The 56,676-nt window shown below is 72.6% G+C and carries 56 protein-coding genes (1 of these 56 only partly in view); 42 read left to right on the forward strand and 14 right to left on the reverse strand.

Going from position 1 to position 56,676, the window contains the following annotated elements:
- The coding region (locus AF1_RS04815; protein ID WP_067793780.1) for a hypothetical protein at positions 1–803 on the reverse strand (803 nt) is incomplete at its 3' end.
- Between the two features lie 102 nt (positions 804–905).
- Here AF1_RS04815 and AF1_RS04820 point away from each other — a divergent pair.
- The 6 genes from AF1_RS04820 (at position 906) to AF1_RS04845 (ending at position 7,310) form a co-directional block, all read left to right on the forward strand.
- Entirely contained in the window at positions 906–1,550 is a 645-nt protein-coding gene (locus AF1_RS04820; protein ID WP_067793781.1) for a PadR family transcriptional regulator, read from the forward strand.
- A 157-nt stretch (positions 1,551–1,707) separates the two neighbouring features.
- Positions 1,708–2,685, forward strand: coding sequence for an ATP-binding cassette domain-containing protein (locus AF1_RS04825; RefSeq protein WP_207394000.1), 978 nt, complete (start codon positions 1,708–1,710; stop codon positions 2,683–2,685).
- The gene (locus tag AF1_RS04830; protein WP_207393999.1) at positions 2,682–3,470 is read left to right on the forward strand and encodes an ABC transporter permease; all 789 of its coding nucleotides are present in this window, start codon (positions 2,682–2,684) and stop codon (positions 3,468–3,470) included. Before AF1_RS04825 ends, AF1_RS04830 begins: the two co-directional genes overlap by 4 nt.
- Before the next feature lie 112 nt (positions 3,471–3,582).
- Positions 3,583–4,443, forward strand: a complete 861-nt coding sequence (locus AF1_RS04835; RefSeq protein WP_067793783.1) for a spermidine synthase — start codon at positions 3,583–3,585, stop codon at positions 4,441–4,443.
- Positions 4,444–4,475: 32 nt separating this feature from the next.
- Positions 4,476–5,249: an SDR family oxidoreductase gene (locus AF1_RS04840; protein WP_067793784.1), complete on the forward strand. Its 774-nt coding sequence runs from the start codon at positions 4,476–4,478 to the stop codon at positions 5,247–5,249.
- Positions 5,250–5,309: 60 nt separating this feature from the next.
- Positions 5,310–7,310 (forward strand): ATP-binding SpoIIE family protein phosphatase, encoded by a 2,001-nt coding sequence (locus tag AF1_RS04845; RefSeq protein WP_067793785.1) that lies wholly within the window; start codon positions 5,310–5,312, stop codon positions 7,308–7,310.
- A 19-nt stretch (positions 7,311–7,329) separates the two neighbouring features.
- Here AF1_RS04845 and AF1_RS04850 read toward each other — a convergent pair whose 3' ends face one another.
- The gene (locus AF1_RS04850; protein WP_131732532.1) at positions 7,330–8,478 is read right to left on the reverse strand and encodes a hypothetical protein; all 1,149 of its coding nucleotides are present in this window, start codon (positions 8,476–8,478) and stop codon (positions 7,330–7,332) included.
- Positions 8,479–8,598: 120 nt separating this feature from the next.
- Positions 8,599–9,438: a DUF4253 domain-containing protein gene (locus AF1_RS04855; protein ID WP_067793787.1), complete on the reverse strand. Its 840-nt coding sequence runs from the start codon at positions 9,436–9,438 to the stop codon at positions 8,599–8,601.
- Between the two features lie 269 nt (positions 9,439–9,707).
- Here AF1_RS04855 and AF1_RS04860 point away from each other — a divergent pair, with 269 nt between their 5' ends.
- Positions 9,708–10,163: an NUDIX hydrolase gene (locus AF1_RS04860; RefSeq protein WP_067793788.1), complete on the forward strand. Its 456-nt coding sequence runs from the start codon at positions 9,708–9,710 to the stop codon at positions 10,161–10,163.
- Positions 10,164–10,245: 82 nt separating this feature from the next.
- Complete coding sequence (locus AF1_RS04865) at positions 10,246–11,109, forward strand: alpha/beta hydrolase (RefSeq protein WP_242608739.1); 864 nt, start codon at positions 10,246–10,248, stop codon at positions 11,107–11,109.
- Here the strand turns inward: AF1_RS04865 and AF1_RS04870 are convergent.
- Positions 11,099–12,025, reverse strand: a complete 927-nt coding sequence (locus AF1_RS04870) for a LysR substrate-binding domain-containing protein (RefSeq protein ID WP_067793789.1) — start codon at positions 12,023–12,025, stop codon at positions 11,099–11,101. The two genes, AF1_RS04865 and AF1_RS04870, sit on opposite strands and share 11 nt — an antisense overlap.
- Before the next feature lie 108 nt (positions 12,026–12,133).
- Here AF1_RS04870 and AF1_RS04875 point away from each other — a divergent pair, with 108 nt between their 5' ends.
- The 8 genes from AF1_RS04875 (at position 12,134) to AF1_RS04910 (ending at position 18,833) form a co-directional block, all read left to right on the forward strand.
- A complete protein-coding gene (locus AF1_RS04875; RefSeq protein ID WP_067793790.1) occupies positions 12,134–13,570 on the forward strand; it encodes a 2-hydroxymuconic semialdehyde dehydrogenase in 1,437 nt (478 codons plus the stop codon).
- Positions 13,571–13,581: 11 nt separating this feature from the next.
- Positions 13,582–14,367 (forward strand): 2-keto-4-pentenoate hydratase, encoded by a 786-nt coding sequence (locus AF1_RS04880; protein WP_275938302.1) that lies wholly within the window; start codon positions 13,582–13,584, stop codon positions 14,365–14,367.
- Positions 14,367–15,110 carry a 2-keto-4-pentenoate hydratase gene (locus tag AF1_RS04885; protein ID WP_174548817.1) on the forward strand — a complete coding sequence of 248 codons (744 nt, stop codon included), beginning with the start codon at positions 14,367–14,369 and terminating at the stop codon, positions 15,108–15,110. Before AF1_RS04880 ends, AF1_RS04885 begins: the two co-directional genes overlap by 1 nt.
- Positions 15,107–15,544: a RidA family protein gene (locus AF1_RS04890; RefSeq protein ID WP_067793791.1), complete on the forward strand. Its 438-nt coding sequence runs from the start codon at positions 15,107–15,109 to the stop codon at positions 15,542–15,544. Before AF1_RS04885 ends, AF1_RS04890 begins: the two co-directional genes overlap by 4 nt.
- The gene (locus AF1_RS04895; RefSeq protein WP_067793792.1) at positions 15,541–16,113 is read left to right on the forward strand and encodes a 3-hydroxyanthranilate 3,4-dioxygenase; all 573 of its coding nucleotides are present in this window, start codon (positions 15,541–15,543) and stop codon (positions 16,111–16,113) included. Before AF1_RS04890 ends, AF1_RS04895 begins: the two co-directional genes overlap by 4 nt.
- Positions 16,114–16,123: 10 nt before the next feature.
- Positions 16,124–17,161, forward strand: coding sequence for an amidohydrolase family protein (locus AF1_RS04900; protein ID WP_067793848.1), 1,038 nt, complete (start codon positions 16,124–16,126; stop codon positions 17,159–17,161).
- A 4-nt stretch (positions 17,162–17,165) separates the two neighbouring features.
- Entirely contained in the window at positions 17,166–18,437 is a 1,272-nt protein-coding gene (gene kynU, locus AF1_RS04905) for a kynureninase (RefSeq protein ID WP_067793793.1), read from the forward strand.
- A gap of 192 nt (positions 18,438–18,629) precedes the next feature.
- Positions 18,630–18,833 (forward strand): cold-shock protein, encoded by a 204-nt coding sequence (locus tag AF1_RS04910; protein WP_067639228.1) that lies wholly within the window; start codon positions 18,630–18,632, stop codon positions 18,831–18,833.
- Positions 18,834–18,922: 89 nt separating this feature from the next.
- On the opposite strand, the gene AF1_RS04915 is transcribed toward AF1_RS04910, so the two are convergent.
- Both AF1_RS04915 and AF1_RS04920 read right to left on the reverse strand, forming a co-directional pair.
- The gene (locus tag AF1_RS04915) at positions 18,923–19,597 is read right to left on the reverse strand and encodes a TetR/AcrR family transcriptional regulator (protein WP_067793794.1); all 675 of its coding nucleotides are present in this window, start codon (positions 19,595–19,597) and stop codon (positions 18,923–18,925) included.
- Positions 19,594–20,856 carry an acyl-CoA dehydrogenase family protein gene (locus AF1_RS04920; RefSeq protein WP_067793795.1) on the reverse strand — a complete coding sequence of 421 codons (1,263 nt, stop codon included), beginning with the start codon at positions 20,854–20,856 and terminating at the stop codon, positions 19,594–19,596. Before AF1_RS04920 ends, AF1_RS04915 begins: the two co-directional genes overlap by 4 nt.
- A gap of 46 nt (positions 20,857–20,902) precedes the next feature.
- On the opposite strand from AF1_RS04920, the gene AF1_RS04925 reads away from it, so the two are divergent.
- Positions 20,903–21,649 (forward strand): SDR family oxidoreductase, encoded by a 747-nt coding sequence (locus AF1_RS04925; RefSeq protein WP_067793796.1) that lies wholly within the window; start codon positions 20,903–20,905, stop codon positions 21,647–21,649.
- 28 nt (positions 21,650–21,677) lie between these two features.
- Positions 21,678–22,634, forward strand: coding sequence for a quinone oxidoreductase family protein (locus tag AF1_RS04930; protein WP_067793797.1), 957 nt, complete (start codon positions 21,678–21,680; stop codon positions 22,632–22,634).
- Here AF1_RS04930 and AF1_RS04935 read toward each other — a convergent pair.
- Together AF1_RS04935 and AF1_RS04940 are read right to left on the reverse strand one after the other, a co-directional pair.
- A complete protein-coding gene (locus AF1_RS04935; protein WP_084262456.1) occupies positions 22,631–23,305 on the reverse strand; it encodes a response regulator in 675 nt (224 codons plus the stop codon). The genes AF1_RS04930 and AF1_RS04935 overlap by 4 nt on opposite strands.
- Positions 23,306–23,330: 25 nt before the next feature.
- Positions 23,331–24,584 (reverse strand): sensor histidine kinase, encoded by a 1,254-nt coding sequence (locus tag AF1_RS04940; protein WP_067793798.1) that lies wholly within the window; start codon positions 24,582–24,584, stop codon positions 23,331–23,333.
- A gap of 160 nt (positions 24,585–24,744) precedes the next feature.
- Between AF1_RS04940 and AF1_RS04945 the strand changes: the two genes are divergently transcribed.
- The 3 genes from AF1_RS04945 (at position 24,745) to AF1_RS04955 (ending at position 28,329) form a co-directional block, all read left to right on the forward strand.
- On the forward strand, positions 24,745–25,377 hold the full coding sequence (locus tag AF1_RS04945) for a class I SAM-dependent methyltransferase (RefSeq protein ID WP_067793799.1): 633 nt from the start codon (positions 24,745–24,747) through the stop codon (positions 25,375–25,377).
- 340 nt (positions 25,378–25,717) lie between these two features.
- A complete protein-coding gene (thrS, locus tag AF1_RS04950; RefSeq protein ID WP_067793800.1) occupies positions 25,718–27,703 on the forward strand; it encodes a threonine--tRNA ligase in 1,986 nt (661 codons plus the stop codon).
- Between the two features lie 29 nt (positions 27,704–27,732).
- On the forward strand, positions 27,733–28,329 hold the full coding sequence (locus tag AF1_RS04955) for a hypothetical protein (protein ID WP_067793801.1): 597 nt from the start codon (positions 27,733–27,735) through the stop codon (positions 28,327–28,329).
- Here the strand turns inward: AF1_RS04955 and AF1_RS04960 are convergent.
- Entirely contained in the window at positions 28,311–28,841 is a 531-nt protein-coding gene (locus tag AF1_RS04960) for an Asp23/Gls24 family envelope stress response protein (protein ID WP_067793802.1), read from the reverse strand. The genes AF1_RS04955 and AF1_RS04960 overlap by 19 nt on opposite strands.
- Positions 28,842–29,033: 192 nt before the next feature.
- Between AF1_RS04960 and AF1_RS04965 the strand changes: the two genes are divergently transcribed.
- The gene (locus AF1_RS04965) at positions 29,034–29,630 is read left to right on the forward strand and encodes an HIT family protein (protein ID WP_067793850.1); all 597 of its coding nucleotides are present in this window, start codon (positions 29,034–29,036) and stop codon (positions 29,628–29,630) included.
- Between the two features lie 9 nt (positions 29,631–29,639).
- Here the strand turns inward: AF1_RS04965 and AF1_RS04970 are convergent, their stop codons facing one another.
- Both AF1_RS04970 and AF1_RS04975 read right to left on the reverse strand, forming a co-directional pair.
- Positions 29,640–30,509, reverse strand: coding sequence for a polysaccharide deacetylase family protein (locus tag AF1_RS04970; RefSeq protein WP_067793803.1), 870 nt, complete (start codon positions 30,507–30,509; stop codon positions 29,640–29,642).
- A 143-nt stretch (positions 30,510–30,652) separates the two neighbouring features.
- Complete coding sequence (locus AF1_RS04975) at positions 30,653–32,818, reverse strand: elongation factor G-like protein EF-G2 (RefSeq protein ID WP_067793804.1); 2,166 nt, start codon at positions 32,816–32,818, stop codon at positions 30,653–30,655.
- Positions 32,819–33,148: 330 nt separating this feature from the next.
- Here AF1_RS04975 and pgsA point away from each other — a divergent pair, with 330 nt between their 5' ends.
- The 18 genes from pgsA to AF1_RS05065 all read left to right on the forward strand — a co-directional run bounded on the left by pgsA (position 33,149) and on the right by AF1_RS05065 (position 51,479).
- The gene (pgsA, locus tag AF1_RS04980; protein ID WP_067793805.1) at positions 33,149–33,823 is read left to right on the forward strand and encodes a phosphatidylinositol phosphate synthase; all 675 of its coding nucleotides are present in this window, start codon (positions 33,149–33,151) and stop codon (positions 33,821–33,823) included.
- Positions 33,820–34,749, forward strand: coding sequence for a phosphatidylinositol mannoside acyltransferase (locus AF1_RS04985; RefSeq protein ID WP_084262457.1), 930 nt, complete (start codon positions 33,820–33,822; stop codon positions 34,747–34,749). Before pgsA ends, AF1_RS04985 begins: the two co-directional genes overlap by 4 nt.
- 10 nt (positions 34,750–34,759) lie before the next feature.
- Positions 34,760–35,917: a glycosyltransferase family 4 protein gene (locus AF1_RS04990; protein ID WP_067793806.1), complete on the forward strand. Its 1,158-nt coding sequence runs from the start codon at positions 34,760–34,762 to the stop codon at positions 35,915–35,917.
- 11 nt (positions 35,918–35,928) lie between these two features.
- Positions 35,929–36,489, forward strand: a complete 561-nt coding sequence (locus AF1_RS04995) for a hypothetical protein (RefSeq protein WP_067793807.1) — start codon at positions 35,929–35,931, stop codon at positions 36,487–36,489.
- Between the two features lie 83 nt (positions 36,490–36,572).
- Entirely contained in the window at positions 36,573–37,607 is a 1,035-nt protein-coding gene (locus tag AF1_RS05000; RefSeq protein WP_067793808.1) for a DUF3048 domain-containing protein, read from the forward strand.
- Between the two features lie 155 nt (positions 37,608–37,762).
- Positions 37,763–38,686 carry a pyridoxal 5'-phosphate synthase lyase subunit PdxS gene (pdxS, locus tag AF1_RS05005; protein WP_067793809.1) on the forward strand — a complete coding sequence of 308 codons (924 nt, stop codon included), beginning with the start codon at positions 37,763–37,765 and terminating at the stop codon, positions 38,684–38,686.
- 163 nt (positions 38,687–38,849) lie between these two features.
- Entirely contained in the window at positions 38,850–39,464 is a 615-nt protein-coding gene (locus AF1_RS05010; RefSeq protein ID WP_067793810.1) for a DUF6928 family protein, read from the forward strand.
- A 124-nt stretch (positions 39,465–39,588) separates the two neighbouring features.
- Entirely contained in the window at positions 39,589–40,206 is a 618-nt protein-coding gene (pdxT, locus tag AF1_RS05015; RefSeq protein ID WP_067793811.1) for a pyridoxal 5'-phosphate synthase glutaminase subunit PdxT, read from the forward strand.
- A gap of 3 nt (positions 40,207–40,209) precedes the next feature.
- Positions 40,210–40,965 (forward strand): YebC/PmpR family DNA-binding transcriptional regulator, encoded by a 756-nt coding sequence (locus AF1_RS05020; RefSeq protein ID WP_067793812.1) that lies wholly within the window; start codon positions 40,210–40,212, stop codon positions 40,963–40,965.
- An 83-nt stretch (positions 40,966–41,048) separates the two neighbouring features.
- A complete protein-coding gene (locus AF1_RS05025) occupies positions 41,049–42,200 on the forward strand; it encodes a GNAT family N-acetyltransferase (RefSeq protein ID WP_067793813.1) in 1,152 nt (383 codons plus the stop codon).
- A gap of 98 nt (positions 42,201–42,298) precedes the next feature.
- The gene (ruvC, locus tag AF1_RS05030) at positions 42,299–42,874 is read left to right on the forward strand and encodes a crossover junction endodeoxyribonuclease RuvC (RefSeq protein WP_067793852.1); all 576 of its coding nucleotides are present in this window, start codon (positions 42,299–42,301) and stop codon (positions 42,872–42,874) included.
- Positions 42,871–43,476 carry a Holliday junction branch migration protein RuvA gene (ruvA, locus tag AF1_RS05035; protein ID WP_067793814.1) on the forward strand — a complete coding sequence of 202 codons (606 nt, stop codon included), beginning with the start codon at positions 42,871–42,873 and terminating at the stop codon, positions 43,474–43,476. Before ruvC ends, ruvA begins: the two co-directional genes overlap by 4 nt.
- Complete coding sequence (gene ruvB / locus AF1_RS05040) at positions 43,476–44,558, forward strand: Holliday junction branch migration DNA helicase RuvB (protein WP_067793815.1); 1,083 nt, start codon at positions 43,476–43,478, stop codon at positions 44,556–44,558. The genes ruvA and ruvB overlap by 1 nt, the downstream gene beginning before the upstream one ends.
- A gap of 177 nt (positions 44,559–44,735) precedes the next feature.
- Entirely contained in the window at positions 44,736–45,245 is a 510-nt protein-coding gene (gene yajC / locus AF1_RS05045; protein ID WP_084262458.1) for a preprotein translocase subunit YajC, read from the forward strand.
- A 50-nt stretch (positions 45,246–45,295) separates the two neighbouring features.
- Positions 45,296–47,113: a protein translocase subunit SecD gene (gene secD, locus AF1_RS05050; RefSeq protein ID WP_084262459.1), complete on the forward strand. Its 1,818-nt coding sequence runs from the start codon at positions 45,296–45,298 to the stop codon at positions 47,111–47,113.
- A gap of 2 nt (positions 47,114–47,115) precedes the next feature.
- Positions 47,116–48,288: a protein translocase subunit SecF gene (gene secF / locus AF1_RS05055; protein WP_067793816.1), complete on the forward strand. Its 1,173-nt coding sequence runs from the start codon at positions 47,116–47,118 to the stop codon at positions 48,286–48,288.
- Positions 48,289–48,305: 17 nt separating this feature from the next.
- Positions 48,306–48,830, forward strand: coding sequence for an adenine phosphoribosyltransferase (locus AF1_RS05060; protein ID WP_067793817.1), 525 nt, complete (start codon positions 48,306–48,308; stop codon positions 48,828–48,830).
- A gap of 396 nt (positions 48,831–49,226) precedes the next feature.
- The gene (locus tag AF1_RS05065) at positions 49,227–51,479 is read left to right on the forward strand and encodes a RelA/SpoT family protein (RefSeq protein WP_242608741.1); all 2,253 of its coding nucleotides are present in this window, start codon (positions 49,227–49,229) and stop codon (positions 51,477–51,479) included.
- Positions 51,480–51,569: 90 nt separating this feature from the next.
- On the opposite strand, the gene aspS is transcribed toward AF1_RS05065, so the two are convergent.
- From aspS to AF1_RS05080, 3 genes are read right to left on the reverse strand one after another with little or no spacing between them, the layout of a single operon-like run.
- Positions 51,570–53,330: an aspartate--tRNA ligase gene (gene aspS, locus AF1_RS05070; RefSeq protein WP_067793818.1), complete on the reverse strand. Its 1,761-nt coding sequence runs from the start codon at positions 53,328–53,330 to the stop codon at positions 51,570–51,572.
- On the reverse strand, positions 53,327–54,607 hold the full coding sequence (gene hisS / locus AF1_RS05075) for a histidine--tRNA ligase (RefSeq protein ID WP_067793819.1): 1,281 nt from the start codon (positions 54,605–54,607) through the stop codon (positions 53,327–53,329). Before hisS ends, aspS begins: the two co-directional genes overlap by 4 nt.
- A 12-nt stretch (positions 54,608–54,619) precedes the next feature.
- Positions 54,620–55,315, reverse strand: coding sequence for an MBL fold metallo-hydrolase (locus AF1_RS05080; protein WP_067793820.1), 696 nt, complete (start codon positions 55,313–55,315; stop codon positions 54,620–54,622).
- Between the two features lie 207 nt (positions 55,316–55,522).
- Here AF1_RS05080 and AF1_RS05085 point away from each other — a divergent pair, with 207 nt between their 5' ends.
- Both AF1_RS05085 and AF1_RS05090 read left to right on the forward strand, forming a co-directional pair.
- Positions 55,523–56,269 (forward strand): peptidylprolyl isomerase, encoded by a 747-nt coding sequence (locus AF1_RS05085; protein ID WP_067793821.1) that lies wholly within the window; start codon positions 55,523–55,525, stop codon positions 56,267–56,269.
- A gap of 72 nt (positions 56,270–56,341) precedes the next feature.
- Positions 56,342–56,676, forward strand: partial view of a DUF349 domain-containing protein gene (locus AF1_RS05090; protein ID WP_084262461.1) — the 5' end (the start) only. Its footprint extends 901 nt past the window's final position; only the first 335 of its 1,236 coding nucleotides appear in the window; its start codon is at positions 56,342–56,344; its stop codon lies off the right edge, out of view.

The following is a 56,676-nucleotide window of genomic DNA, read 5'->3' on the forward strand; positions in this document are numbered from 1 at the left end:
CGGTTCCGGTGCTGCTCGGCGCGCGCCGCCCGCCGGGACGCCGCGTCCCGCTCGGCGACGGCCCGGTCCAGCTCGCGGCGGAGCCGGCCCACCTCGGCGGACGCCTCATCGGCCGCGCGTTTCGCCGCGCCGGCCTGGTCCGCCCGCTCGGCCAGCCTCCGCTCGGCCTCCTCCGCGCGCTTGCGCAGCGTCTCCGCCCGCCTTGCCCGCGCCGCGTTCGTCCGCGCGGTGTGCGGCTTCGGCCGTGCGGGCTTCTTCTCCTCGGCCGGCGGCCTCTTCGGCCCGGGTTCCGGCTCGGCGCGTTCCCTGCCGGCCGGGGGCGCCATGGGGAACCCGGCCGGGACGAAGCCCGTGTGGCTGCGGGGCTGCGCCAGCCGTCCCTCGCGGACCTCCTCGGCGATCCCCCCGTCCACCGTGGCGGCCTGAAGGGTGTCCTCGACCTCCCGGACGGCCTGCTCGCGCAGGGGGGCGCCCGCGTCGGCCGCGAGGTCTCCGGCCGTCCGCACGAGCGAGGCGACCAGCCGGGCGCGCCGCTGCTCCAGGTCGTGGAGGCCGCCGCCGGAACCCCACGCCGCGCGCATCCCGGCCCCCACCTCCAGCAGCCGCTCCAGTTCGCCGGCGGCGGAGCGGCTGAGGAGGTTCACCGCCCACGCCGACAGTGTCGGACGCCGCAGCGCGCCGATCCGCCGGGCGAGGGGCGCGTCGCCGTCCCGCTTCGCCTCCCGTGCCAGCCGGTTCCGCGCCGCCACGAATCGTGCGGGCGGGACGCCGTAGAGCTCGTCGGCCGCACTGGAGAAGTCCACGCCCGGTCCCTACCCGCGCCCGCGTCTCCTGGACCGGGCTGGACGGACCGGAGCGCACCCGCCTATACTCGCTTACGAGTACTCGTGTACGAGGAGGGCGGGATGGCCAAGCGGCGCAAGGTGAGCAATCTGCTCGGGCTCGCCGTGCTGTCCACGGTCTCCGCCAGGCCGATGCACCCGTACGAGATGGCCGCGCTGATGCGCGCGCGCGGCAAGGACCGCGACATGGACATCAAGTGGGGCTCCCTCTACACCGTGGTGCGCAACCTGGAGAAACACGGGTTCCTGGCCGTCGAGGGAAGCGTCCGGGAAGGGGCGCGGCCCGAGCGCACCGTCTACCGCATCACGGACGCCGGCCTGGCGGAACTCGCCGACTGGGTCCGGGAACTGATCGCGGTGCCCGAGCGCGAGTTTCCCCGGTTCGAGGCCGGGCTGTCCGTCCTCGGCGCACTGGGGCCGGACGAGGCGGCCGAGCTGCTGCGCCGGCGCCTCGACACGATGGAGCGGCGGATCGCCGAGGACCGGGCCGCTCTCGCGGCGGAGACCGAGGTGCCGCGCATCTTCCTGATCGAGGCCGAATACGACCTGGCGATCAGGCGCGCGGAGGCCGAGTGGGTCCGCGGATTCCTCGCCGAGATCGAGGACGGCTCACTGCCGGGCCTCGGCCTGTGGCGGGCGTTCCACGAGACCGGGGAGATCCCGCCCGAGATCGCCGAACTGGCGGAGAGGGGAGCCTCGAAGGAGTAGCCGAAGCGAGGCCCGGCGGCGGTGCGGCAACACCGCCGCCGGGCCGGAGAACCCACCACCCAGACCTCGCACGGAGCCGGGCCCTGGCGGCGAGCACGCACTCCCAGCCTATCCGGGACCCCTCCGTCGAGCGTGTTGCGCTGCAATGGAGGAGACCATGGCGCACGCCATCGAGGCCGACGGCCTCGTGAAGACCTATCCCGGCGACGTCCGGGCCTTGGACGGCCTGTCCATCACGGTCGGCCAGGGCGAGATCCTCGGGGTGCTCGGCCCCAACGGGGCGGGCAAGTCCACCACCGTCAAGATCTTGACCACGCTGATCCGGCCGGACGCCGGAACCGCGGCGGTGGCGGGGCACGACGTGCTGCGCCGACCCGACCGGGTCCGCCGCATCATCGGCGTCGTGTCGCAGAAGTCCGGCGCCGACCCCGAGGCGAGCGGCCGGGACAACCTGATCCTGCAGGGCCGCCTGTACGGGCTGTCCGGGACGCGGACGCGGCGCAGGACGGCCGAACTGCTCGCCCGGTTCGACCTGGACGATGCGGCCTCGCGCCCGGTGAAGACCTACTCCGGCGGGATGCGGCGGCGGCTCGACGTCGCCCTCGGCCTCGTCCACCGCCCGCAGGTGCTCTTCCTGGACGAGCCGACCACCGGGCTCGCCCCGGAGGCCCGCGCCGCCCTGTGGGCGGAGATCGCCCGGCTCGCCGGGGACGAGGCCCTCGCGATCCTGCTGACCACCCACTACCTGGAGGAGGCCGACCGGCTCGCGCGGCGGCTGGCGATCGTCGACCGGGGGCGCGTCGTCGCGGAGGGCACGCCCGACGCGCTCAAGGGCGAACTGCGCGGCGACGCCGTCCACGTCGAATGGCGGGAGCCGCCCCCGGAGCCGCCGGTGCGCGATGCGCTGGGCCGGCTGCCCGGCGTCCGCGAGATCGTCCTGGACGGGCCGCGCCTCAGCGCCCGCGCCGACGACGGCGCCTCCGCCGTGCCCGCCGTCCTCGCCGCGCTCGACCAGGCGGGCGTCCCGGCCGCCGCGGCGACCGTCGCGCGGCCGTCCCTCGACGATGTCTACCTCCGCTACGCCGGACGCCGTTTCACCCGGCACGAGCCGTCCACCGCCGGAGGCGCCCGATGACCGCCCCGATGACCGCGCTGGTGACCGGAACCTGGTGGATGACCCACCGCCGGCTGTCCGCGCTGCTGCGCAACCCCGTCGTCCTCGTCCTGACGCTGGCGCAGCCGATGGTCTGGCTGTTCCTGTTCGGCGAGCTGTTCGAGAAGGTCGTCGAGCTTCCCGGGTTCGGCGTGCGGTCCTACCTGGACTACATCGTCCCCGGCGTCGTGATCATGAACGCGGTGTCGCTGAACTCGTTCGCCGGGATGGCGACCATGGACGAGATCGAACGCGGCACCCTCGACCGCTTCCTCGTCACCCCGGTGCGCCGCGGCGCGATCGCGAACGCCGGCGTCATCGAGCAGGCGCTCAGCACGGCGTTCCAGTCCCTCGTCATCATCGTGCTGGGCTGGGCGGCTGGCGCGCACTACCCCGGCGGCGCCCCCGGGCTCGCGGTGCTCGTGGCGGCCTCGGTGCTGATCGGCATCGTCCTCGCCGCACTGTCGAACACGCTCGCGCTGCTCGTCCGGGACCGCAACACGATCATCGGCCTGAACGTGATGCTGCTGCTGCCGCTCACGTTCCTGTCGTCGGCGTTCATGGCCAAAGACCTGATGCCGTCCTGGATCCGGCACGTCGCGGCCGTCAACCCGGTGAGCTGGGCCCTGGACGCCTCCCGGGCCGTGCTGTCCGGCGACCCCGACTGGAGTCCGGCCGCCCTGCACGGCTCCTGGCTCCTGGTCCTGACCGCGGCCACGGTGACCCTGGCGACGTACTCCCTCAGGAGCTACCAGAAGACCCAGTGACCGCTAGGAGGCCCGGCGGGCCCGGCCCGCCCGCTGTGCGGCCGGGCCCGCGCCCACCGGCGAACCCGGCGGTTGCGCGGAGCCCCGGCGGCGGAGTCCGTAGGGTGGTGGCATGGCACGCAAGGGCAGGCACGGTCCCCGGCCGCGAACCTACGAGATCGCCGGCGGGGAGGCCGAGCTGCTGCGCGACGCCGACCGCGACGGCGGTTGGATGCTGCTCGTCGGCGGCGTGCCGCAGTCCTACGTGGACCTGTCCGACCCCACCTACCTCGACTTCGAGTACATGCGGCTGATGGGCGACGTGGTCGACTCCATCGGCCCGGACGGTGCGGCGCTCGACGCGGTCCACATCGGCGGTGCCGGATGCACGCTGGCCCGCTACATCGCCGCGACCCGGCCCGGCTCGCGGCAGATCGTCCTGGAGCCGGACGCGGAACTGGTGCGGCTCGTCCGCGAGGAACTGCCGGTCAAGGGCGTCGCGGGCCTGCGGATCCGCATCACCGACGGGCGCACGGGCATCGCGGCGCTCCCCGACGACGCCGACGACCTCGTCGTGATGGACGCGTTCGCCGAGGCGTCGATGCCGCCCGAGCTGGCGACCCGCGAGTTCGTCCTGGACGCCGCCCGGGTGCTGCGGCCGCGCGGCGTCTACCTGGTGAACGTCGCCGACGGGTTCCGGCTGCCGTTCGCGCGCCGGATGGCCGCCACCGTCCGGTCGGTGTTCCGGCACACCCTGCTGATGGGCGACCCGGGCGTGCTGCGGGGCCGCCGGTTCGGCAACCTGATCGTGGCCGCGTCGCAGGAGCCGCTGCCGGTCGCCGAGCTGACCCGCCGCGCCGCGGGCGGCATCGTGCGGGCCCGCGTCATGGACGGCGGCGACCTCGCCGCGTTCTGCGCCGGCGCCGCGCCCCTGCACGACGGCGAGGAGATCGTCGCCCCCGTCCCGCCCCCGCAGGTCTTCGGGAACCCCTGACGCAGGAGAAAATCGGCGAAGGAGAGGGACACATGATTCTCGTGACCGGGGCCGGCGGCACGCTCGGGCGGCCCGTAGCGCGGCTGCTGGCGGAGGCCGGCGCGGACGTGCACGGGCTGAGCCGCCGCGCCAGGGAGCCGGAGCCCGGCCTCACCTGGCACAAGGGCGACCTGTGGACCGGTGAGGGCGTCGACGCGGCGGTCGAGGGCGCGGAGACGATCGTGCACTGCGCCAGCGACCCGCTCCACTCCCGGCGGGACCTGCCCGCCGCCCGGCGCCTCATCGAGGCCGCGCGCCGGCAGGGCGCCCCGCACCTGATCTACATCTCGATCGTGGGCGTCGACAAGATCCCCTTCGGCTACTACCGGACGAAGCACGCGGTGGAAAGGCTCATCGAGGAGTCCGGGCTGCCGTACACGATCCTGCGGACCACCCAGTTCCACACGCTGCCGGACATGGTCTTCAACGTCCTCACCAAGATCCCCGGCGTGGCGCTGCTGCCGAAGGGGCTGCGAGACCAGCCGATCGACGTCGCCGAGGTCGCGCAGCGGCTCGCCGGGCTGGCGCTCGCCGCCGGGCCCGCGCGGCGCGTCGACGACATGGGCGGCCCGGAGGTGCTCACCGCGGAGGAGATGCTGCGCGACTACCTCAAGGCGCGTGGCCTGCGGCGGCCCGTCCGGGTGCCGCTGCCGCTTCCCGGACGGGCCGGCCGCGGGTTCCGGGAAGGCCACCACCTGACGCCGGAGCACGCCGTGGGGGAGCGGACCTGGCGGCAGTTCCTGGACGAGGCCCACGGGCACCGCTGAGGTCCGGACTCGCCCCCCGTATCGGCCGCATCGTGCCGCGCGATGACCCATAATCGAGCGATGGAGTCGTCCACACGGATTCTTATTCTCGGCATGGATTCGTCGGGGAGAATTCTGCAGTTCGACCGCAATGCCGCCGCCGTTCTCTCCTCGGATGCGGACGACCTGCTGGGCGCCTACCTGGACGAGGTGATCCCCGGCGCGCGGGACCCGCTGCTGGAGGCGCTGAAGGCCGGGCGTGAGCGCACCGCCATGCTCGCCGTGGAGAGCCCGGTGAGCGGGACGCTCGACGCGGTCGTGACCGTCCACCCGATGAACGGCGGCGTGCCCGACCTCGCGGCGCTCGCCGTCATCCGGGTGCCGGTGCCGCTCGCCGACCGGTTCGTCGACCCGGCCGTCATCCGCCGGGCACTGCTGGACGACGTCCTCCCGCGCATCGGCGCGACCCTCGACCTGGAACTGCTGGCGCGCGGCCTGATGGACGTGCTCGTCCCGCACTTCTGCAACTCGGGCGCGCTGCTGCTGGCGGAGGCCCACATCGACGCCGACGAGCCGCCGGAGCGCCCGGACGGGCCGCAGCTGCGCCGGATGGCGATCGGGTTCGACGACGAGGACCCGGCCTGGGACGCGACGTTCCCCACCGGTGAGTCGCTCGTCTACCCGCCGGAGACGCCGTACATGCAGTGCCTGGAGACCGGCGAGCCGGTGCTGCGCGCGCTCGGCGGCGGCGGCGCGGCCGAGCTCGCGGACGCCTGGCGCCGCCCGCCGGTCGCCGAGCTGCTCAAGGGCGCGTCGATGCTGTTACTCCCGATCGTGTCCTCGGCGGGCGTGCTCGGGTTCTTCGTCTGCACCCGCAACGCGGCGCACCGGCCGTTCGACGCCTACGACGTCGAGATCGGGATGGAGTTCGCCAACCGGGCGTCGATCCTGGTGGAGAGCGCCCGCCAGTACTCCAGGGAACGCGCCACCGCGCTCACCCTGCAGCGCAGCCTGCTGCCGACGGGCCTGTCGGCGCCGTCGCCGGTCGAGGTGCACCACCGCTACCTGCCGGGCAGCCGCCGCATCGAGGTCGGCGGCGACTGGTACGAGTCGATCGCGCTGCCGGGCGCCCGGGTCGCGCTGGTGGTCGGGGACGTCGCCGGGCACGGGGTGAAGGCCGCCGTCACGATGGGGCGGCTCCGCACCGCCATCCACACCCTCGCCGGGCTGGAGCTGCCGCCCGCCGAGGCCCTCGAACGGCTCGACTCGCTGATGCGGACCCTCGGCGAACGCGAACCGCACTTCGCCACCTGCGCCTACGTCGTCTACGACGCGGTCAGCGGCCGGTGCGAGGTCGCGAGCGCCGGGCACCTGCCGCCGCTGCTGGCCCCGCCCGGCGCGGAGCCGCAGTACCTGCCGGTGCCGCCCGCGCCGCCGCTCGGCGTCGGCGGCGACGGCCCGATCGTGACCCGCGAGTTCACCGTCGAGGACGGGACGCTGCTGTTCCTCTACACCGACGGGCTGGTGGAGAACCGGGCCCGCGACATCGACGACGGGCTGGCCCGGCTGCTCGCCACGTTCGGCCCCGGCGCCGCCGCCCGTCCGCTGGAGGAGCTGTGCCAGGCGGCGCTCGACGGCGTCTACGACGACCAGCACCGCGACGACATCGCGATGCTGGTGGCGCGGCTGGCGCGCATCCCGGCCGACCATCACGCCGCCTGGGAGCTGCCCGCCGACCCCGCCGCCGTCCGCCGGGCGCGCGGCCTCGTCCGGGACCGGCTCGCCCGCTGGGACCTGGACGAGCTGACCCACTCCACGATGCTGCTGGTGTCCGAGCTGGTCACCAACGCGATCCGGCACGCGGGCGGGCGCGTCACGCTGCGGCTGGTGCGGGAGGGCGGCCTGGTCTGCGAGGTCTTCGACTCCTCGGACGGGCGTCCCCGCATCCGCATGCACGACGATGAGGACGAGGCGCTCATCTCGGGACGCGGCCTGCACGTCGTGGGACGTCTCGCGCGACGCTGGGGCGTGCGCCGCGCCACCGGCGGCAAGGTCGTCTGGTGCGAGCAGGAGCTGCCCTGACCGCGTCCCGGCGGGCGGCCTAGCGCAGCACCGAGATGTGCACGTGGTCGTAGTGGTTCTGGGTGAGGCCGCCGCGGTCCTCCATCGGCCGCCAGCCGCCGCCCCGCACGTTCCAGATGTGCTGCTTCCAGATGACGTAGGAGATCCCGAGCCGCCGCGCGTTCGCGACCGCGTACCGGGCGACCTGGTCGCCGTGCCGCTGGGCGCCGGCGCTCGGCATCCGCCCGCCGGTGCTCTCCATGAAGTCGCAGGCGCGGCCTTCGCCGTGGTCCTGCGGGTCGCCGGTGGAGCGGTGGCAGCCGATCACGGGGAACGGGCCGAACACGCCGGCGATCTCCAGCAGGACGGTCCGCATCGTGGGCGTCATCATGTTGCCGGTGATGGGGGACCGGTCGCCCGCCGCCCCGTCCGGCCGCCCGGTCACCCGCGGGCGGCCCGTGCCCTTCGCCGGCGTGCCGGAGGTCCGGGACGGCGTCAGCGCCGCCACCTTCGTCCCGCGCGGGAGGATCTTCTTCAGCCGTTTCGCCAGCTTCCCGTGGTCGGCCTTCGGGGCGCTGATGAGGAGCCCGTTCCCGGCCGGCAGGCCCAGCGTGCGGGCCTGGGCGCGGGACACGACCGCGTCGACCTCGCCGATGCCCATCGAGGCGTAGGCGCCGACGCGGACCTTGCCGGGGCCGGTGCTGCGTCCCGCCGGGACGACCGCGCCGAGCGGCAGCGCCCCGCCCCGGCCCTGCTCGAACGAGACGGCCAGCCCGCCGGACGCGACCGTCTGCCACAGCCGGTCGGACTCGGCGGTCGCCGCGGGGGCGAACGCCCGGAACGTGGACGGGTCGACGCCGAGCAGGCCCATGCGGCGTCCGCCGACCCTGGCCTGCGCGGCGTCCACGACCGTGAGACCGGCGACGCCCTTCAGCCGCCGCGTCCGCTCGACCGCGGCGGGCGGCAGCGGGGACGTCCCGGCGACCAGCAGGTGCGGCGTGTAGCGGCGGGTCAGCGGCGCGACGGCCGGTGCCCCCGGCGCGGCGGCCCGGTCCACCGACACGAGGTTCCCCGCCCTGGACGGCCTTCCGCCCACCCGGCCGGAGACGATCGCGGTGATGTCGGCGGCCAGCGTGAGGCCGATCGCCGCCGCGATGCCCCCGGAGAGCGCCCGTCCGCTGCGCCGCATGCGTCTCCGATCCCTCGCCGTTCTCCGCCGCATCGTAGGGGAGCGCGCCGCGACCTGGAATCAGGGTCCGCCTCGCGCGGCGCAAGACGCCCGGTGCGCCGGCCGAGCGTCAGCCGTGCGTCAGTCCCACCAGAACGACCAGTAGGTCTTCCCGCGGATCTCCTCGGCGTACCCGGCGAGGGTGCCGGGCCCCTGGAACAGGATGTCGGGGCAGAACGTCCAGTGCTCGGCCGCGACGTGGACGGCGTGCCGGGTCGTGACCGGCGGGGCGGCGACGCTCAGCTCCAGCGTGTTGAAGCCGAGCGCGACGACGCGGGCGCCGAACCGGTCCTCCCAGGAGCGCAGGACGGCCGACAGCGGCGCCGTCCACTCGTTGTGGTTGAGGGCGCCCTGCCAGCCGACGGCGGCGAGCGCGTCGGCGCCCCGGTCCACCGCGGCGAGAGCCAGCGGCAGGCCGCGCGCGGCGAGGACGCGGGCGTAGCGGTCGGCCATCGTGCCGGGATCGTCCAGCGGGAGGCCGGCGGGCGCGGGGCCGGGGCAGTGCCGGCCGTAGGGGGCGAGGTCGTCGAGGTCGTCGTCGGCCGCCTGCTCGGCGAAGTCGGCCCACACCTCGTACATGAACGCGTGGGGATGGTAGTTGGCGACCTCGCCCACCGGCTCGGGCGCGATCTGGCCGGCCGCCCAGGGCTGGTCGGTCTCGTCCATCAGCAGCGGCCAGAGTCCCGACCGGGGGTGGTCGGCGCGGAGCGCGGCCCACAGGTCTCCGCGGACGGGGTCGTCGCTGAGCCAGAACGCGGGCCGCAGCAGCGGGCGCCGCTGCGGGTAGCCGGGGTCGGGCCAGACGAGATCCCCGTCGGGCAGCGGCACCGACAGCGTCCGCCCGGCGTCGTCGCCCCCGACGCCGTCGTCGAACAGCTGCGGCAGGTCGCCCGGCAGGTGCCGGACCTCCACATCATCCATTTCACGCCGTTCCGATACAGAGCATGCCAGTGGCGATCGTAACGGCGGTGAGGCCGCCAGGGGGACGGCCTCGTGCGGTTCGGCCGTCCCGGGCGGCCCGGATGGGGTACGGTCCGACGCGACCCGCCCTGACCATCAGGTGCGGGACGAGGGCGGCCGGAGGGGAGAAACGATGCCCGGAACGGACCCTGCCGTGCGGCTCATGATCGAAGGGCCCGCCACGCCGCTGGACGCCGGCGTGTCCCCGCGGCGGCGGCCCGCCTGAACGCGTGAGGGTCCGCCGCGCCGTCCGTGCCCTCCTCCTGGACGGTGACGCCCTGGTCCTGTTCCGCCGCACCCGCCCTGACCGGCCCGTCTACTGGACGACACCGGGCGGCAAGATCGAACCCGCCGACGCGTCCCCCGAAGCCGCACTGCGCCGCGAACTGGACGAGGAGCTCGGCGCGACCGCGGGCCCCGTCCGCCAGGTTTTCGCGTGCGCGGAGCAGTCACCCGAACTGTGCCGTCTCAACACCTTCTACGTGTGCCGCCTGCTCACCATGGACCTGTCCCGCCGCCACGGCCCGGAGTTCGACGACCCCGCCAACGGACGCTACGACGTCGACCTCGTCCCCTGCGCGCCCGCCGACCTGGCGTCGATCAACCTGATCCCCGGACTCCTCGCCGCCTACCTGGCGGACCACGCCGCCGACCTCGCCGCCCTCGTCCCGGGGGCGCGCCCGTAGGCGGGACGCATAGCGGGGTGGTGATAGGTGGGGGGCGGATCGGTATTTGATCGGGGGCCGGGGGCGGGGAAGGGTGGGGGGAGTGAGCGATCTGGGCGACTGGCCGGGCAGCGAGCTGAGCGACGAGGAACTGGACACCGCCTACAACGTGCGGCGGAAGGCCGGAGAGGAGCTCTTCGCGCGGCACATGGCGCGGTACCGGGAGATGTCGGAGCGGGCCGTGGAGGGGCTGCCCGGGCATCCGGGGATCGTCTACGACGAGGCCGGCGGGGAGCGGCTCGACGTGTGGGGGGTGGGGGACGGGCCGCGGCCGGTGTTCGTCTTCCTGCACGGCGGGTACTGGATGGCGCTCTCGCGGGACGTCTCCTCGTTCATGGCGCGGGCCCTGCATGAGCGGGGTGTCGCGACCGTCGTCCCCGACTACACGCTGGCGCCCAAGGCGTCGCTGGAGGAGATCGTCCGGCAGGTCCGGGCGGCCGTGGCGTGGGTGTACCGGCGGGGGCGCGAGTTCGGGCTCGACCCGGAGCGGATCGTGGTGGGCGGCAGTTCGGCGGGCGGGCATCTGGCCGGCATGACCATGGTCGGCGGGTGGCAGGAGCCGCTCGGGCTTCCGGAGGACGTCGTCAAGGCCGCGATGCCGTTCAGCGGGCTCTTCGACATCCGGCCCGTCACCCGCATCTACGTCAACGAGTACGTGCGGCTGGACCTGGAGCGGGCCGCGGCGCTGAGCCCGGCGTTGCTGCCGGCCGGGTATCGGTGCCCGGCCGTCTTCGTGGCCGGGGAGAGCGACGGGGACGGGTTCCTGGCGCAGTCGCGCATGTTCCAGCCGCGGTGGGGTGGCGAGCTGATGATCGTGCCGGGGCGGGACCACTTCGCTGTCGTGCTCGACCTGGCCGATCCGGGGTCGCGGGTGAGCGCGGCGCTGATGGATCTGATCAGCCGGTGAGTTCGGCGGCCTCGCGGCGCAGGTGGTCGAGCATCAGCCGGGCGGACGGGGTCGGGGCGCGGTGCGCGGGGAGCGTCACGCCCACCTGGCGGCGGACGGCCTCCAGCGGGACCGGCAGGGGCGCTATGCCGGCGTCGGTGCGGGCGACGAGTTCGGGGAGCGCGGCGATCATGTCGGTGTCGCGGACGAGGGTGCGGACGGTCAGCACCGAGGTGCACTCCACCAGGTTCCCGGGGAGGGCGAGGCCCTCGGCGCGGAAGAGCTGCACCAGTTCGGTGCGCAGTGCGGTCCGCTCCAGGGGGAGCACCCACGGGTAGGCGAGCAGGTCGGCCAGGCCGAGGTCGGGGAGGGCGCGGGCCGGGTGGCCGTTGCGGGCCACCAGCCGGACGGGTTCGCCGTACAGGGTGATCTGGCGGAGGCCGCGCAGGTCGTCGATCGGGTTGAGGCGGCCGAGGATCAGGTCGATCTCGCCGTCCAGCAACCGGGGCACCTGCGCGTCGAACGTGGCCTCCTGGACGATCACCGTGATGCCCGGACGGTCCCTCTTCAGCGCGGCGATCGCGCGGGGCAGCAGCACGTTCGAGCCCGCGAGGAGCGTGCCGATCGTGACGGTGCCGACCTCGCCGTCCGCCAGGCCGGTGATGCGTTCCCCGGCGCGGCGGAGCTCGGCCAGGGCGGCGCGGGCGTGCTCGATGAACGCGTCCCCGAACATGGTGGGCGTCACGCCGCGCGGGCCGCGCGTGAACAGGTCGACGCCGAGGATGGCCTCCACTTCGCGCAGGCTGCGGGTGACGGCGGGCTGTGCCAGGTGCAGGTGCTCGGCGGCGCGCAGGACGCTGCCGTGGTCGGCGATGGCGACGACGAGCACCAGGTGCCGGAGCTTCAGCCGCCCGTTGAGGAGGTCGATCGCGCGCATGCCGCCTTACTATCACGATTTCGTGATAGCTCACTGGATGATTGGTATTTGCCAGGCATAGCTCGCGGGGCAGAGGATCGAAGACGTCGAGCCGCGCGGGAGGAACAGATGAAGGCCGAGCACTACGTCGCCGGGGTCTTCCGTTCGGACGGTCCGGCCTTCCCGCTCGTCGCGCCCGTGGACGGTACCGAGCTGGGCACCGTTCCCGAGGCCACGCGGGAGGTCGTGGACGATGCCGTGGCGGCGGCACGGGCCGCGCTGAAGGGCGGCTGGGGCGCGATGGGCGCCGAGGAGCGGGCCGCCGCGCTGCGGCGCGTCGCGGACGGGATCGAGGCCCGCTTCGAGGAGTTCGTCGACGCCGAGGTCGCCGACACCGGCAGGCCCCGGGAGTTCGCCGAGACCGTCGACGTCCCGCGTGCGGCCGGGAACTTCCGCGCCTACGCCGACCTGCTGTACGGCCGGCCCGAACGCGCCTACACGACGCGGGTCCCGGGGTGGAGTTCGGGGACCGGGGAGGCGCTCAACTACACGGTGCGCCGGCCGCTCGGCGTGGTGGCGGTCATCTCGCCGTGGAACCTTCCGCTGCTGCTGTCGACCTGGAAGATCGCCCCCGCGCTCGCGTGCGGCAACACGGTCGTCCTCAAGCCGTCGGAGGAGACGCCGTCCACCGCGACGCTGCTCGCCCGGGTCATCGACGAGGCGGGCCTGCCCGGCGGCGTGTTCAACCTGGTGCACGGGCACGGCGCGGGCGCGGCGGGCGAGTTCCTCACCGGGCACGGGGACGTGGACGCGATCGCGTTCACCGGCGAGTCCGCCACCGGCGCCGCGATCATGCGCAACGCCGCCGGCCACGTCACGCCGGTCTCGTTCGAGCTGGGCGGCAAGAACCCCGCGCTGGTCTTCGCCGACGCCGACCTCGGCGCCGCAGTGGACGGGACGGTCCGCTCGTCCTTCACCCATTCCGGCCAGATCTGCCTGTGCACCGAACGCGTCTACGTCGAGCGGCCCGTCTTCGAGGAGTTCGTCCGGGAACTGGCGGCCCGCGCGAAGGCGCTCGGCGGCTACGGTCCGATGATCTCGGCCGAGCACCGCGACAAGGTCCTGTCCTACTACCGGCTCGCCAGGCGGGAGGGCGCCACGGTCGTCGCGGGCGGCGGCACGCCGGCGTTCGGCGACGAGCGCGACAACGGCTTCTACGTCGAGCCCACCGTCCTCACCGGCCTGCCCGAGACGGCCCGCACGGTGCGGGAGGAGATCTTCGGGCCCGTCTGCCACGTCGCCCCGTTCGACACCGAGGACGAGGCACTGGAACTCGCCAACGACAGTCCCTACGGCCTGGCCGCCACCCTCTGGACGGGGGACCTGTCGAGGGCCCACCGGGTTGCGCCGCGGATCGAAACGGGAATCGTCTGGGTGAACTGCTGGAACCTGCGCGATCTGCGCACCCCGTTCGGCGGTGTCAAGGCGTCCGGGATCGGAAGGGAGGGGGGAGAGTACTCCCTGGATTTCTTCTCCGAACCCGTCAACGTCTGCATCCGCATCTGAAAGCGAGCCCAGTGACCACCCACATCGATGCCGCCGCCGAAAGACTGCTCGGCGCCTACGCGACCGGCACGCCGTGCGCGCCCGTCCGCGACCTGATCACCACCGTGGACGACGCCTACGCCGTCCAGGACACGATCACCGAGCGCCGGCTGGGGGAGGGCCGCCGCCTCGCCGGACGCAAGATCGGGCTGACATCGCGGGCCGTTCAGCGGCAGATCGGCGTGGACAGCCCCGACTTCGGCATGCTGTTCGCCGACATGGCCGTCCCGGACGGGGAGGAGATCCCCGCCGGCGCCGTCCTGCAGCCGCGCGCCGAGGCCGAGGTCGCGCTCGTGCTGGAGCACGACCTGACCCACGAGCGGCACACGGTCGCCGACGTCATCCGCGCCACCGCGTTCGCGCTGCCCGCCATCGAGGTGGTCGGCAGCCGCGTCCGCGACTGGGACATCACGCTCGCCGACACCGTCGCCGACAACGCCTCCTCCGGCATGTACGCGCTGGGCAACCGGCCCGTCCCGCTGAAGGACGTGGACCTGCGCCTGTGCGGGATGGTCATGGAGCGGCGCGGCGAGCAGGTCTCCACCGGCAACGGCGCCGCCTGCCTCGGCCATCCGCTGAACGCGGCGCTGTGGCTCGCCGACACGATGGTCCGCGTCGGCCGCCCGCTGCGCGCCGGCGACACCGTGCTGACCGGCGCCCTCGGCCCGGTCGTCCCGGCCGCGCCCGGCGAGGTGTTCGAGGCCCGCATCGACGGGCTCGGCGATGTCCGCGTCGCGTTCGGCAAGGAGGACTCCTGATGGTGGACGTGCACGCTCTCGCGGCGACGCTGGACGAGGCCGCCCGGGACGTCCGGGCCATCCCCCCGCTCACCGGCGCGATGCCGCTGGACCTGGCCGCCGCCTACGCGGTGCAGCGCGCCGGGATCGAACTGCGGCGCCGCCGGGGCGAACGCCTCGCCGGGGTGAAGATGGGCTTCACCAGCCGCGCCAAGATGGCTCAGATGGGCGTCGGCGACGTCATCTGGGGCCTGCTCACCGACGGGATGCCGGCCGGGCCGTCGGTGGACGTGTCGCGCCTCATCCATCCGCGCATCGAACCCGAGATCGCCTACCTGATCGGGCGGGAGGTCCGGTCGGCCACCGAGGTCGAGTCGGCCGTGACCGGTGTCGCGGTCGGGTTCGAGGTGCTCGACTCCCGCTACCGGGACTTCAGGTTCACCCTTCCCGACGTGATCGCCGACAACGCCTCGGCGGCCCGGTTCGGATTCGGCGCCTGGCACCGGCCCCGGGACGTGTCGAACATCGGGCTGCTGCTGGAGATCGACGGGCGGCCCGTCCAGACGGGCTCGTCCGCCGCGATCCTCGGTGACCCGGCGCGCTCGCTGCGGGCGGCGGCGCGGCTCGCGCTCGGCGCCGGGATGGCACTCGAACCCGGCTGGATCGTCCTCGCGGGCGCGGCGACGGCGGCCGTCCCCCTGCCGGAGGGCGCGCACGTCCGCGTCACCGGCGCCGGCCTCGGCGGCGTCGAGGTGACGACGTGACGGGCGAGGCGTTCCTGGTCGCGGGCAAGGCCAGGCCGAGAGGACGGTTCCCGCACCTCAAGCGGGCCGGTGACCTGGTGTTCGTGTCCGGGACGAGTTCACGCCGCCCGGACGGGACGTTCGCCGGGGCGAGCGCCGACCCGATGGGCGTCACCGACCTCGACATCCGCGCGCAGACCCGCGCCGTCATCGAGAACATCCGCGATCTTCTCGCCGCCGCCGGCGGAGACCTGTCCGACATCGTCAACGTCACCGCCTACCTGGTGAGCATGAACGACTTCGGCGGCTACAACGAGGTCTACGGGGAGTACTTCGACGAGACCGGCCCGGCCCGCACGACCGTCGCCGTCCACCAGCTTCCGCACCCGCATCTGCTCATCGAGATCTCGTGCGTCGCCCACATCCCCCGGACCGGTGAGGAGGCCGGAGCATGACCCTGCCGCAACTGTCCTACGGACGGCCGTTCAACTTCGAGTCCTGGATCGACGAGCACCGCGACCTGCTGAAGCCGCCGGTCGGCAACGTCCAGGTGTTCGACGAGGCCGGGCTGATCATCATGGTGGTCGGCGGCCCCAACCAGCGCACCGACTTCCACGACGACCCGACCGAGGAGTTCTTCTACCAGCTCAAGGGCAACATGGTGCTGCGCGTCATGGAGGAGGAGGGCCGCCCGCCGGTCGACGTGCAGATCAACGAGGGCGACGTCTTCCTGCTGCCGCCGCACGTCCGGCACTCGCCGCAACGGCCCGAGGCCGGCTCGATCGGCCTGGTCGTGGAGATCCCGCGGCCGGAGGGGCGCACGGAGGCGTTCGAGTGGTACTGCCCCGAGTGCCACCACCTCGTCCACCGCGCCGAACTCCAGGTGCGCTCGATCGTGGACGACCTGCCGCCCGCCTTCGAGGGCTTCTACGGCGGCGACCGCAAGTGCCCGAACTGCGGCGCCGTCCACCCGGGCAGGACGTGGCCGCGGGCCATGACGCCGACCACGGCTCCCCGTGCCTGACGGGGGCGCCGTGACCGTCATCGACGTCCACGCCCACGTCTTCCCGCGGCTCACCCGCGCGGAGGCCCGCGTGCTCGCCGGCGGGGGGCAGCCGTGGCTGCGCGTCGACGGCGGCGGCACCGGCATGATGATGCGCGGGGACGAGGAGTACCGGCCGGTCGGCGAGGCATTGTGGGACCCGGCGCGCCGGCTCGCCGACATGGACGCCGCGGGCGTGGACGTCCAGGCCGTCTCCTCCACCCCGCTGATGTTCGGGTACGCCGCCGAGCCGTCCCGCGCCGCCGACTGGTGCGAACTGGTGAACGAGCGCATCCTCGCCTTCTGCGCCGCCGCCCCCGGCCGGCTGCTGCCGCTCTGCCAGGTCCCGCTGCAGGACCCGGCGCTCGCCCGCGAGGTCGCGACGCGGGCGGCTGCGGCCGGGCACCGCGGTGTCCACATCGGCAACCACGTCGGCGACCGCAACCTCGACGACGAGGGGATCACCGCGTTCCTCGCGCACTGCGCCACGATCGGCCTGCCGGTCCTGGTGCACCCGTGGGACATGCTCGGCGCCGACCGGATGCGCGGCCACATGCTGCCGTGGCTGGCCGGGATGCCCGCCGAGACCCAGCTGAGCATCCTCGGGCTGATGCTGTCCGGCGCGTTCGAACGCATCCCCGAGTCGCTGCGGCTGTGCTTCTGCCACGGCGGCGGCAGCTTCGCGTTCCTGCTCGGACGGGCCGACAACGCCTGGCACCGCCGCGACATCGTCCGCGCCGACTCGCCGCGCCCGCCCTCGGAGTACCTCGACCGGTTCCACGTCGACTCCGCCGTGTTCGACCCGCGCGCGCTCCGGCTGCTCGTAGACGTGATGGGTTCCGGACGCGTCATGCTCGGCACCGACTACCCGTTCCCGCTCGGTGAGAAGGAGCCGGGCGCGACGATCCGGGCGTGCCCTGGGCTGGACGACGCCGACCGCGCCCGGCTGCTCGGCGGCAACGCGGAGGCGTTCTTCGCGCCCGCCCGGGAACCCGCGCCCGTGCACGATCTGGTGACCACCGAAGGATGACTCAGTGAACGTGAAAGACCCGGCGGGCCTGGAAGAGGAGGCGCGGCGGCTCGATGAGACCGACCCGCTGCCCACCCTGCGCGGCGAGTTCCTCATCCCGCCCGCGCCCGGCGGAGCCCACCCGGAGGCGGCGTACTTCGCCGGCAACTCCCTCGGGCTCCAGCCGCGGAGCGTCGCCGGACGGCTCCGCGAGGAACTGGACGACTGGGCGCGGCTCGCCGTCGAGGCGCACACGCGGGGCCGCCGCCCGTGGTTCGGCTACCACGAGCTGCTCCGCGAGCCCGCGGCGCGGCTCGTCGGCGCGCGCCCGCACGAGGTCGTCGCCATGAACTCGCTCACGGTCGACCTGCACCTGATGATGGCGAGCTTCTACCGGCCCGCCGGGACGCGCACCCGCATCCTCATCGAGGACACGGCGTTCCCGTCCGACGCGTACGCGGTCGCGAGCCAGGCCGTGCACCACGGGCTCGACCCCGCCGCGACGGTCGTGCGGCTGAAGCCCCGCCCCGGCGAGAACATCCTGCGCACCGAGGACGTCCTCGGCCACCTCGAACGCGAGGGCGACACGGTCGCGCTCGTCATGCTGGGCGGCGTCAACTACCTGACCGGGCAGCTCATGGACATGCCCGCGATCACCAAGGCGGGCCGCGCCGCCGGGGCCGTCGTCGGCTGGGACCTCGCGCACGCCGCCGGGAACGTCCCGCTCCGCCTGCACGACTGGGACGTGGACTTCGCCGCCTGGTGCACCTACAAGTACCTGAACTCCGGGCCGGGCGCGGTCGCCGGCTGCTTCGTGCACGAGCGGCACGTCCGGGACGCCTCCGTGCCGAGGCTGTCGGGCTGGTGGGGGACCGAGCCGTCGGTCCGGTTCCGGATGGACCCTGACATCGCGCCGCCCGCGTCCGCCGACGCCTGGCAGCTGTCCAACCCGCCGATCCTCGCGCTGGCGCCCGTCCTGGCGTCCCTGGAGATCTTCGACCGGGTCGGGATGGACGCGCTGCGCGCCAAGAGCCTGCGCCTCACCGGCTACCTGGCGTCCCGGCTCGCCCCCCGCGCCCGGCTGGAGATCATCACCCCGGCCGATCCGGCGGCGCGCGGCACCCAGCTGTCGCTGCGGGTCGCGGACGCGGGCGGGCTCGTCCGCCGGCTCGCCGACACGCGCGGAGTGATCGCCGACGCCCGTGAACCCGACATTGTGCGGCTCGCGCCCGCCCCGCTGTACTGCACGTTCCACGACTGCCACCGCGCCGCCGAGGCTCTCGCCGATCTTGTTTAGGTGTGTCGGTGGGCGAGCCGGGCCCGCATCGGGTAGGTTCGGACATGTTGCACGATGGCGTCGGCCCGGCCGGCCGGTCGCCAGGCAGTCTCGAAGCGTTTTCCCCGGGTGACCGGCGGGCGTGAGATGAGTCCGCTTGCAGCCCGGTCCGCCGCCCGGCGGCCGGTGACGTCCACCCGAAAGGGGAACATCATGGCCGAAGGCACCGTGAAGTGGTTCAACGCCGAAAAGGGCTTCGGGTTCATCGCGCCCGACGGTGGTGGCCCCGACGTGTTCGTCCACTACTCGGCGATCACCACCAACGGGTACCGCAGCCTGGACGAGAACCAGCGCGTCGGCTTCGAGATCACGCAGGGCCAGAAGGGCCCGCAGGCCGAGGGCGTCTACCCGCTCTAGGTCTCACCTGAAGCCCGCTCTAGGTCTCACCTGAAGCGCAGCGAAGGCCGGGGACGCCCGTCGTCCCCGGCCTTACGCGTCCCCGCAGTTCACCCGGCCGGGGCCTTCGGCAGGCGTTCGCCCGAGCGGAGCCGGTCCAGGCCGAGCCAGATGAACTCCACGGCCATCTGCTCGGCGCGCTCGCGCGGCGTGTCGGGATGCTCCAGCCACCACGACACCATCGACAGCATCGACCCGTACATCAGCGGGACGAGCAGCCGCGCGCGCCGCTCGTTGACCTCCAGCGCGGCGGCCGACAGCGCCGGGTCGGCCCGGCGGCGGTGCAGCAGCAGGTCGGCGAACGCGGTGCCGAGCCGGTCGCGCAGCTCCCGCAGTTCCAACCCGACCTCCGGCTTGTCGAGATGCCGGACGACCAGCGCCCACGCGTCCGGCTCCTCGGTGGCGTAGTCGAACAGCACCCGGATCATCGCCCGGATGCCGTCCGCCGAGCCGTGCGCGGCGAGCACCGCCGTGTTCAGCCGGGCCGTGAGCTCACCGACGATCGTCTCGGTGATCTCGGCGAACAGCTCCTCCTTGGACGCGAAGTGCTGGTACAGCAGCGCCTTGGACACCCGCGCCGCCGCCGCCACATGCTCCATCTGCGTCAGGTGGTAGCCGCGCCGGCCGAACTCCTCCAGCGCCACCTGGAGCAACTGCTCGCGGCGCCGGGCGTGGGGCATCCGCCGCCGCGCGCCCGGCGCGGCCTCCCCCGTGCCGCCGGTCATTTGCCGAGGTACCGGCCCAGCTCGGCGCGGGCGACGGAGCGCACGTGCACCTCGTCCGGGCCGTCCGCGAGGCGCAGCGTGCGCAGGCCCGCCCACATCTCGGCCAGCGGGGTGTCGTCGCTGACCCCGGCGCCGCCGTGCACCTGGATCGCGCGGTCCACGACCTCCAGCGCGACGCGCGGCGCGATCACCTTGATCGCCGCGACCTCGGTCCTGGCCGCCCGCACGCCGTGCTCGTCGATCATCCAGGCCGCCTTGAGGGTGAGCAGCCGGGCCTGCTCGATCGCCATCCGCGACTCGGCGATCTGCTGCCGGACGACGCCCTGCTTGGCCAGCGGCCCGCCGAACGCCACCCGGGACACCGCGCGCTCGCACATCAGCTCCAGCGCCCGCTCCGCCATCCCGAGCGCGCGCATGCAGTGGTGGATGCGGCCGGGCCCGAGCCGGGCCTGAGCGATCGCGAAGCCGCCGCCCTCCTCGCCGATGAGGTTCTCCACCGGGACGCGGACGTCGGTGAACGTGATCTCGCAGTGGCCGTGCTGGTCCTGGTAGCCGAACACGGGCAGCGACCGGAGGACCTCCACGCCGGGCGTGTCGATCGGCACCAGCACCATCGACTGCTGCCGGTACGGGTGCCCGTCCGGGTCGGTCGTGTTTTCTCCGACCCCCTGACGGGGGCCCGCCCCCAGCCTCCCCATCACGATCATGATCTTGCAGCGGGGGTCGGCCGCGCCGCTCGTCCACCACTTGCGGCCGTTGATGACGTAGTGGTCGCCGTCCCGCTCGATGCGGGTGGAGATGTTGGTGGCGTCCGAGCTGGCGACGGCCGGCTCCGTCATCGCGAACCCGCTGCGCATCTCGCCGTTCAGCAGCGGCTTGAGCCACCGCTCCTTCTGCTCGGGCGTGCCGAACAGGTGCAGCACCTCCATGTTGCCGGTGTCGGGCGCCGCGCAGTTGGTGGCCTCGGGCGCCAGGTGGGGGGAGCGTCCCGTCAGCTCGGCGAGGGACGCGTAGTCGGTGACGGTGAGGCCGTGCGCCGGGTCCTCGGCGTCGGGGAGGAACAGGTTCCAGAGGCCGCGCTTGCGCGCCTCCACCTTGAGGTCCTCGACGACCTGGGGGACGTGGTGCTCGCGGCCCGCCGCGCGCAGCTCCGCCCGCTGGGCCGCGTAGACCGGCTCGGCGGGGTAGACGTGGGTGTCCATGAATTCCTGGAGGCGGCCGAGGTACTCCCGGGCCCGCTCGCTCAAACCGAAGTCCATTCCGCTAGAGTAACTGACGAGTCAGTTACTTCGGGAGGGAGCCCCCATGACGGCCTTCGACGGCACCGGCAAGGTCGCGCTGATCACGGGCGGATCCAACGGCATCGGGGCCGCGGTGGCGCGCCGGCTGGCCCGCGCGGGCACCCGGGTCGTCCTCGCCGACGTCGACGTGGACGCCGGCACCGAACTCGCGAAGCGGCTGGACGGGGTGTTCGTCCGCTGCGACGTCCGCGAGCCCGCCGACAGCGAGGCCGCCGTCGCCGCCGCCGTCGAGCACTTCGGCGGCCTGGACGTCGTGTTCCTCAACGCCGGCGTCGCCGGCGGCGGGGGAGTGGGGGACGACTTCGACCTCGCCGCATACCGGCGTGCCATGGGCATCAACTTCGACGGCGTCGTGTTCGGCGCACACGCCGCGCTGCCCGCGCTGCGCGCCCGCGGCGGCGGCGACATCATCGCCACCGCCAGCATGGCGGGGCTCACCGCCACGCCGTTCGACCCCATCTACGGCGCCAACAAGGCGGCCGTCGTCGCACTCGTCCGCGCCCTCGGCCCCGCCTTCGCGGGGGAGGGCATCCGGGTGAACGCCCTGTGCCCCTCATTCGCCGACACCGACATCCTCATCCCGTTGAAGGGGCATCTTCAGGAGACCGGCTTCCCGATCCTGAACCTGGACGACGTCGTCGAGGCGTTCATGCGGATTCTGGGCGCCGACGGCGTGGGCGAGGCGTGGTACGTGGTGCCGGGCCGCCCCGCCGAGCCGTTCACGTTCCGTGGCGTCCCAGGGCCCCGCTGAACGTCCGCCCGAGACCGACAGGAGAAACATGCGCGCGATCCAGATCACCGAATTCGGCGGGCCCGAGGTCCTGAACGTCACCGAGCTGCCCGAGCCGTCCGCGGGGCCGGGGCACCTGCTCATCGACGTCTCGCGGGCCGGGATCAACTACGCCGACACCCACCAGGCCGAGAACAGCTACCTGGCGGCGTCCACGCTGCCGATGGTGCCGGGCGGCGAGGTCGTCGGCACCACCGCGGACGGCCGCCGCGTCGTCGCGCTCGTCGGCACCGGCGGCTACGCCGAGAAGGCCGTCGCGCCCGAGGCGCTGGCCTGGGACGTCCCGGACGCCATCGACGACGTCACCGCGCTCGGCATGATCGTCCAGGGCGCGTCCGCGTGGGTGCTGCTGCGCCGCAGCGTCCACCTGGAGCCGGGCGAGTCCGTCGTCGTGCACGCCGCCGCGGGCGGGGTCGGGACGCTCGCCGTCCAGCTCGCCAAGGCGTGGGGCGCCGGGCGGGTCATCGCCACCGCCTCGTCGGCGGGCAAGCGCGCCCTCGCCCTCGAACTCGGCGCCGACGTCGCGATCGACGCGAACGAGCCCGACCTCACCGGCGCGCTGATCGAGGCCAACGGCGGCAAGCGCGTCGACGTCGTGCTGGAGATGACCGGCGGGACGGTCACCGACCAGAGCCTGCGCGCCCTCGCCCCGTTCGGGCGGCTCGCCTTCTATGGGATGGCGTCGCGCAAGGAGCCGTCGCCCATCCGGCCCGCCACGCTGATGGCGCACTCCACCACGATCGCGGGCATGTGGCTGGCGCACGTCTTCCAGCTTCCCGGCGACGTGATGCGCACGGCGCTGGACGAGCTGTTCGGCCTCGCCGCGGACGGGCGGCTCCGCGTCGTCGCCGGCGGCGAGTACGGCCTCACCGAAGTCAGGCGCGCCCATGAGGACCTGCGGGCCCGCCGGACGGCGGGCAAGCTCGTCCTCGACCCGTCCCGCTAACCCACGAGCCCGTTCTCGTAGGCGTAGACGACGGCCTGCGTGCGGTCACGAAGCGCCAGCTTGGTCAGCACGTGCCCGACATGCGTCTTGATCGTCTGCTCGGCCAGGACCAGCTCGGCGGCGATCTCGGCGTTGGACAGGCCGCGCGCGATGAGCCGCAGCACGTCCAGCTCGCGCGGCGTCAGCCCGGCGGTCGCCTTCGGGCTCGGCCGCTGGTGCCGGCGCCGCCGCGCGAAGTCGCCGATCAGCCGGCGGGTGATGGACGGGGCGAGCAGCGCGTCGCCCGCCGCCACCACCCGGACGCCGGTCACCAGGTCCGCCGCCGAGGCGTCCTTCAGCAGGAACCCGCTGGCGCCCGCGCCGAGCGCCTCGTAGACGTACTCGTCCAGGTCGAACGTGGTGAGCATGAGCACCTTCGGCCGCGCCCCGGCCGGGTCGGCGTCCGGATCGGGCTCGCCGGCCAGCTCGGCGGTGGCGGCGAGCCCGTCCATCTCCGGCATCCGGATGTCCATCACGATCACGTCGGGGTCGAGCCGGCGGGCCATCTCCACCGCCTCGCGGCCGTTGCCCGCCTGCCCGATGACCTCGATGTCCGGATCGGAGGACAGCAGCGCCGCGAGCCCGTCGCGGATCATCACCTGGTCGTCGGCGATCAGCACCCGAATCGTCACGACGCCAACCCTACGGGCCCGAAGATCAGTCCGGGTCCCCGTAGGGCAGCTCGGCCGCCACCGACCAGCCGGCGCCGTCCCGCGGGCCGGCGTCCAGGCGCCCGCCCAGCATCGTGACCCGCTCGCGCATCCCGACCAGGCCGTGCCCGCCGCCCCGCGACTCCTGCGGCGCGCCGCGGGCGCCGTCGTCGGTGACCGACACGGCGAGGGCGTCGGCACCGTACTTCACCTCGACGTGCACCTGCGAGCCCGGCGCGTACCGGGCCGCGTTGCTCAGCGACTCCTGCACGATCCGGTAGGCCGACAGGTCCACCCCGGCGTTCAGCGGACGCGGCATGCCGACCACGGCGGCCGCGACCGACAGCCCGGCACGGCGGGCCGCGGCGATCAGGTCGTCCAGCCGGTCCAGGCCGGGCTGCGGGGCCCGCTCGGCGCCCTCGTCGTCGGACCGCAGCAGCCCCACGACGCGGCGCGTCTCGGTGAGCGCCTCGCGCGCCGCGTCCCGCACCACCCCGAACGTCTGCTTCGCGGCGTCCGGCAGGTCGGGGATCTTGTAGGGGGCGGCCTCCGCCTGCATCGCGATCACCGACATGTGGTGCGCGACCACGTCGTGCAGCTCGCGGGCGATGCGGGCCCGCTCCTCCAGCACCGCCTGCCGGGCCAGGTCCCGCCGGTGCTGCTCCTCGCGCCGGCGCAGCTCCTCCACCGCCGAGTGCCGCCCGCCCACCGCGTCGCCGAACGTCAGCGCGACCCCGGCGATCCCCGTGAGGATCATCGCGAACCAGCTGGGCATGCCGAACAGCACCGCGGGCGCCAGCACCCCGGCGACCGTGACCGCGCCCACCCCGACGGTGGTCTGCCGGTCCGCGCCGACCCCGGTGAAGAACAGGATCACGACCAGGGCCAGGATCGCGGTGACCGGCCACGGCATGAAGCCCGCGCCGTGCCGGACGAAGACCGTCAGCAGCAGGCCGGCCGTCGCGAACCGCCAGGCGGCGAGCGGCCACCGGACCGCGAAGATCAGCGGTGCCGCCTGCAGCACGCCGAGCGGCGCGGCCAGCCCCGGCTTGACGTGGTACACCTCGATCGCGATCGCGATCGACCCCCCGGTGAAGCCGATCGTCATCCCGGCGAGCAGCAGCAGGAGCGGCAGCCGCAGCGCCAGGCGCCGGGGGAGCAGCGTGACGGCCGGGCCGTCCCGGCCGGACAGGAGCGCGGAGCGGACGCCGGCGAGCAGCCGGGCGCGGCCCGCGGACGCGGAGGGGTCTGGTTCGTTCATTGACTCGGAGCCTAGAACCCGCGGCCCCCGGTGGCCTGACCCCGCGGAGGGAGATCCGACCCGCCTCTCGGGTATCACCCGCTGAGCAGCGCGTTCCCGCCGGCCGGCTGACGTGCGGACGATCTTGCGTGCGGCCGGGGTTGCGGCGGAGACTGCAAGAATGACCGATTTCAGCCATCCGATCTTCGCCCGGCTCTATCCGCGGCTGGACGCGGCCTGCGCCAGGGCGGGCGGGGACGCGCACCGCGCCGAGCTGCTCGCCGGGGCGTCCGGCCGGGTGCTGGAGGTGGGAGCCGGATACGGGGCCAACTTCCCGCACTACCCGGCCGAAGTCACCGAGGTCGTCGCGCTCGAACCCGAGCCGCGGCTGCGCGCGAAGGCCGGGCACGCCGCCGGCCGCGCGCCCGTCCCGGTCACCGTGCGTCCCGGCGTCGCCGAGGACCTCGATGCGGACGACGCCTCGTTCGACGTGGCGGTGGCCTCGCTCGTGCTGTGCTCGGTGCGCGACCCCGCGCGGGCCCTGGCCGAGCTGAGGCGCGTCCTCAAACCGGGCGGCGAGCTGCGCTACTACGAGCACGTCAGGGGGACGACACCGGGGAAGCGGCGGCTGCAGCGGTACGCCGACGTGCTGTGGCCGTACTTCGCCGCCGGCTGCCACGTGTCCCGTCCGACGAGCGAGCTGATCGCCGGCTCGGGCTTCACCGTCCGGGACGAGCGGCGCTTCGACTTCCCGGACTCCGGCCCGGGCAATCCCGCCTCACCGCACGTCCTCGGAATCGCCATCCGCGACTGAGCAACGGCAAGATCCCGCATAAAGGTCCGTCTCGCGCATGACCGTGCCCCGCCGCGTATGAGCGTGCCCCGCGCCGCGGCCGTCGGTTACAGTGGTGTCATGCCGTACGTTTTCGTCGAGACGACGACGCCGGGACACTCCCGGCGCGGCGGCGGCATGCCCTGACATGTACGCGGAAGGGCCCCGGGAGCGATCCCCGGGGCCCTTCCGCTTTTCCGGGGATCGCCCTGGGGCCTCCAGGACGAGAGGAGCGCCCATGGCGCCGGCAGCCTCCGGGGGCCACCCCGACTCGATAGCATCGGAACCCACTGATCCCAGTCCACCATCGCGAGGAGTACCCGTGTCCACCGTGCCCGAACTGCGCATCACCCTCGACGGCGGCGAGCGGGCGCTGCCGGCGGGCACCACCGCGGGCGAGGCGCTGGGCGCCGACGGCCGCACCGTCATCGCCGCCCGCGTCAACGGCGAGCTGCGCGACCTCGCCGCCGAGCTGGGCGACGGCGACGCCGTCGAGCCGGTCGAGATCGGCTCCGACGACGGCCGGGCGATCATGCGGCACTCCGCCGCGCACGTCATGGCGCAGGCCGTCCAGGAACTGTTCCCCGAGGCCAAGCTCGGCATCGGGCCGCCGGTCGAGAACGGCTTCTACTACGACTTCGACGTCGCCGAGCCGTTCACCCCCGACGACCTCAAGCGCATCGAGAAGCGGATGCGCGAGATCGTCAAGCAGGGCCAGCGGTTCTCCCGGCGTCCGGTGTCCGACGACGGCGCGCGCACCGAGCTGGCCGCCGAGCCGTACAAGCTGGAGCTGATCGGCCTGAAGGGCTCCGGCCCGGTCGAGGACGCCGCCGACGGCGCGAACGTCGAGGTGGGCGGCGGCGAGCTGACCATCTACGACAACCTCGACGCCAAGTCCGGCGAGCTGCGCTGGAAGGACCTGTGCCGCGGCCCGCACCTGCCGTCCACCCGCGTCATCCCCGCGTTCAAGCTGATGCGCTCCGGCGGCGCCTACTGGCGCGGCAGCGAGAAGAACCCGCAGCTCCAGCGGATCTACGGCACCGCGTGGGAGTCCCGCGACAAGCAGGACGAGTACCTGAAGTTCCTGGAGGAGGCCGAGAAGCGCGACCACCGCAAGCTCGGCGCCGAACTCGACCTGTTCTCCTTCCCGCCGGAACTGGGCTCCGGCCTGCCGATCTTCCATCCCAAGGGCGGAATCATCCGCAAGGAGATGGAGGACTACATGCGCCGCCGCCAGCAGGAGGCGGGCTACGAGTTCGTCAACACCCCGCACATCACCAAGTCGTCGCTGTTCGAGACCTCCGGTCACCTGCCCTACTACGGCGACGACATGTTCCCGGCGTTCGAGGTGGACGACGTCGAGTACCGGGTCAAGCCGATGAACTGCCCGATGCACAACCTGATCTTCCGGGCGCGCGGCCGGTCCTACCGCGAGCTGCCGCTGCGGCTCTGCGAGTTCGGCTCGGTCTACCGGTACGAGAAGTCGGGCGTGGTGCACGGGCTCACCCGCGTGCGCGGCATGACCCAGGACGACTCGCACATCTACACCACCAAGGAGCAGATGGGCGAGGAGATCAAGTCGCTGCTGAACTTCGTGCTCAGCGTGCTGCGCGACTTCGGGCTCTCGGAGTTCTACCTGGAGCTGTCCACCCGCGACGACTCCGGCAAGTTCATCGGCGACCCGGCCGACTGGGCGGAGGCGACCGAGGCGCTGCGCCAGGCGGCGCAGGAGTCCGGGCTGGAGCTCGTGGACGACCCGGGCGGCGCCGCGTTCTACGGCCCGAAGATCTCCGTCCAGGCCCGGGACGCGATCGGCCGCACCTGGCAGCTGTCCACCATCCAGCTCGACTTCAACCAGCCCAAGCGGTTCGGCCTGGAGTACCAGGCCGCCGACGGCACCCGGCAGACCCCCGCGATGATCCACCGCGCGCTGTTCGGGTCGGTCGAGCGGTTCCTCGGCGTGCTGGTCGAGCACTACGCGGGCGCCATGCCGCCGTGGCTGTCGCCGGTGCAGGCGGTCGGCATCCCGATCGGCGACGCCCACGTCCCGCACCTGGAGAAGGTCGCGGCGCGGCTGCGCGAACGCGGTGTCCGCGTCGAGGTCGACACCTCCTCCGACCGGATGCAGAAGAAGATCCGCAACGCGCAGAAGCAGAAGATCCCCTACATGCTGCTGGCGGGCGACGACGACGTGGCCAAGGACGCCGTGTCGTTCCGGTACCGCAGCGGTGAGCAGAAGAACGCGGTCCCGATCGCCGAGGCGGTCGACGAGATCGTCAAGGCGATCGAGGCGCGCATCCAGATCTGACGGTGGGGCCACGACGGGGAGCCAGCGGGATGAAGCCCAGGAGGCCGGCGCGGCGGACCCGGCGCGCCGGGCTCTGGGGCCGGATCGCCGGCTACGGCGGCACCCTGCTGCTCGTGACGGCCGCCGTGATCGTGCTCCTGATGCCGCTGATGGACGACGGCAAGGACGGCGCGGCCGGGTCGGCTGACCCGGCCGCGCCGTCGCCCGGGCGGGAAGGGGCCGGCCCGCCGGCGACGTCGACCAACCCGGTGCCGCGGCAGAACGAGAGCGGCCGGCCGTATCCGGGCGGGCAGGACGGCGGCGGGTCCGGCGGGCAGGGCGGCGGGCCCGACATCCCGCAGCAGAACGGCGGCGGGTCCCTCGGCCGGTGCCCGGACGGCTCGGCGCTCTACCGCGCCACGGCCACCGGCGTGGACGTCCTCGTCACCGTCTCCGGCAGCGGCCTGATCCGGGCGGAACTCGTCCTGCAGGGGCGGGCCCCGCGCTCGCAGCAGGCGTCCGCGAAGGCGGGCAGGCCGCACACCTTCCACTTCACCGGCATCGCGCCGAACCTGGTCGAACGCGTCAAGGTCACCACGGTGTCCGTCGGCGGCGGCATGCAGAGCTGCTATGCGCGCGCCGTCTGATCCGCCCCGCCGCGGGGCCGGGGCGGCGCGGCGGCCATGCGGACGTCCTCGACGGACACGTTGACCGCCGCGACCCGCATCCCCAGCATCAGTCCCGCGACCCGCGCGACGTTCCCCTTCACCACCTGGGCGACGTCCCTGATGACGCTGCCGTACTCGACCGCGATGGCGACGTCGACCGTGACCTCGTCCTCGCCCACGACGACGCGCGCGCCCGCCGGGGCCAGGGCGGCGACCCCGGTCACCTCCTGCGCGGCCAGCGCGGCGATCTTCTCGATCACCGCGTCCTCGATCGTGACGCGGCCCTCCACCACCACGGTGACGTCGCCGGGCGAGCCGTGCAGCGTCATCGGGACCGCGTTCGCCCCCGGCGACTGCACGTCCGGGCCCGGCGCGGGCGGCGCGGGAAGCGGCGTTCCCGGTTGGGGGACCGCCCCCGGGAAGAACGGCATGGATCTGGCCTCCGGCCCCGGCTCGCCGCCTCCGGTCTGCCGCCTGTCGAGCCCGGTCATGATCGCTCCCCACGGTTCGGTTGGATGACCATGGTGGCGGAGCGACCCCGCGCACGTCACGCAAGAACGGCCCGCGGGCGCGTCCGGGGGGGCAGCCCGGCTACGGCCCCGGCCGCGCGTCTCTCTATGCTGCTGGTCAGGCCGTGAACAAAGGAGACCGCCGCCTTGACCGCAGAACCGGAGGAGTCCGTGATGCAGCAGGGGCGCGAGGACGCGCCCGGGGCGGGGGACGCGCACACGCCCCGCTTCGAGGAGGAAAGAGGCGGCGCGGGCGCGCCCGACAACTTCCAGCGGCTCTGGACCCCGCACCGGATGGCCTACATCAAGGGGGAGAACAAGCCGACGGGCGGCGGCGCCGGCGACGGCTGCCCGTTCTGCGAGATACCGAAGATGACCGACGAGGAGGGCCTCGTGGTGGCCCGCGGTGAGTCGGTGTTCACGGTGCTGAACCTCTACCCGTACAACTCCGGGCACCTGATGGTCGTCCCGTACCGGCACGTCGCCGACTACACCGACCTGGAGGAGCCGGAGTACGTGGAGCTGGCCACCTTCACCCAGCGGTCCCTCACCGCGCTGCGCAAGGCCAGCGGCGCGCAGGGCTTCAACGTCGGGATGAACCTCGGCCTCGTCGCCGGGGCGGGCATCGCGGCGCATCTGCACCAGCACGTCGTCCCGCGCTGGGGCGGCGACACCAACTTCATGCCGGTCGTCGGGCGCACCCGGGTGCTGCCGCAGCTGCTGCGCGACACCCGCCGGCTGCTCGCCGACGCCTGGCCGCACGCCGGCTGACCCGGCCGGCTACCCGCGGCGCAGGGCGGGGCGGGCGCGGGCTCCGGGCGGCCTGGGCGGCGCCTGCGAGGCGTTCATCAGCTCCGACAGCGTGACGAACTCGAAGCCCTTGGCGCGCAGGCCGCGGATCATCGGGACTAAGTTGCGGAGCGCGACCAGCCGGTCGCGGTTGCCGGTGTCGTGGGCGAGGACGATCGCGCCGGGGCCGGTGTTGCCGACGATGTAGTCGACCAGCCGTGGCGGGTCGTCCTCGTAGGTCTTCTCCAGCATCTTGATCGACCAGAGCGCGATGTCGTACCCGAACGCGCCCGCGGCGCTCAGCGTGGTCCCGCCCAGGTGGCCGAACGGGGGACGCAGGTAGCGGGGTTCCTTGCCGACGATCCGGTCGATGGCGGCGTGCGCCCGCCGCAGTTGCTCGACGGCCTTGTCGTGGGAGAGGCGGGAGAGGTCCCGGTGCTGCCAGGTGTGGTTGCCGGCCTCGTGCCGGTCCATCCGCCCGTGGACGAGGCGGGCGTGCTCGGCGAGCCGCTCGCCGACGAGGAAGAACGTGGCCTTGACCCGTTCGGCGTCCAGGACGTCGTGCACCATCGGCGTCCAGTTGGGCATCGGCCCGTCGTCGAAGGTGAGGGCGACGAGCTTCTGGGCGGTGTCGACGCCCCAGAGCACGTCCACGTGACCGTTGCCGGGCCGCCACGGGCCCGCGACGGGCACCGCCATCGCCGATGGCGACGCAGGCGTGCCCTCCGGCCCGAGGAGGCCGTCGACCGCCTCGGCCCCGGCCACCAGTGCCACCGCTCCGGCGCCCGCGGCGCCGAACCCCTTCAGGAAGGCTCGGCGGCCGGGGTGCGCCGGGTTCTCGTGGTCCTCCGCGTTGTTCATTATGGGACCACGATGTCACCTGCGCCGCCGTGTGATCATCGGCCGCGCGGCCGAATCACAGATCACCCTGTGGGATGAGCCGGGGATCCCGGAGGGCGAGGGCGGGCGGGCCCGGCGCCGGCACCGCCCGCCCTCCGGTGCGGTCAGGCATCCCTGGACTCGGCGGCGACCTTGTCGGCCAGGTGCGCCGGCAGCGGCTCGTAGCGCAGGAACGTGCGGCTGAACGTGCCGGTGCCCTGCGACATCGACCGCAGATCCGTCGCGTACCGGACGATCTCCAACTGCGGCACCTCCGCCTTGATCATGGTACGGCCGCCGGGCACCGCCTGGGAGCCGAGCACCCGGCCGCGCCGCGAGGTGAGGTCGGACATGATCGGCCCCACGTACTCGTCGGCGATCAGCACGGCCACCTCGTCGACCGGTTCCAGCAGCAGGACCGGCACCTGGCCCGCCGCGTCCTTCAGCGCGAGCGCGCCGGCGGCCTGGAACGCCATGTCGGACGAGTCGACCGAGTGCGCCTTGCCGTCGTACAGGGTGACCTTGATGTCGACCAGCGGATATCCGGCGGACACTCCGCGCGCCATCTGCTGCCGGACGCCCTTCTCGACCGACGGGATGAACTGCCGTGGCACCACCCCGCCGACGATCTTGTCCACGAACTCGAAGCCCTCACCCGAGGGGAGCGGCTCCACCTCGATGTGGCAGATGCCGTACTGGCCGTGCCCGCCGCTCTGCTTGACGTGCCGGCCGAGGCCGCCGGCCTTCCCGCCGAACGTCTCGCGCAGCGGGACGCGCAGGTCGACCCGTTCGACCTCGACGCCGTAGCGGGTCTTCAGCCGGTCGATCAGCACGTCGGCGTGGGCCTCGCCCATGCACCACAGCACCAGCTGGCGCGTCTCGGCGTTGTTCTCCAGCCGCAGCGTCGGGTCCTCGGCGACGAGCCGGGCCAGCGACTGGCTGAGCTTGTCCTCGTCGGCCTTGGACCTCGCCCGGATCGCCACCGGCAGCAGCGGGTCCGGCATCGACCAGGGCGCCATCACCATCGGCGAGCCGGGGTCGGACAGCGTGTCGCCCGTCTCGGCGCGGCCGAGCCTCGCCACCGCGCAGATGTCGCCCGCCATGCAGGACGACACGACCCGCTGCGTCTTGCCCAGGGGGGAGGTGAGCGCGCCGACCCGCTCGTCGACGTCGTGGTCCTCGTGCCCGCGCTCGGCCATGCCGTGCCCGGACACGTGCACCGTGGTGTCCGGGCGCAGCGTCCCGGAGAACACCCGGACCAGCGAGATCCGCCCGACATAGGGGTCGGACGTGGTCTTGACGACCTCGGCCACCAGCGGGCCCTCGGGGTCGCAGGTCAGCTCCTTCGGGGGACCGCCCTTCACCGGCGTGACCGGGGGAATGCCGTGTTCGAGGGGGGACGGGAACGCCTGGGTGATGACCTCCAGCAGCTCCGGCATGCCGATGACCGGGCCGGGGTGGTCGCCGTGCGGTACCGATGTCGCGAGGACAGGGTGGAAGCTGCCGCGCGCGACCGCGGTCTCCAGGTCCTCGATGAGCGCCTTGACGTCGATGTCCTCACCGGACAGGTACCTGTCCATGAGGGTCTCGTCCTCGCTCTCCTGGATGATCCCCTCGATCAGCGACGCGCGCTGCTCGGCGATCTGCTCCAGGTACCGGGGGTCGGGGTCGCATTCGGCGCGCCGGCCGGAGGAGTAGTCGATGCAGCGCTGCGACAGCAGCCCGATCAGGCCCTTCAGCCCGTCCTCGCCGGCGGCCGGGAAGTACAGCGGGGCGACGCCCTCGCCGAAGACCTCCTGGCAGGCCATGACCACGTCGTCGTAGTCGCCGCGCTGCTGGTCGATCTTGGTGATGACGACCGCGCGGGGCATCCGCACCGCCGCGCACTCCTCCCACAGCATGCGGGTGAGGCCGTCGATGCCGTCCACCGCCGAGATCACGAACAGCGCCGCGTCGGCGGCGCGGAGCCCGGCCCGCAGGTCGCCGACGAAGTCGGCGTAGCCGGGAGTGTCGATGAGATTGACCTTGACGTCCCCGTGCGTGAACGGTGCGAGCGCGAGGTTCACCGAGCGCTGCTGGCGCACCTCGACCTCGTCGAAGTCGCTGACCGTGGTGCCGTCCTCGACCCTGCCCGGCCGCTGCAGCGTGCCGGTCGCGGTGAGCAGCGCCTCGACGAGCGTGGTCTTGCCGGCGCCCGAATGGCCGACCAGCGCGACATTGCGCACCTTGTCGCACCCGCCGGCCTCCGGTGCCCTGCCGGGGCCTCCCGGGTGGCCTCCCTTGTCCGCCATGCCTACCTCCTCGGACGGGTCTCCGCGCGGAGGCCCGCGTGCGGCTGAGGCCCGGCCCGGCGGGCCCGGCCCTGACGTCCGAGTGCGGCGTCCGACCTCGTCCATGCGTGCGTGACCGACGTCACACCCGTATCACCACCCTTTCCCGTGATGGCCGGGATCACAAGGGGTGAACGGCAATCAACCGTGGTCTGTCCGGGCCGTGGGACTCCCAAACCCCGCCCGGGGCACGTCTCCGCCGGGTCCGCACTACGATGGGCGCGCCGCGGCGGCCCGCCCGGTCACCGGCGAAAGGGGCCCCGCACCCGTAGACCACGAGAACGGACGGCGATGCTCAACAGAATCAGGCCCGCGCTGGGGCGCGTCCTCACCCCCGTCGGACAGGCGGTCGCGCGGACCGGGATCTCGCCCAACGCCATCACCGTCATCGGCACGGTGGGCGTCGCCGCGGGCGCGCTCGCCCTGTTCCCGCGCGGGGAGTTCTTCTGGGGGACGGTGGTCATCACCGCGTTCGTGCTGTTCGACATGCTGGACGGCGCGGTCGCCCGGGTCACCGGGAAGATCTCCAAGTTCGGCGCGTTCCTGGACTCCACCATGGACCGGGTCGCCGACGCCGCGATCTTCGCCGGGCTGATGATCGGTCTTTACCGGGACGGGCAGGAGCCGCTCGCCGCGGTCGCGCTGTACTGCCTCGTCTCCGGCGTCGTGGTGTCCTACGCCAAGGCCCGCGCCGAAGGGCTCGGCTATACCTGCAACGTGGGCATCGCCGAGCGCGCGGAGCGCCTCATCGTCGCCCTGGTCGCCGCCGGGCTCGACGGCCTCGGCGTCCCCTACATCCTGACCGTCGCCCTGTGGGCGCTCGCCGCGCTCAGCACGGTCACCGTCGGGCAGCGGTTCGCCGCGGTCTACGTCCAGGCCAAGGACGGCGCGGACCCCGCGACCGGGCACGGAACGCGGAGCAACGCCGGGAACGGGGCCCAGAGGACACCGGAGCCGCGATCGTGACCACGCCGCGCCGCGGAGACGACGGCGCGTCCCTCCGCGATGAGGTGACCGGCGCCGTCTACGCCCTGGGCTGGACGGTCGTCCGCAAGATGCCGGAGAGCATGGCGCGGCTGGTCTTCGCCGCGCTCGCCGACCGCACCTGGCACCAGCACGGCCCCGGTGTGCGGCAGCTGGAGAAGAACCTGTGCCGCGTCCTCGGCAAGGACGCGGTCGACGACGAGGTCCGCATCCTCAGCAAGAAGGTGCTGCGCTCCTACCTGCGCTACTGGCTGGAGGTGTTCCGGCTGCCCGAGTACGACCGGGCGCGGATCCTCGGCCGGATGCGGATCACCGGCGAGAAGAAGATCTTCACCAACCTCGACTCCGGGCGCGGCGTCATCCTCGCGCTGCCGCACATGGGCAACTATGAGCACGCCGGCGCATGGCTCGTGCACTGCGGCTACCCGTTCACCACCGTCGCCGAGCGGCTCAAGCCCGAGTCGCTGTTCGACCGGTTCGTCGAGTTCCGCGAGAGCCTCGGCATGGAGGTCCTCCCGCACCGCGGCGCCGCCGCGTACGGGCGGCTGGCCCAGCGGCTCCGCGCGGGACGGCCGGTGTGCCTGGTCGTCGACCGCGACCTGACCGAGAACGGTATCGACGTCGAGTTCTTCGGTTCCACCGCCCGGATGCCCGCGGTGTCCGCCGCGCTCGCGATCCAGACCGGCGCCGCCCTCATCCCCGTGACACTCTGGTACGAGGGGGAATACTGGGCGGCGCGCGTCCACGAGGAGATCCCGGTCCCGGACGAGGGCGGCAGACAGGAGAAGATCCAGGCCATGACCCAGGAGCTCGCGCGCGTCTTCGAGGCGGGCATCGCCGCGCACCCGGAGGACTGGCACATGCTGCAGAAGGTCTGGGTGGACGACCTGGCCGGCGGCCGGGAATGAGAGCCGGCCGATGCGGATAGGAATCGTCTGCCCGTACACCTGGAACGTCCCAGGGGGCGTCCAGCAGCACATCGGCGACCTCGCCGAGGCGCTGATCGGGCTCGGCCACGACGTGTCGGTGATCACCCCCGCGGACGACGACGCCGAGCTGCCGCCCTACGTGGTGTCGGCCGGCCGCGCCGTCCCCGTCCCCTACAACGGCTCGGTGGCCCGGCTGGCGTTCGGGTTCCTGTCGGCCGGGCGGGTGCGCCGCTGGATCCGCGAGGGCGGGTTCGACGTCCTGCACGTCCACGAGCCCGCCGCGCCCTCGCTCGGCCTGCTCGCGTGCTGGGCGGCGGACGGGCCCATCGTCGGCACCTTCCACGCGTCCTATGAGAAGTCGCGGGCGCTGTCGGTGACCGCGCCGATCCTGCAGAGCGCGCTGGAGAAGATCACCGGCCGGATCGCGGTGTCGGAGGCCGCCCGCACCACGCTCGTCGAGCACCTCGGCGGCGATGCCGTGCTGATCCCCAACGGCGTCGCGACCGAGCGGTACGCGATGGCCGAGCCGCTGCCCGGCTGGCGCGGGCGCGGCGAGTCGGCGTGCGGCGACGGGGGAACGCTCGGCTTCCTCGGCCGGATGGACGAGCCCCGCAAGGGCCTGCAGGTGCTGCTGCGCGCGTTCGAGATCCTCGGCCGCGGCCGGCCCGCGCTGCGGCTGCTGATCGCCGGGCCCGGCGACGCCGACGACGTACTCGCCCGGGTCCCGCCGGAGCTGCGCGACCGCGTCGTCGTCCTCGGCCTGGTCAGCGAGGAGGACAAGATCCGCGCCTACCACTCGGTGGACGTGTTCGTCGCGCCCAACCTCGGCGGCGAGAGCTTCGGCATCGTTCTCGCCGAGGCGATGTCGGCGGGCGCACCCATTCTGGCCAGCGACATCGAGGCGTTCGACCGGGTCCTGTTCGGCGGTCGGGCCGGGGCGCTGTTCCCCACCGGCGACCATGAGGCGCTCGCGAGGGCGGCCGGCGAACTGCTGGACGACCCGGCGCGGCGCAAGCAGCTGTCGGTGGAGGCCCGCGCCGCGGTCCGCGCCTACGACTGGGCGTCGGTGGCCCGCGACGTGCTGCGGGTCTACGAGACCGTCACGGGCGGCGGCGCCGGCGTCGTCGAGTCCGGCGCCGGGGTCTAGGAGCGCACCGGATGTCCTACGACTGGATCATCGACGTCCTGTTCTGGATCGCCGTCGTCTTCCTGATCGGCGTGTACGTGTCGTGGCGCGCGACCCGGCTGGACCGGCTGCACGTCCGCGTCGAGACGGCCCGCGCGGCGCTGGACGCCGCGCTCGTCCGGCGGGCCGCCGCCGCGCTGGAGCTGGCCGCGTCCCGGCTGCTGGACCCGGCGGCCAGCCTGGTGCTGGCGACCGCCGCGCACGAGGCGCGCACCGCCGACGCCGAGCGCCGCGAGTTCGCCGAGAGCGACCTGTCCCGGGCGCTGCGCGCCGTCGTCGACCAGCCCGGGTTCGTCGGCACCCTCGCCGCCAAGGGCGCGGGCGACGGCTCCGAGGTGCTGGACGAGATGGCCTCCGCCGCCGCGAAGGTCGCCTACGCCCGCCGCTTCTACAACGACGCCGTCTCCCAGGCCCGGATCGCGCGCCGCAAGCTGCTCATCCGTGTCCTGCCGCTCGCCGGGCGCGCCCCGCTGCCGGACTTCTTCGAGATCGACGACGACCCGCCCGCCCGCCGCGAGATTGATCACATTTAGGACGCGGCTCTGTATCGCCGGACCGGCGGGCACGTCCGATCACGTTCGCTACCCTCTGGCAGACCGTCCAAGGGAGGTACATCGTGCGGTCCGCATGGGACACCACCGTCCGGGGCCGGGCGGCCGCGTGGCTCGGCGTCCTCGTCGTCGGGTCCGCCGTCCTGCCCGCCTGCTCGGACTCCGGCGCGAAGAGCGCGCCGCCGCCGAGCGGCACGGGGACGCCGCAGCCCAGTGAGACCCCCGGGCCGGCGACGCACCCGTTCAACGGCGGGACGAAGGGGCTGGACAATCCCGTCCTCGCGGTCAAGATCGAGAACACCCGGCCGGCGCTGCCGCAGAGCGGGGTGAAGTCCGCCGACATCGTCTATGTCGAGCAGGTCGAGGGCGGCGAGACCCGGCTGATGGCGATCTACTCGTCCCGGCTGCCGAAGCGGGTCGGGCCGGTCCGCAGCGCCCGCATCTCCGACCTGCACATCCTGCCGCAGTTCGGCCGCCCCGCCTTCGCGTTCTCCGGCGTCCAGAGCAAGATGAAGAAGTACATCCGCAAGGCGCCGCTGTACGACATCTCCCAGGAGAACGCGGGCGGTGCCTACGTCAGGTCCGGCGCCAGGCACATTCCCTACAACCTGTACGCCGACCCGAAGAACCTGCTCAAGCGGGCGCCGAAGGCCGCGAAGCCGCGCGACATCGGCTTCCGCTTCGGGGACGCCCCGGACGGCGGCACGCCCACCAGGTCCTTCACCGCCCGATGGCCGGCCGCGACCATGGGCTTTACCTGGTCGGCGAAGGAGAAGCGGTGGCTCGCCAGCTGGGGCGGGCGTCCCGACCTCGCCGCCGAGGGCGGGCGGCTCGGCGGGCGGACGGTCGTCGTCCAGTACGCCAAGACCACCCGCTCGAAGTTCCACGACTTCCTCGGCAGTTACACGCCGCTGATCCACACCACCGGAACCGGGCGGGCGCTCGTCCTGCGCGACGGGAAGTCCTACAAGGCCAGGTGGTCGCGGCCGTCCGAGGACAAGGGGACCGCCTTCACCACCGCCGACGGCAAGCCGATGACCTTCGCGCCGGGGCAGGTCTGGGTCCTGCTCGTCAACGACGGCAAGCCCTACACGCCCTGAGCGGCGCGTGCCGGACGAGCCGCAGGCGGCCACTTCGGCGGACCGGCGGTCACTCCGTAAGCGGCGGAGGCCGCGCGTTGACACTCTGCCGGGTCCAGAGGGCGCCCGAACAGGCAATATCATGGAAACGACTCTGTCGTCCGTCCACGTGAGGAATGCCCGTGTCCACTTCCACTCCCGCCACCGACAACCCTGCGCCGGAGACCGGGACCGCCCGTGTCAAGCGCGGCATGGCGGAGATGCTCAAGGGCGGCGTGATCATGGACGTCGTCACGCCCGAGCAGGCGAAGATCGCCGAAGACGCGGGCGCGGTCGCCGTCATGGCACTGGAGCGGGTGCCCGCCGACATCCGCGTCGAGGGCGGCATCTCCCGGATGAGCGACCCCGACATGATCGACGGGATCATCAACGCGGTCTCCATCCCGGTCATGGCCAAGGCCCGCATCGGCCACTTCGTCGAGGCGCAGGTGCTGCAGGCCCTCGGCGTCGACTACATCGACGAGTCCGAGGTGCTCACCCCGGCCGACTACGAGAACCACATCGACAAGTGGGCGTTCACCGTCCCGTTCGTGTGCGGCGCCACCAGCCTCGGCGAGGCGCTGCGCCGCATCACCGAGGGCGCGGCGATGATCCGCTCCAAGGGCGAGGCCGGCACCGGGGACGTGTCCAACGCCACCACCCACATGCGCAAGATCCGGCAGGAGATCCGCCGGCTCCAGTCGCTGCCCGAGGACGAGCTGTACGTCGCGGCCAAGGACCTGCAGGCCCCCTACGAGCTGGTCAAGGAGGTCGCGCAGGCCGGCAGGCTGCCCGTCGTGCTGTTCACCGCCGGCGGCATCGCCACCCCCGCCGACGCCGCCATGATGATGCAGCTCGGCGCCGAGGGCGTCTTCGTCGGCTCCGGCATCTTCAAGTCCGGCAACCCGGCCCAGCGCGCCGAGGCCATCGTGAAGGCCACCACCTTCCACGACGACCCCGACGTGATCGCCAAGGTGTCCCGCGGGCTCGGCGAGGCCATGGTCGGCATCAACGCCGCCTCCCTCGGCGAGGACCAGAAGTTCGCGGGCCGCGGCTGGTGAGCCGATCCGGGCCCCGGGCTCCACATGGCGCCCTGGCAGGGTTAACCTGGCGGCGCGGCCGGTGAACAAGGCGGTTCCCGAGGGGCTGGGGGCATCCCCCCAGAATGAGGCGATACCCGTGGGCGGTCCCCTTGGGCTGTGCCCGGCCGCGGGAGGGGAGAGCATGGCTTGGTCGGTCGCGCTGGCGTGCGCGAGCGCGGGTGAACCCACCGAGGTGTTCCGGCCGGGCCTGGTGCCCGATCCGGACGCCGCCGCGGCGATCGCGCGCGGCCTCTACCCCGCCGACACCCTGACCGAGACCGGGGACACGGTCCTGGACTTCGCGCTCTGGCCGTACGAGGACGAGTTGTTCGTCGGGGCGTTCGAGCGGGCGCTGCTGCTGTGCGACCGGCGGCTGTTCTGCCTGGACGACGACGCGCGCCGGATCGCCGACACCGCCGCGGCCGCGCTGCCGGACTCGCACTGCGGCGTGCTCGTCCTGCACACCGTGATCCGCGGCTGCTGGTTCCGCTGGTACGAGTCGGGCAGGCTGCTCCGCGACGTGTTCGTCACGGCCGAGGACGGCGTCGTCGTCGACCAGGGCGAGCGGCTGCCCGCCGAGCGGCCGTTCTGGCGCGCCATCGACGCGGGCGCGCCGGACGTCCCGCTGCCGTTCGACCCGGAGGAGTTCGGGCTCGCGCTCGCCGAGGCGCACATGTTCGGCCGCGGTATCGCCGACCGCGGCGAGGACGGCTTCCTGCCGCTGGAGCTTCCCCTCCGCCGCTTCAAACACGCCTGACCCGCCCGGGGACGGCACGGGGCGGCCCGGGAAGGTCGGCCACGTCGTGCGGCGTTGTAAGGACCGTCTAGGGTGGAGACGGCTCCCCGGATCCCCGGAAGGCGCATCCCTGGAAGGTTCCCACGTGACCACTGTGCCGACGATCGGTGTCCTTGCTCTGCAGGGCGACGTGCGTGAGCACGTCCGCGCCTTGGAGGCCGCGGGCGCGCGCACCCTGGCCGTGCGCCGTCCCGACGAGCTGGAACGCGTCGACGGGCTCGTCCTGCCCGGCGGGGAGTCCACCACGATGTGGCGGCTGGCGCGCTCCTTCGAGCTTCTCGATCCGCTGCGCAAGCGGATCGAGGCCGGCCTGCCCGCCTACGGCTCCTGCGCGGGCATGATCATGCTGGCGGACCGGATCCGGGGCGGCGTCGCGGGCCAGGAGACCGTCGGCGGGATCGACATGACCGTGCGGCGCAACGCGTTCGGCCGGCAGGTCGACTCCTTCGAGGCCGCGATCTCGCTGACCGATATGGGCGACACCCCGTATCACGCCGTTTTCATCCGCGCCCCCTGGGTGGAGTCCGTCGGCGACGCCGTCGAGATCCTCGGGCGCGCCGAGAGCGGCCCGAACGCCGGTAGGATCGTCGCCGTTCGTCAGGGACGTCTCATGGCGACCTCGTTCCATCCGGAGTTGACAGGCGATTTCCGCGTGCACCACTACTTCGCCGATCTGGTGCGCCGGACGACAGAGGAGGAGTGACAGATGTCCGGCCATTCCAAGTGGGCGACGACCAAGCACAAGAAGGCGGCCCTCGACGCCAAGCGGGGCAAGCTCTTCGCGAAGCTGATCAAGAACATCGAGGTGGCGGCCCGCACCGGCGGCGGCGACCCCGAAGCCAACCCCACCCTCTACGACGCCATCTACAAGGCGAAGAAGAACTCCGTCCCCAACGACAACATCGAGCGCGCCCGCAAGCGCGGCGCCGGTGAGGAGGCCGGGGGCGCCGACTGGCAGACCATCACCTACGAGGGCTACGCCCCCGGTGGTGTCGCCGTCCTCATCGAGTGCCTCACCGACAACCGCAACCGGGCCGCCTCGGAGGTCCGTGTCGCCCTCACCCGCAACGGCGGCTCTCTCGCCGACCCGGGCTCGGTCTCCTACATGTTCAACCGCAAGGGCGTCGTGATCGTCCCCAAGGCGGGCACCAGCGAGGACGACCTGATGATGGCCGTCCTGGACGCCGGCGCCGAGGAGGTCAACGACCTCGACGGCGACAACTTCGAGGTCGTCAGTGAGGCTGGCGACCTGGTCGCGGTCCGCACCGCCCTGGTGGACGCCGGAATCGACTACGAGTCGGCCGAGAGCAAGTTCCTGCCGAGCGTCACCGTCCCCCTGGACGAGGAGAACGCCAAAAAGGTCTTCCGCCTCCTGGACGCCCTGGAGGACTCCGACGACGTCCAGGAGGTCTACGCGAACTTCGATGTGCCTGACGAGGTCATGGCCGCCATCGACGCCTGAGCCGCCGCCGTCGCGTTGTCACCGCCGTGTCCCTCCGGGGCGCGGCGGTGTTCGTGTCACCGGCATGGAATACGGTCCTGACCATGGAGATCCGCGCGCTGGCACCCGAAGAGGCCGACACCGTCCGCGACATCCGGAGCCGTGCGTTCGGCCCGCTGCCGGACGAGCAGTGGCGGCGGCGCATCCAGATCGCCGGGTCGTCGTTCGACGCCGGGCGGCAGTTCGCCGGATTCGAGGACGGGGAGATCGTCGCCACGGGGGCGCTGCACGAGATGACGCAGTGGTGGCACGGGCGGGCCGTGTCCCTCGCGGGCGTCAGCGCGATCACGGTAGCGCCGGAGGAGCGCGGCCGGGGGCTCGGCCGCCGGCTGATGACCGACCTGCTGGAGCGGTGCGCCGCGTTCGGGCACCCGCTCGCCATGCTCTATCCCGCCACGACGCGGCTCTACCGTTCGCTCGGCTGGGAGCACGCGGGCGCACAGCACCACGTCGAGATCTCCGCCGAGGCGCTGCGCACCGTCGCGGCCGAGCGGGTCCCCGTCCGCAGGGCCGGGCCGCAGGACGCCGCCGAGGTCGCCGCCGTCATCGGCCGCGCGCACGCCTCCGGCCTCGACTGCGGGCCGGTCGGCTGGACGGAGCCGAGGTGGCGCGCGGTCCTCGCCGACCGCGACTACTACGTTCACCTGGCGGAGGACGGATTCCTCTCCTACCGGTGGGCGGACGGCAACAACGCCCTGGAGGTCACCCGGCTCGTCGCGTCCTCGGAGGCCACGCTGAGGGCGCTGTGGGCCATCGTCGGGTCCGGGTCCTCGGTCGCCGAGACCGTCCGGGCGTGCGTGTCGCCCATGGACCCGGTGCTGTGGATGCTCCGCGAGCGCGAACACGAGAATGTCGAGCGGCGCCAGTGGATGCTGCGGGTGGTGGACGCGCCCGCGGCGATCGCGGCGCGCGGCTACCCCGAGGGCGTGTCCGCCGGGGTGACGCTGACGATCGACGATCCGCAGCGTCCCTCGAACTCGGGCCACTGGCGGCTGGAGATCGAGAACGGCGAGGGGCGGCTGGAGCCGTCCGCCGGGACCCCGGACGCCGTCCGCCTCGGGCCGCACGGCCTGGCCGCCCTCTACGCGGGCGTCCCCGTGCCCACGCTGCGCCGCTCCGGCCTCCTCCAGGGCGGGGACGCCGGCGCCCTGCCGGCCGCCTTCGCGGCGACACCGTTTTCGCTGGATTACTTCTAGAGGCCCCGATTACTTCCAGAGACACGGGGCCGCGCCCTCCACGCGGCGGCCCCGGATTGGTAGCGTTGACGGCCGAACAGATGATCGAAGGAGTGGCCGTGCGGGTGATGGGGGTGGACCCCGGGCTCACCCGGTGCGGGGTGGGAGTCGTCGAGGGCGCCCCCGGCAAGCGGCTCCACCTGGTGCACGTGTCGGTCGTGCGGACCGGCGCCGACGAGGACCACGCCCTGCGCCTGATGGGCATCGAGGCGGGCGTCGAGGCGCTGATGGACGAGTTCCGCCCGGACGCCGTCGCCGTCGAGCGCGTGTTCTCCCAGCACAACGTCCGCACCGTGATGGGGACCGCGCAGGCCGCCGGCATCGCGATGCTGGCGGCGGCCCGCCGCGGGTTGCCCGTTGCGCTGCACACCCCGAGCGAGGCCAAGGCGGCCGTCACCGGGAACGGACGCGCCGACAAGGCGCAGGTGACCCGGATGGTGACCCGGCTGCTGTCCCTGGAGACGGCCCCCAGCCCGGCGGACGCGGCCGACGCGCTCGCGCTGGCCATCTGCCACGTGTGGCGCGGGGGAGCGCAGCAGCGGCTCGCACAGGCGCAGCGGTCGCGCATCGAGGAGGCGGCCCGCGCCGAACGCGCGCGGCTCGCCGCCCGCAACAGAGGAGGAAGCAGCCAATGATCGCCTTCGTCAGCGGCTGGGTGGCCGCCGCCGGGCCGGACGGGGCGGTGATCGACGTGCACGGTGTCGGCCTCGCGGTGCAGTGCACGCCCGCCACCCTCGCCGGGCTGCGGGTCGGCGAGCAGGCGCACGTGCCGACCTCCCTCATCGTCCGCGAGGACTCCCTCACCCTGTTCGGGTTCGCCGACGACGACGAGCGCACGGTGTTCGAGCTGCTGCAGACCGCGAGCGGCATCGGGCCCCGGCTCGCACTGGCGATGCTGGCGGTCCACACGCCCGATGCACTGCGCCGCGCGGTGGCCGCCGAGGACGTCACCGCGCTCACCAGGGTCCCCGGCATCGGCAAGAAGGGCGCCCAGCGCATCGTCCTGGAGCTCAGGGACCGCCTCGGCGGCCCGATCGGCGACGGCGCCGGCGAGGTGCGCACGCCCGCCCGCGCCGAGGCGTGGCGGGAACAGGTGCAGATGGGCCTGATCAACCTCGGCTGGTCGGCCAAGGACGCCGACGCCGCCGTGGACGCCGTCGCCGCCGACCTCGACGGCGCCGAGACGCCCCCGGTCGCCGTCCTGCTGAAGTCCGCGCTCAAGAAACTCAGCAAATAATGAGCGGCGGCAACGGCGGCGATGAATTCGAGCGGCTCGTCTCGGCGGCTGCCGACGGGGTCGAGGAGCAGCGGATCGAGGCCGCGCTGCGGCCGAAGAAGCTGGACGACTTCGTCGGCCAGGAACGCGTGCGCGAGCAGCTCTCGCTGGTGCTGCACAGCGCGCTGCGGCGCGGCCGGACGCCCGACCACGTGCTGCTGTCGGGCGGGCCGGGCCTCGGCAAGACCACCCTCGCGATGATCATCGCGGCGGAGCTGGGGCAGCCGCTGCGGATCTCCTCCGGGCCCGCGATCGAGCGGGCGGGCGACCTCGCGGCGGTGCTGTCGACGCTCGCCGAGGGCGAGGTGCTGTTCCTGGACGAGATCCACCGCCTCGCGCGTCCCGCCGAGGAGATGCTCTACATGGCGATGGAGGACTTCCGCGTCGACGTCGTGGTGGGCAAGGGGCCGGGCGCGACCGCGATCCCGCTGGACATCGCGCCGTTCACCCTGGTCGGGGCGACCACCCGGGCGGGCATGCTGCCCGGCCCGCTGCGCGACCGGTTCGGTTTCGTCGCGCACATGGACTTCTACGAGCCCGCCGAACTGGAGGTCATCGTCCGGCGGTCGGCGCGGCTGCTGGACGTGGAGATCGCCGACGACGCCGCCGCCGAGGTCGCCCGGCGCTCCCGCGGCACGCCCCGCATCGCCAACCGGCTGCTGCGCCGCGTCCGCGACTACGCCGAGGTCCGCGCCGACGGGATCATCACGCAGGAATCGGCGCGGGCGGCCCTCGCGTTGTACGAGGTGGACGAACGGGGACTGGACCGGCTCGACCGATCCGTCCTGGAGTCGCTGATGCGCAAGTTCGGCGGCGGGCCCGTGGGCCTGTCCACCCTCGCCGTGTCGGTGGGGGAGGAGCCGGAGACCGTGGAGGTCGTCGCCGAGCCGTTCCTCGTCCGGCAGGGACTGCTGGCGCGGACGCCGCGCGGACGCGTCGCCACCGCCGCCGCGTGGGCGCACCTGGGGCTGCCTCAGCCGCCCACGGCGCCGATGGCGGGCACCCTGTTCGACGTGGACGAGGACGCCGCCCCGCCCGAATAGTGATCATCTGATAACGGGTTGGGAACTTCCCGGCGTCGCCGATCGTCGCGTCGTTGCCGGGGTCTCGCGTACTCTCTAGACTCCGGGACTTGGTTCACCGTCTCCAGCCGGCGGTCCCCGTGGACGTGACCGATCCGGTCACAGGCTGGTAATCGACATCGGAAGGATGCCCCGGTAATGGGCAGCGACATGATTCTTGCGGCGAGTTCAGGCGGTAGCGGGCCGTTCAACCTGCTCCTGCTGCTCGCCGTTCCTCTGGTCTTCTACTTCCTGCTCATCCGGCCGCAGAGCAAGCGCCGCAAAGAGCAGATGCAGATGCAGAACGACCTCCAGCCCGGTGTCCGCGTGGTGACGACCAGCGGTATCCGCGCCACCGTCGTGGAGGTCGACGACGACGGCGTTCTCCTGGAGATCGCCGACGGTGTCGAGGTGCGCTTCGTCAAGCAGGCCGTCATGCAGATCCTCAAGGACTCCGACTCCGAGGACCTCGACGAGGACCCCGGTGAGGGAGACGAGGACGGCACCGTCGACCTCACCAAGGACGGCTCCGAGGTCGACCTGTCCAAGGACGGCGACACCGAGGACGGCACGGAGACGAAGGACACCGCGGTGGACGAGGACGGGGGGCCCGCGTCCAAGCCGGAGGAGAAGACGAAGGTCAAGGCGGCGGACAAGCCGTCCGCATGACCTTCTGACACTCCCACGGCGCTGACCAAAGACGGGAAGTTAAGACGACAGTGGCTTCGCCCAACTACGCTCCCAAACCCGGGCGCACGCTCCTCGCACTGTTCGCGACGCTGGTCGTCCTCGCCGGCCTGGCGGTCTGGCAGGGCCAGACGACGCCCAAGCTCGGCCTGGACCTGGCCGGCGGGACGACCGTGACGCTCACGGCCAAGACCGCGAACGGCAAGAACCCTCCGCCCGAGCAGATGAACCAGGCCGTCAAGATCATGACCCAGCGGGTCAACGGCCTGGGGGTGTCCGACGCGGAGGTCGCCAAGCAGGGCAGCAACAACATCGTGGTGAACGTCCCGGGCGAGGGGCAGGGGCGCGTCGTCAACCTCATCGGGACCACGGCGAAGCTGCAGTTCCGCCAGGTGTTCGCGGCGGCGGACGGCAAGCCCAAGGGGGCCGTGCCGAACCCGATCCCCTCCATCAAGGACAAGGGCAAGAAGGACAAGGGCAAGAGCCCGTCGCCGTCGCCGTCCCCGTCCGGGTCGTCGGCGTCCCCGTCCGGGAGCGCCTCGCCGTCCACGTCGTCCACCCCGCGCGGCCGGGCCCTGTCGGGGGCGCTGACCGCCCCGACGCCGAAGCCGCCCGCCTCGGGGGACCCGCAGCCGCAGCCGACGCCGTCGTCGCCGCTGACGGTGCCGTCCGGGCAGCCGACGCCACCCGCGCAGGGCTACCCGGGCGTGACCGACAAGGCCGTCATCCAGCAGTTCGAGTCGCTCGACTGCTACAAGGGGGACCGGCACACCCCCGGCGCGAACGACCCGAACCGCAAGTTCGTCGCCGCCTGCGACCAGAACGAGGAGAACGGCCAGGTCTCCAAGTACATCCTCGGGCCCGTCCGGGTGCTCGGCGAGAACGTCGACGCGGCCACCGCGATGCCGCCGAACCCGCAGCAGGGCGAGCCCAGCTGGTCGGTGTCGCTGAAGTTCGACGGCAAGGGCGCCCGCCAGTTCGGCGAGATCACCACCGACGCCTCCCGCGCCTACCAGCAGGACCCCAACTCCCCGCAGGCGCAGGTCGCGATCGTCCTGGACGGGCAGGTCGTCTCGGCGCCCGGCATCCGGGAGGGCGCGATCACCGGCGGCACCGCCAGGATCGACGGGCCGCCCGAGAGCTTCACCCAGCAGTACGCCACCGACCTCGCCAACGTGCTCAAGTACGGGGCGCTGCCGCTGGAGTTCAAGCAGAGCTCCATCGACGAGGTGTCGTCCACGCTGGGCTCCGACCAGCTGGCCGGCGGCCTGACCGCCGGGGCGATCGGCCTCGGGCTGGTGGTCCTCTACTGCCTGTTCTACTACCGGGGCCTCGGCCTGGTGGCGGTGTCCAGCCTGGTCGTGGCGTCCGCCATCACCTACCTCGCGGTGGTGATCCTCGGTGAGGGGATGGGCTTCCGGCTCTCGCTGCCGCACATCATCGGCCTGATCGTCTCGATCGGCATCACCGCCGACTCGTTCATCGTCTACTTCGAGCGCCTGCGGGACGAGCTGAGAGCCGGCCGCAAGCTGCGCTCGTCGGTCGAGAACGCCTGGAAGCGGGCGCGGCGCACCATTCTCGTCGCCGACGCCGTCACCTTCCTGGCCGCGCTCGTGCTGTACTTCCTCGCGGTCGGCGGCGTCGCCGGGTTCGCGTTCGCGATGGGCCTCACGACGCTCATCGACATCGTGGTGGTGTTCTTCTTCACCAAGCCGATGGTCGCGCTGCTGTCGCGCACCAAGTTCTTCGGCCGCGGCCATCCGATGTCCGGGCTCGATCCAAGGCGGCTGCACCGCGCGGCGAGCAAGCCGTCCGCCACCACCGCCCCGTCGACCAGCCAGGAGGCCTGACCATGGGACTGCGCACGGTCACCTCGCGGATCTACCGGGGCGAGATCAGCGCCGACATCGTCGGCCGCCCGAAGATCTGGTACACGATCTCCGGGCTGCTGCTGGTGCTGTCGATCGCCGGCCTGCTCGTCCAGGGCCTGAACTTCGGCGTGGAGTTCAAGGGCGGTTCCGTCTTCACCTTCAAGGCGCCCAGCGCCTCGATCGAGCAGGTGCGCACCGCCGTCACCGGCGGCGGCGCCCACCAGGCGATCGTGCAGAAGGCGGGCGGCGACTGGCGGGTGACGACCGAGAGCATGTCGTCCTCGCACGTCACCGAGGTCAAGTCGAACATCGCCCAGGAACTGAAGGTCCCGGCGGGCAAGGTCAGCACCCAGGTCGTCGGCGCCTCGTGGGGCGGCGAGATCCAGAAGAAGGCCTGGCAGGCGCTGGCCGTCTTCATGATCCTGATCATCGGCTACCTGTCGGTGGCGTTCGAGTGGCGGATGGCCATGGCGGCGGTGGTCGCGCTGGTCCACGACCTCGTCATCACGGCGGGCGTCTACGCCTGGTCCGGCTTCGAGGTCACCCCGGCGACGCTGCTCGGCTTCCTGACCATCCTCGGATACTCGCTGTACGACGCGGTCGTCGTCTTCGACATGATCAAGGAGGTCACCAAACCGCTCGGCCCGACCTCCAAGACCACCTACAGCGAGGCCGCGAACCAGGCGCTCAGCAGCACGCTGGTCCGGTCGCTGAACACCTCGCTGGTCGCGATCCTGCCGGTCGGCGCGATCCTGTTCATCGGCACCACGCTGTTCGGCGCCGGGACGCTGAAGGACCTGTCGCTCGCCCTGTTCGTCGGCATGATCGTCGGGACGTACTCCTCGATCTGCGTGGCGACGCCGCTGCTCGTCCAGTTGAAGGAGCGCGAGCCGAAGTACCGGCAGATCCGGGAGAACATCGCCCGGCGGGAGCAGAGCGCGAAGCGGCAGACCAAGGCGCCCAAGGTCAAGGCCGGCGCGGGCGCGTCCGGCAAGCCCCCGGCCGACGACGGCGACGATGACGGCGAGGGCGCCCCGGCCACCGGTGAGCCCGCCGCCGACATCAGGAGCACCGTCACGGTGCGCAAGGTCGTGCAGACCGGGTCGCGCCAGCAGCCCAAGCGCGGGACGCGGCAGCAGCGGCGCGGCAATTAGGCGGGGGATCGTCGACCGTGGACCTCGGCAAGCTGATCCAGGAACGGATCCGCGACATCCCCGACTACCCCAAGCCCGGCGTGATGTTCAAGGACATCACGCCGCTGCTGGCCGACCATGTCGCGTTCGCCGGCGTGGTCGACTCGATCGTCAACCACCACGGCCGCGGCACCATCGACAAGATCGTCGGTATCGAGGCCCGCGGGTTCATCCTCGCCGCGCCCGTCGCCTACCACTTCGGCGCCGGCTTCGTCCCGGTGCGCAAGAAGGGGAAGCTGCCCGCGGCGACGCGCGAGGAGACCTATGACCTCGAATACGGGAACGAGACGATCGAGATCCATTCCGACGCTCTCGAAGCCGGCGAGCGCGTGCTGATCGTCGACGACGTCCTGGCCACCGGGGGCACGGCCAGGGCGGCCGCCGAACTCGTGCGGCGATGCGGCGGCGACGTCGTCGGGCTGTCGGTCCTCCTCGAACTGTCCTTCCTGCACGGACGCGACAAACTGGGGAATCTGGACGTCCATTCACTGGTTACGGTCTAGTGCGAAATGGGCGCCGGATACACTGGCGCCATCAGGGTCCGGTGGGAACGGGCGCGACCCGCGCGGCGTGCACGACGGGCCCGAACGGACTAGGGAGGCTGGGTGCCCGGTGAGGTGGTATCGACCGGCGCGGTGAACGACGCCGCGGCGCCCCAGGCCGGGAAACATCCGGTGCGGGAGACCGCGGGAGAGCGGGCCGTGCAGGCGGCCGGGGCGTCCACCGTGCCACCGCACCGCGCCGAACGGCGCGATCCGCCGCCCGCGCCGCCCGCCGAAGACCCGCCGCCGAAGGACCCCGCCGCCCGCGACCCCCGAGCCGAGACTCCCCCCGCCGAGCGCACCGGCCCCCCGGAGGACGCCGATGACGCGTCCGAGACCGACGCCCCGTCCAGGCCCATGCCGGCCACGATTCCACCGTCTGCCGCCCGGGTGCGCCGTAGGCTCGCCAGACTGGGCGCCCAGCGCGGCCCCGCTATGAACCCGGTACTGGAACCACTGATCAAGACGGTCCGCAACACGCACCCGAAGGCGGACCTGCGGCTCATCGAGCGCGCCTACGACGTCGCCGCGCACCACCACCGCGACCAGAAGCGCAAGAGCGGCGACCCGTACATCACGCACCCCCTCGCGGTCGCGACCATCCTCGCCGAACTCGGCATGAACACCGAGACGCTCTGCGCGGCGCTGCTGCACGACACCGTCGAGGACACCCCGTACACGCTCGACCAGCTGCGCGCCGAGTTCGGGGACGAGATCGCCGCCCTCGTCGACGGCGTCACCAAGCTCGACAAGGTCAAGTACGGGGAGGCCGCGGAGGCCGAGACCGTCCGCAAGATGGTCGTGGCGATGTCCCGCGACATCCGCGTCCTGGTGATCAAGCTCGGTGACCGGCTGCACAACATGCGCACGCTGCGCTACATGCCGCGGCACAAGCAGGAGAAGAAGGCCCGCGAGACCCTGGAGGTGTTCGCGCCGCTCGCGCACCGCCTCGGGATGAACACGCTGAAGTGGGAGCTGGAGGACCTCGCGTTCGCCACCCTGTACCCCAAGCGGTTCGACGAGATCGCCCGCCTGGTGTCCGAACGCGCCCCGCGCCGCGACGTCTACCTCCAGGAAGTGATCGAGAAGGTCTCCACGGACCTGCGCGAGGCCCGGATCAAGGCCACCGTCACCGGCCGGCCGAAGCACTACTACTCGATCTACCAGAAGATGATCGCGCGGGACGTCGGCTTCGACGACATCTACGACCTGGTCGGCATCCGGGTCCTCGTCGACAGCGTCCGCGACTGCTACGCCGCCCTCGGTTCGATCCACGCGCGATGGAATCCGGTCCCCGGCCGGTTCAAGGACTACATCGCGATGCCGAAGTTCAACATGTACCAGTCGCTGCACACGACGGTGATCGGCCCGGAGGGCAAGCCCGTCGAGTTGCAGATCCGCACCTGGGGCATGCACCGCCGCGCCGAGTACGGCGTCGCCGCGCACTGGAAGTACAAGGAGGAGACGGTCGGCGGCCGCAAGGCCGGCGACATGCAGTGGCTCCGCCAGCTTCTCGACTGGCAGAAGGAGACCGCCGACCCGGCCGAGTTCCTGGAGTCGCTCCGCTTCGACCTGTCGGTCTCCGAGGTGTTCGTGTTCACCCCGAAGGGCGACGTGATCGCGCTGCCGCAGGGCGCGACCCCCGTCGACTTCGCGTACGCGATCCACACCGAGGTCGGGCACCGATGTATCGGCGCCCGCGTCAACGGCCGTCTCGTCCCCCTCGAATCGACCCTCGACAACGGCGACACCGTCGAGGTGTTCACCTCCAAGTCGCCGGACGCGGGCCCGAGCCGCGACTGGCTCGGTTTCGTCAAGAGCGCCCGCGCCCGCAACAAGATCAAGCACTGGTTCTCCAAGGAGCGCCGCGACACCGCGATCGAGGCCGGCAAGGACGCCATCGCCCGCGCGATGCGCAAGCAGAACATGCCGCTGCAGCGGATGATGTCCGGTGAGGCCCTGCTCGCCCTCGCCCGCGACATGCGCTACCCGGACGTGTCGTCCCTGTACGCCGCCGTCGGCGAGAGCCACGTCTCCGCCCAGCACGTCGTCCAGCGTCTCGTGGACGCCCTCGGCGGCGTGGAGAGCGCCGAGGAGGACCTCGCCGAGATCGCCCTCCCGACGCGCCGCAAGCGGAGCCGCCCGGCCGGCGATCCCGGTGTCGTCGTCGCCGACGAGCCGGACGTGTGGGTCCGGCTGTCGCGCTGCTGCACCCCGGTCCCCGGCGACGACATCGTCGGGTTCGTCACCCGCGGTCACGGCGTCTCCGTCCACCGCGCCGACTGCGCCAACGTCGCCAGCCTGAGGTCGCAGCCCGACCGGCTCATCGACGTCAAATGGTCCCCGGGTGAAGACTCGGTCTTCCTCGTCGCCATCCAGGTCGAGGCCCTCGACCGCCCCCGCCTGCTGTCGGACGTGACCCGGGTCCTGTCCGACCAGCACGTCAACATCCTGTCGGCCTCGGTCACCACCACCCGGGACCGTGTCGCCGTCAGCCGCTTCACCTTCGAGATGGGCGACCCGAAACACCTGGGCCACGTCCTGAAGGCCGTCCGCTCCATCGACGGCGTCTACGACGTCTACCGGGTGACCAGCGGCGCCGCCCGCTGAGAACGCCCCAGCCCACCGCCTGAGCCCGAACGTGCGGAGGGGGCAGCCGCCACCCGGCGGCTGCCCCCTCCGCACGTCGGAAGTGCCAGGTCAGGAGGCGGCGGTCTCGTCCTCCGGGATGACGTCCACGCCGGCTTCCGCGCGCTGTTCGGGGGTGATCGGGGTCGGGGCGGCGGTCAGGGGGTCGTGGCCGGACGCGGCCTTCGGGAAGGCGATCACGTCGCGGATCGAGTCCTGGCGGGCCAGGAGCATGACCACGCGGTCCCAGCCGAAGGCGATGCCGCCGTGGGGCGGCGGGCCGAACTTGAACGCCTCCAGCAGGAAGCCGAACTTCGACTCGGCCTCCTGCTTGGAGAGGCCGAGGACGTCGAAGACGCGCTGCTGCATCTCGGCGCGGTGGATACGGATGGAGCCGCCGCCGATCTCGTTGCCGTTCAGGACGAGGTCGTAGGCGTCCGCGAGCGCGCTGCCCGGGTCCTCGTGGAAGGTGTCGGCGTACTCCGGCTTCGGGGCGGTGAACGGGTGGTGGACGGACGTCCAGCCGATCTGCTCGCCCTTGTCGTCCTCGACGGGCTCGAAGATGGGGGCGTCGACGATCCAGACGAACTTCCAGGCGGTCTCGTCGATCAGGCCGCGGCGGCGGCCGATCTCCAGGCGGGCGGCGCCGAGAAGCTCCTGGGTGGCGTGCCGCTTGCCGGCGCCGAAGAAGACCGCGTCGCCGGGGGCCGCGCCGGTCTCGGCGGCCAGGCCGTCCTTCTCGGCGTCGGAGAGGTTCTTGGCGACCGGGCCGCCGAGCGTGCCGTCCTCCTGGACGAGCACGTAGGCGAGGCCGCGGGCACCGCGGGCCTTCGCCCAGTCCTGCCAGCCGTCCAGCTCCCTGCGGGTCTGGGACGCGCCGCCCGGCATGACGACCGCGCCGACGTACGGGGCCTGGAACACGCGGAACGGCGTGCCGGCGAAGTACTCGGTCATGTCGGTCAGTTCCAGGCCGAAGCGCAGGTCGGGCTTGTCGGAGCCGTACCGGGCCATCGCGTCGGCGTAGGTGATGTGGGGGATCGGGCGGGGGATCTCGTGGCCGACGATGTCCCTCCAGAGGCGCGCCACGAGGTCCTCGCCGACCTTCAGGACGTCGTCCTGGTCGGCGAACGACATCTCGATGTCGATCTGGGTGAACTCGGGCTGCCGGTCGGCGCGGAAGTCCTCGTCGCGGTAGCAGCGGGCGATCTGGTAGTAGCGCTCCAGCCCGCCGACCATCAGGAGCTGCTTGAACAGCTGGGGCGACTGCGGCAGCGCGTACCAGTGGCCGGGCTTGAGCCGGACCGGGACGAGGAAGTCGCGGGCGCCCTCGGGCGTCGACCGGGTGAGGGTGGGCGTCTCGACGTTGACGAAGCCGTGCTCGCGCATCACCTCGTGCGTCAGGAACGCGGCCTCCGAGCGGATCTTCATGGCGCGGGCGACGGCGTCGCGGCGCAGGTCGAGGTACCGGTACTTGAGCCGGATCTCCTCGTGGACGTTGACGTCGCCCTCGATGGGGAACGGCAGCGGCGCGGCGTCCGACAGCACCTCGATGTCGGACGCGGCGACCTCGATGTCACCGGTGGGCAGGTCCGGGTTCTCGTTGCCCGCGGGACGGACGCGGACCTCGCCGACGATCTTGACGCAGAACTCCGAGCGCAGGTCGTGCGCGGCGTCCTCCTCGCGGAAGACGACCTGGGCGGTGCCGGACGCGTCGCGCAGGTCGATGAACGTGACACCGCCGTGGTCGCGGCGCCGGCCGACCCAGCCGGCCAGCGTGACCTGCTGCCCGGCGTGCTCCTTGCGGAGCGTCCCCGCCTCGTGGGTCCGGATCATTTCGAAAGCCTTTCCTTCAACGTCGTGGTGAGCTCGGTGAGCGGGACGGCGGTCTGCTCGCCCTCGGCCAGGTCCTTGACCTGGGCGACGCCGTCCGCGATATCTCGCTCCCCGAGGATCACGGCGTAGCGGGCGCCCGAGCGGTCGGCGTCCTTCATGGCGCCCTTCAGCCGTTTGCCGCCGAACGCCATGTCGGCGGCGATCCCGGCGCGGCGCAGCTCGTCGACGAGCGCGAACATGCGGCGTTCGGCGGTGTCGCCGAGCGCGACGCCGAACGCCTCGCAGCGCGGCTTGGCCGCGAACGCCGCGCCCCCGCCCTCCCGGGACTCGGCCTCAAGCGCCAGGATCGTGCGGTCCAGGCCGAGCCCGAACCCGATGCCGGGCAGCGGTGGGCCGCCGATGTCCTTCGACAGGCCGTCGTAGCGTCCGCCGCCGCCGATGCCGGACTGGGCGCCGAGCAGCGGGTGGTCGAACTCGTAGGTCGTGCGCGTGTAGTAGTCCAGGCCGCGGACGAGGGTGGGGGTGTCCTCCCAGGCGATGCCGAGGTCGGCGAGCAGCCCCCGGACCCGGTCGTGGTGGGCCTTGCAGGCCGGGCACAGGTGGTCGGCCATCAGCGGCGCGCCGGTGAGCTGCTCGCGCACCTTGGGACGCTTGTCGTCCAGCACCCGCAGCGGGTTGATCTCGACGCGGGCACGGGTGTCCTCGTCCAGGTCCAGGCCGCGCAGGAACTCCTGCAGCAGGGCCCGGTAGCCGGGACGGCACTCCTTGCAGCCGAGCGAGTTCAGCAGCAGCCGCACCCGCGTCAGCCCCAGGGACCGGTACCAGTTCGACGCGATCGCGATGGTCTCGGCGTCGACCTGCGGGTCCTCGCTGCCGATCGCCTCCAGGTCGAGCTGGTAGAACTGCCGGTAGCGGCCCTGCTGCGGACGCTCGGCGCGGAACGCGGCCCCCGTCGTCCACACCTTCACCGGCAGCGCGCCCTTGTGCAGGTTGTTCTCCAGGACGGACCGCAGCACCGACGCGGTGAACTCGGGACGCAGCGTCAGCGACCTGCCGCCCCGGTCCTCGAAGGTGTACATCTCCTTGGTCACCACGTCGGTGGACTCGCCGACGCCGCGCCGGAACAGGTTGGTGTCCTCGAAGACGGCCAGTTCCAGGTAGCCGTAGCCGGCCAGCCGCGCCTGCTCGGCGAACGCCTCCCGGATCGCGTAGAAGAGGTCCGCGCGCGGCGGGACGTATTCACTGACCCCCTTGGGGGCCCGGAAACTCGAACTCATGGTCTCTTAGGCTCAGAATCCCTTGTTGGGTCCGTCCGCCGGAGTCAACTCCGCGAGGAACGGGTTCGTCGCCCGCTCACGGCCGATTGTGGTCTGCTCGCCGTGGCCGGGGAGGACGGCCGTGTCGTCGGGCATGGTCAGGCACACCCGGGACAGGCTGGCGAGGATCTCCTCATACGATCCGCCCGGCAGGTCGGTACGCCCGATCGACCCCGCGAACAGCAGGTCGCCGGTGAACATCACGTCCGGGATCTGCGGGGTGCGCGGTGTCCGGAACGTCACCGACCCGGGCGTATGGCCCGGCGCGTGGTCGACGGTGAAGGTCAGCCCGGCCAGCTCCAGCGCCGCCCCGTCCGCGAGCTCCCGCACGTCGTCCGGCTCGGCCAGCTCCAGGCCGCCGAACAGCTGCTGCCCGGCGCCCAGGGACAGGCCCTTCGCCGGGTCGGTCAGCAGGTCGCGGTCGTCCGGGTGGATGTAGGCGGGGACGTCTTTGGCGCCGCACACCGGGGCCACCGACCAGACATGGTCGATATGACCGTGCGTCAGCAGCACCGCGACCGGCTTCAGCCGGTGCTCGCGCAGCAACTCCTCGATTCCGGCCTCGGCGTCCTGGCCGGGATCGATGATCACGCACTCCTCACCCGCGGCGGGCGCCACGACGTAGCAGTTCGCGGCGAATGATCCGGCGGGGAACCCGGCGACGAGCACGGTCGTCCTTTCCTGGAACCAACTCGGTGGGCGTGTCCGAGGGTACCGGCGCGGCCATGGCCACCGCGAACGAGATGGGCCGCGCCGTGTCGCGTCGCGCCCGTCCCACCGCCGCGGGGAGCGCTTCCGGACGCGAAGGCGCGTTCACACCCGGGTACCGCTACTATGCGCTGCACGTTCACCTGATCACAGCGGAGGGGCGGGGCAGTGGCGGGGAAGGACCGCAAGAAGCATCTCGCGCGGCAACGCTACGAGCGCCAGCAGCAGCGGCGGGCGCAGGAGGCGGCGAAGGCGCGCCGGGTCAAGATCATCGGCTCGGTCGCCGCGGTTGCGGTCATCGCCGCCGGTGCCGCGGCGTTCATGGTGCTCAAGGAGGACAAGTCCGCGGCGGCCGGCCCGCAGTGCGTCTACAAGACGGACACGGACAGCGGCGAGGTCAAGGACGTCGGCACCCCGCCGGGCAAGCCCGCCCGCCCTGGCATCGTCCAGGCCACGGTCAAGACGAACCAAGGCGACGTGGAGATGCAGCTGTACGGCGACAAGGCGCCCTGCACGGTCAACTCCTTCGTGTTCCTGGCGCAGAAGAACTTCTATGACAAGAGCGAGTGCCACCGGCTGACGAGCGGCGGCCTCAACGTCCTGCAGTGCGGCGACCCGTCGGCGTCCGGCAGCGGCGGGCCCGGCTACGGGTACGCCAACGAGAACACCAGCGGCGCGACCTACACCGAGGGCACGCTCGCGATGGCGCACACGCAGGCGCCGGACTCCAACGGCAGCCAGTTCTTCATGGTCTACAAGGACTCGCAGCTCCAGCCGGACTACACCGTGTTCGGAAAGATCACGAAGGGGCTGGACGTGCTCAAGAAAATCGCCGAGGGTGGTTCGGACCCCAAGAGCGACGGAAAGCCCAAGAAGAAGGTCGAAATCCAGGACGTCACGATCGCCGGGAAATAGGCGAACGGGGTACTAAGGTGTGGAGGGTCCGGAAGGCGTGAGCCGTCCGGACCCGCGATTCAGGAGGCAAGGGTGTCCAGCGCGACCGATCCCTGGGGCCGGGTGGACGAGGACGGCACCGTCTATGTCAGGACGGCGGACGGCGAGCGGGTCGTCGGGTCCTGGCAGGCAGGCGCGCCCGAAGAGGCCCTGGCCTACTTCAAGCGCAAGTACGACGCGCTCGTCACCGAGATCGGCCTGCTCGAACAGCGGATCCGCACCACCGATCTGCAGCCCGCCCAGGCGCAGCACAGCATCGAGCGGCTCCGCGAGGCCGTCGCCGGCGCGCACGCCGTCGGCGACCTCGACGCGCTCGGCCGGCGCCTGGACGTTCTCACCGAGCAGGTCGGGCGGCGCCGCGAGGAGGT

Source organism: Actinomadura formosensis NBRC 14204 (assembly GCF_001552155.1).
Taxonomy (GTDB): domain Bacteria; phylum Actinomycetota; class Actinomycetes; order Streptosporangiales; family Streptosporangiaceae; genus Spirillospora; species Spirillospora formosensis.

Coding starts and splice junctions, on each gene's coding strand:
- AF1_RS04820 (WP_067793781.1), top strand. CDS start 906: ATGGCCAAGCGGCGCAAGGTGAGCAATCTGCTCGGGCTCGCCGTGCTG.
- AF1_RS04825 (WP_207394000.1), top strand. CDS start 1,708: ATGGCGCACGCCATCGAGGCCGACGGCCTCGTGAAGACCTATCCCGGC.
- AF1_RS04830 (WP_207393999.1), top strand. CDS start 2,682: ATGACCGCCCCGATGACCGCGCTGGTGACCGGAACCTGGTGGATGACC.
- AF1_RS04835 (WP_067793783.1), top strand. CDS start 3,583: ATGGCACGCAAGGGCAGGCACGGTCCCCGGCCGCGAACCTACGAGATC.
- AF1_RS04840 (WP_067793784.1), top strand. CDS start 4,476: ATGATTCTCGTGACCGGGGCCGGCGGCACGCTCGGGCGGCCCGTAGCG.
- AF1_RS04845 (WP_067793785.1), top strand. CDS start 5,310: ATGGAGTCGTCCACACGGATTCTTATTCTCGGCATGGATTCGTCGGGG.
- AF1_RS04850 (WP_131732532.1), bottom strand. CDS start 8,478: ATGCGGCGCAGCGGACGGGCGCTCTCCGGGGGCATCGCGGCGGCGATC.
- AF1_RS04855 (WP_067793787.1), bottom strand. CDS start 9,438: ATGGATGATGTGGAGGTCCGGCACCTGCCGGGCGACCTGCCGCAGCTG.
- AF1_RS04870 (WP_067793789.1), bottom strand. CDS start 12,025: ATGCGCGCGATCGACCTCCTCAACGGGCGGCTGAAGCTCCGGCACCTG.
- AF1_RS04875 (WP_067793790.1), top strand. CDS start 12,134: ATGAAGGCCGAGCACTACGTCGCCGGGGTCTTCCGTTCGGACGGTCCG.
- AF1_RS04885 (WP_174548817.1), top strand. CDS start 14,367: ATGGTGGACGTGCACGCTCTCGCGGCGACGCTGGACGAGGCCGCCCGG.
- AF1_RS04895 (WP_067793792.1), top strand. CDS start 15,541: ATGACCCTGCCGCAACTGTCCTACGGACGGCCGTTCAACTTCGAGTCC.
- AF1_RS04910 (WP_067639228.1), top strand. CDS start 18,630: ATGGCCGAAGGCACCGTGAAGTGGTTCAACGCCGAAAAGGGCTTCGGG.
- AF1_RS04915 (WP_067793794.1), bottom strand. CDS start 19,597: ATGACCGGCGGCACGGGGGAGGCCGCGCCGGGCGCGCGGCGGCGGATG.
- AF1_RS04920 (WP_067793795.1), bottom strand. CDS start 20,856: ATGGACTTCGGTTTGAGCGAGCGGGCCCGGGAGTACCTCGGCCGCCTC.
- AF1_RS04925 (WP_067793796.1), top strand. CDS start 20,903: ATGACGGCCTTCGACGGCACCGGCAAGGTCGCGCTGATCACGGGCGGA.
- AF1_RS04930 (WP_067793797.1), top strand. CDS start 21,678: ATGCGCGCGATCCAGATCACCGAATTCGGCGGGCCCGAGGTCCTGAAC.
- AF1_RS04940 (WP_067793798.1), bottom strand. CDS start 24,584: ATGAACGAACCAGACCCCTCCGCGTCCGCGGGCCGCGCCCGGCTGCTC.
- AF1_RS04945 (WP_067793799.1), top strand. CDS start 24,745: ATGACCGATTTCAGCCATCCGATCTTCGCCCGGCTCTATCCGCGGCTG.
- AF1_RS04955 (WP_067793801.1), top strand. CDS start 27,733: ATGAAGCCCAGGAGGCCGGCGCGGCGGACCCGGCGCGCCGGGCTCTGG.
- AF1_RS04960 (WP_067793802.1), bottom strand. CDS start 28,841: ATGACCGGGCTCGACAGGCGGCAGACCGGAGGCGGCGAGCCGGGGCCG.
- AF1_RS04965 (WP_067793850.1), top strand. CDS start 29,034: ATGCAGCAGGGGCGCGAGGACGCGCCCGGGGCGGGGGACGCGCACACG.
- AF1_RS04970 (WP_067793803.1), bottom strand. CDS start 30,509: ATGAACAACGCGGAGGACCACGAGAACCCGGCGCACCCCGGCCGCCGA.
- AF1_RS04975 (WP_067793804.1), bottom strand. CDS start 32,818: ATGGCGGACAAGGGAGGCCACCCGGGAGGCCCCGGCAGGGCACCGGAG.
- pgsA (WP_067793805.1), top strand. CDS start 33,149: ATGCTCAACAGAATCAGGCCCGCGCTGGGGCGCGTCCTCACCCCCGTC.
- AF1_RS04990 (WP_067793806.1), top strand. CDS start 34,760: ATGCGGATAGGAATCGTCTGCCCGTACACCTGGAACGTCCCAGGGGGC.
- AF1_RS04995 (WP_067793807.1), top strand. CDS start 35,929: ATGTCCTACGACTGGATCATCGACGTCCTGTTCTGGATCGCCGTCGTC.
- pdxS (WP_067793809.1), top strand. CDS start 37,763: ATGCCCGTGTCCACTTCCACTCCCGCCACCGACAACCCTGCGCCGGAG.
- AF1_RS05010 (WP_067793810.1), top strand. CDS start 38,850: ATGGCTTGGTCGGTCGCGCTGGCGTGCGCGAGCGCGGGTGAACCCACC.
- AF1_RS05020 (WP_067793812.1), top strand. CDS start 40,210: ATGTCCGGCCATTCCAAGTGGGCGACGACCAAGCACAAGAAGGCGGCC.
- AF1_RS05025 (WP_067793813.1), top strand. CDS start 41,049: ATGGAGATCCGCGCGCTGGCACCCGAAGAGGCCGACACCGTCCGCGAC.
- ruvA (WP_067793814.1), top strand. CDS start 42,871: ATGATCGCCTTCGTCAGCGGCTGGGTGGCCGCCGCCGGGCCGGACGGG.
- ruvB (WP_067793815.1), top strand. CDS start 43,476: ATGAGCGGCGGCAACGGCGGCGATGAATTCGAGCGGCTCGTCTCGGCG.
- yajC (WP_084262458.1), top strand. CDS start 44,736: ATGGGCAGCGACATGATTCTTGCGGCGAGTTCAGGCGGTAGCGGGCCG.
- secF (WP_067793816.1), top strand. CDS start 47,116: ATGGGACTGCGCACGGTCACCTCGCGGATCTACCGGGGCGAGATCAGC.
- AF1_RS05065 (WP_242608741.1), top strand. CDS start 49,227: ATGCCGGCCACGATTCCACCGTCTGCCGCCCGGGTGCGCCGTAGGCTC.
- aspS (WP_067793818.1), bottom strand. CDS start 53,330: ATGATCCGGACCCACGAGGCGGGGACGCTCCGCAAGGAGCACGCCGGG.
- hisS (WP_067793819.1), bottom strand. CDS start 54,607: ATGAGTTCGAGTTTCCGGGCCCCCAAGGGGGTCAGTGAATACGTCCCG.